The organism is Amycolatopsis sp. NPDC102522 (genome assembly GCF_055584485.1).
On record NZ_JBVJLY010000003.1, the window covers coordinates 504,895 to 551,214 of the forward strand.

Annotated in this window: 47 protein-coding genes, 1 tRNA gene and 1 pseudogene (1 of these 49 only partly in view); 26 read left to right on the forward strand and 23 right to left on the reverse strand. The window is 68.0% G+C overall.

What is annotated here, in order from left to right:
• From ACZ6YV_RS12700 to ACZ6YV_RS12715, 4 genes are all read right to left on the reverse strand, one after another.
• Positions 1-188 carry the beginning of a GNAT family N-acetyltransferase gene (locus ACZ6YV_RS12700; RefSeq protein ID WP_465509698.1) on the reverse strand. 457 nt of this gene lie to the left of the window's left edge, so the window shows 188 of its 645 coding nt (coding positions 1-188); the start codon lies at positions 186-188; its stop codon lies beyond the left edge, outside the window.
• An 85-nt stretch (positions 189-273) separates the two neighbouring features.
• On the reverse strand, positions 274-1,515 hold the full coding sequence (locus tag ACZ6YV_RS12705; RefSeq protein ID WP_465509699.1) for a lipase family protein: 1,242 nt from the start codon (positions 1,513-1,515) through the stop codon (positions 274-276).
• A 239-nt stretch (positions 1,516-1,754) separates the two neighbouring features.
• Positions 1,755-1,958: a cold-shock protein gene (locus ACZ6YV_RS12710; RefSeq protein ID WP_005149851.1), complete on the reverse strand. Its 204-nt coding sequence runs from the start codon at positions 1,956-1,958 to the stop codon at positions 1,755-1,757.
• 128 nt (positions 1,959-2,086) lie between these two features.
• Positions 2,087-2,782, reverse strand: a complete 696-nt coding sequence (locus ACZ6YV_RS12715; protein ID WP_465509700.1) for an SDR family oxidoreductase — start codon at positions 2,780-2,782, stop codon at positions 2,087-2,089.
• 59 nt (positions 2,783-2,841) lie between these two features.
• On the opposite strand from ACZ6YV_RS12715, the gene ACZ6YV_RS12720 reads away from it, so the two are divergent.
• The gene (locus tag ACZ6YV_RS12720) at positions 2,842-3,408 is read left to right on the forward strand and encodes a TetR/AcrR family transcriptional regulator (protein WP_465509701.1); all 567 of its coding nucleotides are present in this window, start codon (positions 2,842-2,844) and stop codon (positions 3,406-3,408) included.
• Between the two features lie 143 nt (positions 3,409-3,551).
• Here the strand turns inward: ACZ6YV_RS12720 and ACZ6YV_RS12725 are convergent, their stop codons facing one another.
• Positions 3,552-4,088: a hypothetical protein gene (locus tag ACZ6YV_RS12725; protein ID WP_465509702.1), complete on the reverse strand. Its 537-nt coding sequence runs from the start codon at positions 4,086-4,088 to the stop codon at positions 3,552-3,554.
• On the opposite strand from ACZ6YV_RS12725, the gene ACZ6YV_RS12730 reads away from it, so the two are divergent.
• The gene (locus ACZ6YV_RS12730; protein WP_465509703.1) at positions 4,087-4,617 is read left to right on the forward strand and encodes a TetR/AcrR family transcriptional regulator; all 531 of its coding nucleotides are present in this window, start codon (positions 4,087-4,089) and stop codon (positions 4,615-4,617) included. The two genes, ACZ6YV_RS12725 and ACZ6YV_RS12730, sit on opposite strands and share 2 nt — an antisense overlap.
• 7 nt (positions 4,618-4,624) lie before the next feature.
• Here the strand turns inward: ACZ6YV_RS12730 and ACZ6YV_RS12735 are convergent, their stop codons facing one another.
• The gene (locus ACZ6YV_RS12735; RefSeq protein ID WP_465509704.1) at positions 4,625-5,536 is read right to left on the reverse strand and encodes a trypsin-like serine peptidase; all 912 of its coding nucleotides are present in this window, start codon (positions 5,534-5,536) and stop codon (positions 4,625-4,627) included.
• Between the two features lie 120 nt (positions 5,537-5,656).
• On the opposite strand from ACZ6YV_RS12735, the gene ACZ6YV_RS12740 reads away from it, so the two are divergent.
• The 4 genes from ACZ6YV_RS12740 (at position 5,657) to ACZ6YV_RS12755 (ending at position 11,124) form a co-directional block, all read left to right on the forward strand.
• A complete protein-coding gene (locus ACZ6YV_RS12740) occupies positions 5,657-6,868 on the forward strand; it encodes an amidohydrolase family protein (protein ID WP_465509705.1) in 1,212 nt (403 codons plus the stop codon).
• A 72-nt stretch (positions 6,869-6,940) separates the two neighbouring features.
• On the forward strand, positions 6,941-7,927 hold the full coding sequence (locus ACZ6YV_RS12745) for a glycosyltransferase (protein ID WP_465509706.1): 987 nt from the start codon (positions 6,941-6,943) through the stop codon (positions 7,925-7,927).
• Positions 7,924-8,517: a DUF2625 family protein gene (locus tag ACZ6YV_RS12750; RefSeq protein ID WP_465509707.1), complete on the forward strand. Its 594-nt coding sequence runs from the start codon at positions 7,924-7,926 to the stop codon at positions 8,515-8,517. Before ACZ6YV_RS12745 ends, ACZ6YV_RS12750 begins: the two co-directional genes overlap by 4 nt.
• Positions 8,518-9,666: 1,149 nt before the next feature.
• Positions 9,667-11,124 carry a hypothetical protein gene (locus tag ACZ6YV_RS12755; protein ID WP_465509708.1) on the forward strand — a complete coding sequence of 486 codons (1,458 nt, stop codon included), beginning with the start codon at positions 9,667-9,669 and terminating at the stop codon, positions 11,122-11,124.
• A 248-nt stretch (positions 11,125-11,372) separates the two neighbouring features.
• Here the strand turns inward: ACZ6YV_RS12755 and ACZ6YV_RS12760 are convergent, their stop codons facing one another.
• Both ACZ6YV_RS12760 and ACZ6YV_RS12765 read right to left on the reverse strand, forming a co-directional pair.
• Complete coding sequence (locus ACZ6YV_RS12760; protein WP_465509709.1) at positions 11,373-12,035, reverse strand: YdcF family protein; 663 nt, start codon at positions 12,033-12,035, stop codon at positions 11,373-11,375.
• 14 nt (positions 12,036-12,049) lie between these two features.
• Positions 12,050-12,817, reverse strand: a complete 768-nt coding sequence (locus tag ACZ6YV_RS12765) for a GntR family transcriptional regulator (RefSeq protein ID WP_073845835.1) — start codon at positions 12,815-12,817, stop codon at positions 12,050-12,052.
• 167 nt (positions 12,818-12,984) lie between these two features.
• On the opposite strand from ACZ6YV_RS12765, the gene ACZ6YV_RS12770 reads away from it, so the two are divergent.
• The 8 genes from ACZ6YV_RS12770 (at position 12,985) to ACZ6YV_RS12805 (ending at position 19,484) form a co-directional block, all read left to right on the forward strand.
• Positions 12,985-13,446, forward strand: coding sequence for a hypothetical protein (locus ACZ6YV_RS12770; protein ID WP_101611406.1), 462 nt, complete (start codon positions 12,985-12,987; stop codon positions 13,444-13,446).
• A 276-nt stretch (positions 13,447-13,722) separates the two neighbouring features.
• Positions 13,723-13,998 (forward strand): hypothetical protein, encoded by a 276-nt coding sequence (locus ACZ6YV_RS12775; protein ID WP_465509710.1) that lies wholly within the window; start codon positions 13,723-13,725, stop codon positions 13,996-13,998.
• Positions 13,976-14,230: an AMED_5909 family protein gene (locus ACZ6YV_RS12780; RefSeq protein WP_465509711.1), complete on the forward strand. Its 255-nt coding sequence runs from the start codon at positions 13,976-13,978 to the stop codon at positions 14,228-14,230. Before ACZ6YV_RS12775 ends, ACZ6YV_RS12780 begins: the two co-directional genes overlap by 23 nt.
• Positions 14,231-14,539: 309 nt before the next feature.
• Positions 14,540-16,117, forward strand: a complete 1,578-nt coding sequence (locus ACZ6YV_RS12785; RefSeq protein WP_465509712.1) for an FtsK/SpoIIIE domain-containing protein — start codon at positions 14,540-14,542, stop codon at positions 16,115-16,117.
• The gene (locus ACZ6YV_RS12790; protein ID WP_465509713.1) at positions 16,114-16,500 is read left to right on the forward strand and encodes a hypothetical protein; all 387 of its coding nucleotides are present in this window, start codon (positions 16,114-16,116) and stop codon (positions 16,498-16,500) included. The genes ACZ6YV_RS12785 and ACZ6YV_RS12790 overlap by 4 nt, the downstream gene beginning before the upstream one ends.
• Complete coding sequence (locus tag ACZ6YV_RS12795) at positions 16,500-18,119, forward strand: replication initiator (RefSeq protein WP_465509714.1); 1,620 nt, start codon at positions 16,500-16,502, stop codon at positions 18,117-18,119. Before ACZ6YV_RS12790 ends, ACZ6YV_RS12795 begins: the two co-directional genes overlap by 1 nt.
• Before the next feature lie 10 nt (positions 18,120-18,129).
• Positions 18,130-18,327 (forward strand): helix-turn-helix transcriptional regulator, encoded by a 198-nt coding sequence (locus tag ACZ6YV_RS12800; protein WP_063277239.1) that lies wholly within the window; start codon positions 18,130-18,132, stop codon positions 18,325-18,327.
• Positions 18,327-19,484, forward strand: coding sequence for a tyrosine-type recombinase/integrase (locus tag ACZ6YV_RS12805; protein ID WP_465509715.1), 1,158 nt, complete (start codon positions 18,327-18,329; stop codon positions 19,482-19,484). The genes ACZ6YV_RS12800 and ACZ6YV_RS12805 overlap by 1 nt, the downstream gene beginning before the upstream one ends.
• 57 nt (positions 19,485-19,541) lie before the next feature.
• On the opposite strand, the gene ACZ6YV_RS12810 is transcribed toward ACZ6YV_RS12805, so the two are convergent.
• Positions 19,542-19,614: transfer RNA gene (locus tag ACZ6YV_RS12810), tRNA-Lys, on the reverse strand.
• 99 nt (positions 19,615-19,713) lie between these two features.
• Between ACZ6YV_RS12810 and ACZ6YV_RS12815 the strand changes: the two genes are divergently transcribed.
• From ACZ6YV_RS12815 to ACZ6YV_RS12825, 3 genes are all read left to right on the forward strand, one after another.
• Positions 19,714-20,253, forward strand: coding sequence for a DinB family protein (locus ACZ6YV_RS12815; protein ID WP_465509716.1), 540 nt, complete (start codon positions 19,714-19,716; stop codon positions 20,251-20,253).
• A 25-nt stretch (positions 20,254-20,278) separates the two neighbouring features.
• The gene (locus ACZ6YV_RS12820) at positions 20,279-21,652 is read left to right on the forward strand and encodes a nitrosuccinate lyase (protein WP_465509717.1); all 1,374 of its coding nucleotides are present in this window, start codon (positions 20,279-20,281) and stop codon (positions 21,650-21,652) included.
• Positions 21,653-21,735: 83 nt separating this feature from the next.
• Positions 21,736-22,731: an SCO0930 family lipoprotein gene (locus tag ACZ6YV_RS12825; protein WP_465509718.1), complete on the forward strand. Its 996-nt coding sequence runs from the start codon at positions 21,736-21,738 to the stop codon at positions 22,729-22,731.
• 3 nt (positions 22,732-22,734) lie between these two features.
• Here the strand turns inward: ACZ6YV_RS12825 and ACZ6YV_RS12830 are convergent, their stop codons facing one another.
• Entirely contained in the window at positions 22,735-23,331 is a 597-nt protein-coding gene (locus ACZ6YV_RS12830) for a DUF4383 domain-containing protein (RefSeq protein ID WP_465509719.1), read from the reverse strand.
• 197 nt (positions 23,332-23,528) lie between these two features.
• Between ACZ6YV_RS12830 and ACZ6YV_RS12835 the strand changes: the two genes are divergently transcribed.
• Positions 23,529-24,452: a serine hydrolase gene (locus tag ACZ6YV_RS12835; protein WP_465509720.1), complete on the forward strand. Its 924-nt coding sequence runs from the start codon at positions 23,529-23,531 to the stop codon at positions 24,450-24,452.
• A gap of 67 nt (positions 24,453-24,519) precedes the next feature.
• Positions 24,520-25,359, forward strand: a complete 840-nt coding sequence (locus ACZ6YV_RS12840; protein WP_465509721.1) for an oxygenase MpaB family protein — start codon at positions 24,520-24,522, stop codon at positions 25,357-25,359.
• Here ACZ6YV_RS12840 and ACZ6YV_RS12845 read toward each other — a convergent pair whose 3' ends face one another.
• Positions 25,360-26,577 carry an alpha/beta hydrolase gene (locus tag ACZ6YV_RS12845; protein ID WP_465509722.1) on the reverse strand — a complete coding sequence of 406 codons (1,218 nt, stop codon included), beginning with the start codon at positions 26,575-26,577 and terminating at the stop codon, positions 25,360-25,362. It lies immediately after the preceding gene.
• Positions 26,578-26,713: 136 nt separating this feature from the next.
• A complete protein-coding gene (locus ACZ6YV_RS12850; protein WP_465509723.1) occupies positions 26,714-27,661 on the reverse strand; it encodes an alpha/beta hydrolase in 948 nt (315 codons plus the stop codon).
• Between the two features lie 142 nt (positions 27,662-27,803).
• Between ACZ6YV_RS12850 and ACZ6YV_RS12855 the strand changes: the two genes are divergently transcribed.
• The 5 genes from ACZ6YV_RS12855 to ACZ6YV_RS12875 all read left to right on the forward strand — a co-directional run bounded on the left by ACZ6YV_RS12855 (position 27,804) and on the right by ACZ6YV_RS12875 (position 32,833).
• Positions 27,804-28,271, forward strand: a complete 468-nt coding sequence (locus ACZ6YV_RS12855) for a MarR family winged helix-turn-helix transcriptional regulator (RefSeq protein ID WP_465509724.1) — start codon at positions 27,804-27,806, stop codon at positions 28,269-28,271.
• 27 nt (positions 28,272-28,298) lie between these two features.
• The gene (locus ACZ6YV_RS12860) at positions 28,299-29,147 is read left to right on the forward strand and encodes an SAM-dependent methyltransferase (protein WP_465509725.1); all 849 of its coding nucleotides are present in this window, start codon (positions 28,299-28,301) and stop codon (positions 29,145-29,147) included.
• A 118-nt stretch (positions 29,148-29,265) separates the two neighbouring features.
• Complete coding sequence (locus ACZ6YV_RS12865; protein ID WP_465509726.1) at positions 29,266-29,802, forward strand: PadR family transcriptional regulator; 537 nt, start codon at positions 29,266-29,268, stop codon at positions 29,800-29,802.
• A 10-nt stretch (positions 29,803-29,812) separates the two neighbouring features.
• A complete protein-coding gene (locus tag ACZ6YV_RS12870; protein ID WP_465509727.1) occupies positions 29,813-31,831 on the forward strand; it encodes an oxidoreductase in 2,019 nt (672 codons plus the stop codon).
• Between the two features lie 48 nt (positions 31,832-31,879).
• Positions 31,880-32,833 (forward strand): prephenate dehydrogenase, encoded by a 954-nt coding sequence (locus ACZ6YV_RS12875; RefSeq protein ID WP_465509751.1) that lies wholly within the window; start codon positions 31,880-31,882, stop codon positions 32,831-32,833.
• A gap of 134 nt (positions 32,834-32,967) precedes the next feature.
• On the opposite strand, the gene ACZ6YV_RS12880 is transcribed toward ACZ6YV_RS12875, so the two are convergent.
• The 5 genes from ACZ6YV_RS12880 to ACZ6YV_RS12900 all read right to left on the reverse strand — a co-directional run bounded on the left by ACZ6YV_RS12880 (position 32,968) and on the right by ACZ6YV_RS12900 (position 38,910).
• Positions 32,968-33,198: an antitoxin gene (locus ACZ6YV_RS12880; protein ID WP_465509728.1), complete on the reverse strand. Its 231-nt coding sequence runs from the start codon at positions 33,196-33,198 to the stop codon at positions 32,968-32,970.
• A gap of 63 nt (positions 33,199-33,261) precedes the next feature.
• On the reverse strand, positions 33,262-34,194 hold the full coding sequence (locus tag ACZ6YV_RS12885) for a TauD/TfdA dioxygenase family protein (protein WP_465509729.1): 933 nt from the start codon (positions 34,192-34,194) through the stop codon (positions 33,262-33,264).
• A 204-nt stretch (positions 34,195-34,398) separates the two neighbouring features.
• Positions 34,399-34,737 (reverse strand): hypothetical protein, encoded by a 339-nt coding sequence (locus ACZ6YV_RS12890; protein ID WP_378238253.1) that lies wholly within the window; start codon positions 34,735-34,737, stop codon positions 34,399-34,401.
• 182 nt (positions 34,738-34,919) lie between these two features.
• Entirely contained in the window at positions 34,920-35,972 is a 1,053-nt protein-coding gene (locus ACZ6YV_RS12895) for a response regulator transcription factor (RefSeq protein ID WP_465509730.1), read from the reverse strand.
• 973 nt (positions 35,973-36,945) lie between these two features.
• Positions 36,946-38,910 (reverse strand): FUSC family protein, encoded by a 1,965-nt coding sequence (locus ACZ6YV_RS12900; protein WP_465509731.1) that lies wholly within the window; start codon positions 38,908-38,910, stop codon positions 36,946-36,948.
• Between the two features lie 49 nt (positions 38,911-38,959).
• Between ACZ6YV_RS12900 and ACZ6YV_RS12905 the strand changes: the two genes are divergently transcribed.
• The gene (locus ACZ6YV_RS12905) at positions 38,960-39,400 is read left to right on the forward strand and encodes an SRPBCC family protein (RefSeq protein ID WP_465509732.1); all 441 of its coding nucleotides are present in this window, start codon (positions 38,960-38,962) and stop codon (positions 39,398-39,400) included.
• A gap of 278 nt (positions 39,401-39,678) precedes the next feature.
• On the opposite strand, the gene ACZ6YV_RS12910 is transcribed toward ACZ6YV_RS12905, so the two are convergent.
• The 6 genes from ACZ6YV_RS12910 to ACZ6YV_RS12935 form a co-directional block, all read right to left on the reverse strand.
• Positions 39,679-42,132, reverse strand: coding sequence for a CHAT domain-containing protein (locus tag ACZ6YV_RS12910; RefSeq protein WP_465509733.1), 2,454 nt, complete (start codon positions 42,130-42,132; stop codon positions 39,679-39,681).
• 192 nt (positions 42,133-42,324) lie between these two features.
• Entirely contained in the window at positions 42,325-42,804 is a 480-nt protein-coding gene (locus ACZ6YV_RS12915) for a hypothetical protein (protein WP_005149787.1), read from the reverse strand.
• A complete protein-coding gene (locus ACZ6YV_RS12920) occupies positions 42,801-43,406 on the reverse strand; it encodes an RNA polymerase sigma factor (protein ID WP_378238249.1) in 606 nt (201 codons plus the stop codon). Before ACZ6YV_RS12920 ends, ACZ6YV_RS12915 begins: the two co-directional genes overlap by 4 nt.
• Before the next feature lie 329 nt (positions 43,407-43,735).
• Positions 43,736-43,903: a hypothetical protein gene (locus tag ACZ6YV_RS12925; RefSeq protein WP_199748656.1), complete on the reverse strand. Its 168-nt coding sequence runs from the start codon at positions 43,901-43,903 to the stop codon at positions 43,736-43,738.
• A gap of 115 nt (positions 43,904-44,018) precedes the next feature.
• Positions 44,019-44,744 (reverse strand): SGNH/GDSL hydrolase family protein, encoded by a 726-nt coding sequence (locus ACZ6YV_RS12930; protein WP_465509734.1) that lies wholly within the window; start codon positions 44,742-44,744, stop codon positions 44,019-44,021.
• An 84-nt stretch (positions 44,745-44,828) separates the two neighbouring features.
• The gene (locus ACZ6YV_RS12935; protein ID WP_465509735.1) at positions 44,829-45,461 is read right to left on the reverse strand and encodes an NAD(P)-dependent oxidoreductase; all 633 of its coding nucleotides are present in this window, start codon (positions 45,459-45,461) and stop codon (positions 44,829-44,831) included.
• Between the two features lie 96 nt (positions 45,462-45,557).
• Between ACZ6YV_RS12935 and ACZ6YV_RS12940 the strand changes: the two are divergent.
• Positions 45,558-46,139, forward strand: a pseudogene (locus tag ACZ6YV_RS12940) (TetR/AcrR family transcriptional regulator); the annotation flags it as partial.
• Positions 46,140-46,320 lie beyond the last annotated feature (181 nt).

A 46,320-nucleotide genomic window follows, 5' to 3' on the forward strand; every position in this document is an offset into this window, starting at 1 on the left:
GCGGACCCCGAACGGTGCGAGGCCCAGTGCCGGTGCCCGCCGCCGATCAGCGTCGTCGCCTCGCGGGCCATGTCGCGGTCGAAGCCCATCAGGACCCGGCGGTCCCGGAGACCGACCTCGCGCAACCGCACCTTCCGCCCGACCTGCTCGGGTTCCAGGGCGGAGTGGCTCACCGCGTCCGGCCGCACGGGTGCTCACGAACGATCACAAGCATCCCTCGACGATATCGGTAGTGGCGAGGCGCGTCGTCGCGGGCCCGGACGGGCGCCGTCCCTAGAACCGGCCGCAGTTCCCCGCCGTCGGCTTCCCGGAGAAGCGCTCGGCCAGCCAGTTCGCCGCGTCGCCCTGGGCGGCGGTGATACCCAGGACGTGGGAGAAGATCGGGCTGAACGACGGGATGTCCTGGAAGCGCACGTCGGCGCCCTTGGCGCACCAGTCCTTGCCGAGCTGCTTGCCGATGCTCGACGGGATGACGTCGTCGTTGGGCGCGTGTTCGACCAGCACCGGCGCCGCGGGCTTGAGCGTCCCGACGCGGTTGGCCGCGACGATCCCCCGGAAAGGCTCCTGCTCCAGGTAGGCCGAGACCGGCCGCCCGTCCTTGGTCAGCTGACCGGAGTTCCGGTACATGAACTTGAAGACGCCGTCCAAGGTGCAGGTGGTGCGAGCCTCGTCGAAGAGCTGCTTGCCGGCGTCGTTGGCCAGGTCCAGGATCCCGGCCTCCGGATAGGCCGCGTTCAGGCCGACCAGCGAGTACCCCAGGAATCCGACGTACATCCCGCCGTCGAGGCTCTTCGCGAGTACCGCCTTGTCCGCGGGGGCCGCGCCGACGTAGGCGCCTTTCAGGTCGAGTTCGGGAGCGTACGCGGGCGCCAGTTCGACAGCCGAGGCCGAAGCTCCGCCGCCCTCCGAGTAGCCCGCGATGCCCACGGGCGAGCCGGACGAGAGCCCTGCGCCGGGCAGCCGCTGCGCCGCCCGCAGGACGTCGAGCACCGCGTGCGCTTCGGCCTCCCGCACCACGTAGGTGTGCTCGCCCGGTGTCCCGAGCCCCTGGTAGTCGGTCTGGGCGACCGCGAAGCCCTTGTCCAGCAGGGAGCTCACGAAGGAACTCTGGAACGACGAGACGATGTCGCCGCCCTCGCCCGCCAGCGCCTTCGACGGCGCGCATTGGTCGCCCATGCCCGCGGTGAAGGGCGCGTACGCCACGATCGGCCGCTGCCCCGGCCCGCTCCACGCCCTGTCCGGCACCAGGACGGTGCCGGTGACCGGGATCGCATGGTTCGCGGTGTCCCGGCTCAGGTACATCACCCTGGTCGACTTCGCGCCGTTGAAGGACGACGGCAACGTCTTGAGCACGTCGCCGTTGCCGCCCGGCGGAAGCGGTGACGGCGGCTCGTAGAAACCGGGTTCGGCGCCGGCGGGCGCCGCGCCGAAGGACAACAGGGCGGCGGCGAGACCGGCTGTCACCGCGCTGGACATCAGGGCACGCCGACGGGCGACGCGGGAAGAAAAGCGCATGCTGAACTCCACTGATGAGTTCGGGTCGACTCCAGCCGGACCGGCGGGAGAAGCCCACAGTGGAGGCAGGCGGAGAGGTCGTCAACCGGCGATTCCGGGCCTTGTCAGGTCCCTGAGCACGGGTTTCGGCGTTTTTGTGATCCGCCGTCGGGTACCGGGCCGCGCGGGCCGATCGGCGGCCCGGAAACGCCCGAAGGCCCCCACCCGGATCGGATGGAGGCCTTCGGCGTGGAGAAAAGTCAGATGGCGACGACGCGCTGGGCCTGCGGGCCCTTCTGACCTTGGCCGATCTCGAACTCGACGCGCTGCCCTTCGTCCAGGGACTTGAAACCGCTGCCCTGAATCTCCGAGTAGTGCACGAAAACGTCCGGTCCGCCGTCGTCCTGAGCGATGAAGCCGAAGCCCTTTTCGCCGTTGAACCACTTAACGCTGCCCTGAGCCATACTTTTTTACCTGCTCTTCATAGCGAGTCTGAGCCCATTCGATGCCCCGATCTCGCCGTCCATTGTGGCAGGTCTTGGGCCGGAGCACACGCTGCCATCCCAAATTCGAACAAATTCGCAGGTCAGCGTCACCCTTGGCGCGTCGGTCGGATGGTCAGATCGCCGATTTCGACGTCGTCGGGCTGGTCGATCGCGAAGGCGATGGCCCCGGCCACCGCCGCGGGGGCGATCCCGAAGCCGGTGTCGCCGATGAGCTCGGTGCGGACATAGCCGGGTGAGATCGACGTCGTCCGCAGCGTCCCGTCGGTGTTCTCCTGCCGCAGGCCCTCCAGGAGGGTGCGGACCGCGTTCTTCGTCCCGGCGTACACCGCCTGGGTGGGGACGATCCGCAGGCCCGCCGTCGAGACGACGGTGACGAAGTGGCCACCGCCCTGCTCCCGGAACACCGGCAGGGCCGCCGAGATCCCGTGCAGGATCCCCTTGAGGTTCACGTCGACCATCGCCGCCCAGCTCTCGACGTCCAGGTCGGCGAGGGGGCCGAGCTTGGCGATCCCGGCGTTGCCCACGAAGACGTCCAGGCGGCCGAAGCGTTCGAGGGCGACGCCGACCAGCGTCTTGAGGTCGTCGGGATCGGTGACGTCCACGCGGGTGGCGGCCGCCTCACCGCCGTCGGCCTCGATCTCGGCGACCAGGCTGTCCAGCCGGTCGGTGCGGCGGGCGCCGAGGACGACGCGCGCGCCGCGCGAGGCGAGGTGACGAGCGGTCGCCTCGCCGATTCCGCTGCTGGCGCCGGTGACGGCGACGACCTTGCCGTGAAGGGTCATGAACATCCTCCGCCTAGAGTGGACACATGTCCGGTTACCCTGACCACCATAGCGGACACGTGTCCGCTTCTGCCGAGAGCGGCGGGACGCGGCGTGCCGACGCCCAGCGCAACCGCGAACGGATCCTTGAAGCGGCGCGTGCTCTCGTGCACGAGCCGGGAGAGCTGAAGCTCAACGCGGTCGCGAAGGCCTGCGGTATCGGCCAGGGCACCCTGTACCGGCACTTCCCGACCCGCGAGGACCTCCTCGCCGAGGTGTACCGCCGTGACGTGGAAAACCTGGTCGCCGCGGCTCCGCGCCTGCTGGCGGCGCACCGGCCGCCGGACGCGCTGGCGGCTTGGTTCGACAGGGTGGCCGCCTACGCGAGGGTCAAACGCGACGTGTTCGCGGCCGTCGAGGCGGCGACCTGGCGCGACCTCGCCGCCCACAGCCTCGGCCCGATCGGTGAGGCGGTGGAGCTGCTACTGGCCGCCGGGCGCTCGGACGGCAGCCTCCGAGCCGACGCCGAAGCACGCGACGTCATCGTGCTCATCAGCTGGCTGACCAGGCTGGACGACGCCGAACTCGACGCGCGAGGGCAGCGGTTGCTGTCGATCCTCGTCGACGGGCTTCGCGCGCGGGCTTGACCTGGACCCTGCGTCAGGGTCGGAGCCTTGCCGCATGACGAACACACCACCCGTCGGCGGGTTCCAGGCGATCCGCGACGTCGTCGGCCGCTCCTGGACTCGGCCGTGTTTTCGGGACCCGAGCCCGGACGCGACGCCTCCGGCTACCGCCGGTACAGCGCGCAGGCGAGACGTCGCGGGCCTACCTCGACTGCGAGCTGGTCGTCTCCCGGATCTCGGAGTCGTCGCCGGCGTGGCAACGCATCGTCGATGAGCTCACTCACCGCGCGCGGACGCGAAACCGCAGGTGAGTAGCGATCCCCGCGACAGGTGCGCCCTGCGGGATCAGCTCGCCCCCCCATCACCAGGACGTCCTTGTCCCCGGCGGCGGCTTCGGCGCGCCGGACAGCGGCCTCCAGCCCGTCGAAAGCGAAGATCCCGCCGTTGTCGCCGAGGAGGTCTTCCCTGGTCCGGTGGGTGACGACGAAGCTCGGGGCACCGGGCCAAGGCGTCCCGCCCCACGGGCGCAGACCGAGGTCGAAGGTGCGGCGCCTGATCACGGTGGCCCCGACCCTCGCGTTCACCTCCTCGAAGGCGCGGGCGTCGGCTCCGTCCCCGGCCATCCACTCGTGCAGCCGTTCGCCTCCGTCGCCCATGGGCTCTTCGGCCCGGACGTCCGGGCCGGCGGCGAGCCGCGCCATGGACCTGTTCTGGACCCGCGGCTACGAACGGACCTCGGCCCGCGATCTGACCAGGCACCTGGGCGTCGGCCAGGGCTCCTTGTACGCCGCGTTCGGCGACAAGGACGGCGTGTACCGGGCCGCGCTGGACCACTACCGCACCACCCTCGCGGCGGCCGCGCTCGACACCCTGCGAGAGGGAACGGACGTCCGCTCGGCGATCCGCGCGATGCTCATGGAGCGACTCCGGATCGCCGTCGAGGAGGACGGCCGGGGCTGTCTGGTCGTCAACGCCGCTTGCGAGCGCCTGCCGGGGGATTCGTCGACCCGGCGCATCGTGCGGGACACGCTGGACGCCGCCCAGGACGCGCTCGCCGACGTGCTCCGAGCCGGCATCGAGCGAGGCGAGCTCGCGGCGCGGCACGACCCGCAGGCCCTCGCCGCCTTTCTCGTCACCTTCCTCAACGGCCTGTTGGTCGCGTCGAAGATCACCCCGGACGCCCGCGCCCTTGAGCCTCTCGTGGAGATCGCCCTGGCCGCCCTCGACTGACGGCCGCTCAGAGTTCCCCGGCTCGCTCGTACAACTTCCGCACGGGCTCCGTCAAAGCGGCGCCGCTGAGATCCGTGGTCACGCCGTCCTCGGTCATCGTTCCCCGGCTCGTGACGCTGAAGATGGTGCCCTTTCCGGTGGCGGGATCGAAATTCCGCAGCCACGGACCGCCGCTGGAGCCGCCCGCCAGGTCGCAATCGGTGTTCCACGTCGTGTTGACCGAGTTGACCTTGAGCGTGGCGGGCCGCACGCACGAGAACAGCGCCTCACCGCCGGCCGCCTTCGAAACGGGGTAGCCGAGCATGGTCGTGTCCACAGTGGACGGAAGCTCTTCGAACGAGATGTCCTGGGTGCCCGCGACGTCCGCGACGTGCCTGCCGTCGACAGGGTCGAGGGCGATCACCGCGTCGTCGTCCGACCCGCTCATCGGCCCCGAATACGTGGCGGACCAAGCGAAGGACCGAGCAGCGAACACCCCGTGCGGTGCTTTGCCGTGGTCGTAGCCCGGCACGAACACGACGTTGACGATCTTGATCGGATTGTCGAACCGGTCCAGCCCGCCGTTCACGCAGTGCCCGGCGGTGAAGGCCACATCCTTGCTGGCGCTGGGAACCACCGTCGCCGTACAGGATCCGTCGACACCGGGCTCGGCGGTGAAGAACAGCCGCCCGACCCCCGACGGCACCGGCCCCTCCCATTCGCGGCCGATCTTCTCGGCGGGCGGCAGGTCCTCCTCGCCCACCCACTGACTCATCCGCTCCGGCGTCCAATGAGCCAGCGCCGCCGCCCGGTCGGCCTCGCTCACCGTGGTCACCGCCTGGTCGTCGGCCGCGGACGCCGGTGCGGCCACCGCCACCGTCGCGGCGCCGAGAACGGCGGACATGGCGACGACCCGGCGAACTGCGTGCTTCAAGTCCATACACAGTGGACGTCCCGGCCCCGGGGAGGTTGATCGTGATCACTCGACGTTGCCCACACTCGGTCCATTTGGTATACCAAAGTGGGTCGTTTCGAGGCCCCGTCGAGAAAGGTGCCCTCTGTGTTGATCCGGGACGTCCGCCCGTGGGGTGGACAGCACAGTGACGTCGAAGTGACGGAGGGCCGGATCGCCGCGGTGCGGCCGCACGATCCCGCCGCCACGCCGGCGCCCGGCACGGTCGAAGGGCGCGGGCGGCTGCTGTTCCCGTCGTTCAGCGATGTGCACGTCCATCTGGACTCGACGCGGATCGGCCTGCCGTTCCGGCCGCACACCGGCGCACCGGGCGTGTGGGCGATGATGCTGAACGACCGCGAGAACTGGCGCGACGCCGAGGTTCCGCTGCCCGAGCGCGTCGCCGGGACACTGGAGCGGATGATCGCCAACGGCACCACCCGGGTGCGCACCTACGCGCAGGTGGACGTCGACTGCAAGCTGGAGAAGCTCGACGCCGTACTCGCCGCGAAGGAGCGCTTCGCCGGGCACGCGGACGTCGAAATCATGGCGTTCCCCCAGGCCGGAATCCTGCGGGAGCCCGGCACCGTGGACGTCCTGGAGGCTTCGCTGCGCTCGGGCGCCACGGTCGTCGGCGGGATCGACCCGTGCTCGCTGGACAAGGACCCCAAGGGACACCTCGATGTCGTGTTCGGCCTCGCCGAGAAGTACGGCGTGGAGGTGGACATCCACCTCCACGAACCGGGCCACCTGGGCGTTTTCTCGACCGACCTGGTGATCGAACGGGTCCGCGCGCTGGACATGCGCGGCAAGGTGACCCTGTCGCACGCGTACGAACTGGGCTCGATCTCGGAATCGGTCAGCCGCCGCCTGATCGACACGTTCGCGGAACTGGACATCGCGATGGCGACCGTCGCGCCGTCCGTCGACGGCCAGCTGTCTTTGGCGGACCTCACGACCGCGGGCGTGCGCGTCGGCCTGGGCGAGGACGGCCAGCGGGACTACTGGAGCCCGTACGGCAACTGCGATCTGCTCGACCGCACCTGGCAACTGGCCTTCACCCACGGCTTCCGCCGCGACGACCTGATCGAAATGGCCCTGGCCGTCGCGACGATGGGCGGCGCTTCGATCATGAGCCACGACGTCCCGCGGCTGGCGGGCATCGCCGACCGGCCCGGCGTGGCCGTGGGCGACCGCGCCGATCTGCTGCTGGTGGACGGCGAAACCCCGACGAGCGCGGTGATGGACCGCGGCAAGGACCGCACAGTGCTGCACAACGGCGTCGTCGTGGCGGACGGCCTCTCGGTGGTGAAGTTCTGATCGTTGCCGGGCCTGACGAAGTCGGCTACCGTAATTTCAGATGATGACAACATCTGAAAGCTGGTGGCGTTGATGCGCGTGCTCTTCACCAGCCTCGCGTCGGCAGGCCACACCTACCCGCTGATCCCGCTCGCGATCGCCGCCAGGGACGCCGGGCACGAGGTGCATTTCGCCACCGGCGAGCACGTCCATGCCCCTCTGCGCAGGAACGGCCTCCGCCCCTTTCGCCCCGCGGACTCGTTCTACGAGATCTATGCCGAGGATCTCGAACCGGAACTGGCGCTGCTACGGCCCGACCTCGTCTTGCACGAATGGGGTCAGCCAGGGGCCGCCATCGCCGCACGGAACGCCGGGATTCCCAGCCTCTGGCACGGATTCGGCCGCCTGTTCCCCGACGGAATCGGACTCCGGTCCCCCACGTCCCCCGCCCGGCCGCATCTGGACATCTGCCCGCCGTCCTTACAGGACAAGGACTTCCTCGCGACAGCCGAACGCGTCGAACTACGACCCGTTCCGTACTCCGAGCCGTCATTTCCCCCGTGGCGCACCGAGACCACGTCGCGACCACTGATCTACCTGACCCTCGGCACCGCGTTCGGCACACCCGAAGTGCTCACCACGGCCATCCAGGGCCTGGCAGCGCTCGACGTGAGCGTCGTGGTCGCCACCGGACGGATCCGGCCGGAGCAACTCGGCCCAGTACCGGACAACGTCACCGTCCGGGCCTGGATACCGCAAGCGGACCTGTTGCCGCATATCGACGCCGTCGTGCACCACGGCGGCAGCGGCACCACCCTCGGCGCGCTCACCGTCGGTGCCCCACAACTGCTCCTCCCCCAGGGAGCCGACCAGTTCGCCAACGCCGAAACACTCACAGCCGCGGGCGCCGCGCTGCGTCTCCTGCTCGGCGAACTGAGCGCGGGCGCCATCACCGAACACACCCGGAACCTGCTGCGAAACACCAGCCACCGCGACGCGGCCCGCGAGATCGCCGAGGAAATCGCCCACATGCCGTCCCCCGACGAAATCGCCCGAGACCTGCCGAGGTGGGCAGCGTGACGACATCCGCGTGGGACGAGATATCCACAGCGATCGCGGCAGCGCCCTACCCGGTGACCGTGCTCGCCCCGGACGGCGAACGCGCTGCCCACTGCCTGCGCGAACTGGGCATCACGACCGCCTCGTGGCTGGGCGCCGTCATCGACCACACAGGCGGGCTGCTGGTGGACCACGGGTGGCTGCGCGTTCTCGGCTGCGGAACGGAGACCTTGCCCGCCGCATCCCTGACGGTCGCCTACGACGTGTTGGGCGGCGTGTATTCCTGGACGATCAATCCCGTGGGGCGACCGACCATCCACTACTTCGGGCCGGACGCCCTCGCATGGGAAGACCTCGAGCTGGGGTACGCCGAATGGCTGGACGCCATGCTCGCCGGTTCGCTCGACCGGTTCTACGAATCCCTGCGCTGGCCCGGCTGGCAAACTGAAGTCGGCGCGGTCGCGGCCGACCAGGGCATTCACACCTTCCCACCGCCTTGGAGCAAAGAAGGCAAAGACCTCTCGACGGTTTCGCGGGCGGTCGTCTCGCTGACGGAGTTGGTGTCGGTCCATCAGGACACCGCACGGCAGTTGAACGGCCAGGGGTCCTGAGACGAAAGCCCACTGCACGTGGACCAGGTGAAAAGAGTGGGCCGCCTGGGGCTCGAACCCAGAACCTACGGAATCTTGGGCGGGGCCTGCGGACGTCTGCCGTTAGCTGCCGACAACCACCCTCACCTGCATGAACTCTGACCGCGAACGATCATGGTTCGTGATCGTTTGGCGTCGCCTGCGGTCGTTTCCCGGGGATAAACCGGGGAGATGATCATGCCTCTCGGCCTGGTCCCGCGCACGCTCGCGTGACGCCATCCTACTGCCCGCACCTCCCCCTTCATCCCGATACGAAGCCAGCACGCGGCCGGTGGCGTCGGGTCAAGGCACGCTTTCCAGCCTTGACGCGGCGTTACCGGCCGTTGTCACGATCAAGCGTCGGGGTGGAGGAGATCGACGACTGCGCGTAACAGGTGGCGATACACCGGCGACCGGTATGTCACGACGCTCGTTGAGGGGGCCGCCATTGACTACCGGGACTTGTGCGCCGCCGCTGGGTGGCGCTGCGCAAGGTGACCCGCTGGCGGCCGCGTCGTCCGGCCGGTGGGCGGAGCGGAGCGGCAGCCCGCCGTGTCGGGAACCGGCGCGGCCGCCCAGGCGAGGGGCTACCAACGCGCCCGGCGCGCCGCCCGGCGGCGGCGCGCCCTTGATCCCATAGAGGCAAGTTCGGCAGCAGACGCGGGTTGGAGCCGGGCGCGTCAGCGTGCTCGACGGCTGTTTGCCGCCTCGTTAGCGGCGAATTCTTGAGCTGCGGCGAGACGGTTGAGGGCAGAGGCTATCGCCAGCAGGGCGTGAACATGTGCGTCGGCTAGCTTGTTGCCTCCAAGGGCCGCCAGTGCCTGTGTCTCGTGGCGGCCTGGTCCGAGCATTGGGTCGTCGCTCACCTGAAGTACCTCCAGCCTGTCGAGTGCGCCCATTATCGGGTCCAGTAGTCAGCTCCAACGACTCGTGGTTGAACTTGACTTACGTCTCCATCCGGATGGACTAGTGTGCCGCGCGATCGTCATGCTCCACACCTCCTTGGTTCGCTGCACGACAATTCGCGAAATGTGCCGCGTGTCGTTGGCGACAAATCGGACTGCATGTGCTGACCTTGTGTAGGCGTCGACGCTGGCTCGAGGCCGCCACAACGGGACCACGGAGTCAAGCATGAGATTCACGGAAGAATTTGGCATCACGCCAGATGCTGACGACGATTGGTTTGACGTCGAGGTCACCGAGGATACCCCGCTCTACGTAGATCCATTTCTCGTGTTCGAGGATGATGACGAATTTTGGTCGGATACGCACGACGAAGTTGTGAAGTTCTTTGGCATCGCGCTCGATTATGTTTGCAAGGCAAATGGAAATCATGACTCTGCTCACTGGGGCAAAGCGGAGCGTATGCTCATGTTTCCTGAACCTAGTGAATTCGTCTTGGGCCTGTCAATGGGCCATCCCCTAGGGTCGGGAACTGGACGCGACTTCGCATTTCGCATGGCTGACGCTCTCGATATTCTTCGCCGTCATTCGATTGATACAGTGAAGTACGTAGAGGCGTTCGCGCTATTCTGTGATGGAATGGGCGTTGATCGAATTAGTGATTTGTTCTGTAACGTTGTCAAGCAGCGTTTCATCAAATACACGTTAAAGATTGTAGGCAGGCATGCGATAGATGTCACTTCGGTTCGAGTAAAGCACGCTGATTGGAGCAGAGCAACGGGGCGATGGGTTGACGCCAATGTGATGCTTCCAAAGAACCCTGCCACTAATAGAGGTGTCATTCTATGTCCAACACGTTTTTTGAAGGATATTCCGATCGTTACACCAGACGGGTTTTGGTCCTGGGCTGAAATAAACGAGGGAAGGGTTCTTCGGGATGACTTGAACTACGATCTTGCGGAGAGTTTGAGTAAGAGCGAAAAGATTGCTGAAGGACGCCATGTGGCACGCAGGGAACCCGGAATGGCGTTTCGCTATCTCGACGAGAAGGCGGAAGAAGATCACGAGCCTTACGACGTCGACAATGACCCAAAACTCCTTGTGGGTTGGGCGGAGGCGGGGCGAAATGCAGCTGAGGCGACTGGGCGAAACCTGGAACAACCAACCGGAGAGGATGGCTTTTTGACTTGGGTCAGAGGCTTGATGGTCGAGTTCAAGGATGCCGTTGAGCAAACTGACTTGTGGAAGGTTCTATGGAGCGATGATCTAACTAAGCATCGGCCCGAAAAGATCGTTCAGGCCGTTGCATCCTGTATGTGGGTCTCGCAGTGTCGGGCTGTCGATGTAGACATTTCTCGCGAAGTAAATATTGGACGTGGCCCAGTAGATTTCAAATTCTCTGCGGGGTGGACGAAGCGTGCGCTCGCGGAGATAAAGCTGATTAAGAGTACGCAGTTCTTCTCTGGTGCATCGAAACAGCTTCCTCAATATCTAAAGTCGGAGAAGATTGAAGGCGGGTTCTATCTGTGTGTTGGATTCACGGATCAAGACTTTGAAGAAGAGAGACTCAAACGGGTTCGTGACACATGCAAAGCACTTTCTGAGGCAAAGGATGTAAAGATCGAGCCAATATTTGTTGATGCCAGACATTACAACAAGCCCTCGGCGTCGAAGATCAGAAGCTAGCGGGAGGCGAGATGGCTAAATTTGCAGTGCTCTACAGCACCGGTCGTTCCGGTCTCGATGAAATTGTAGAGGCAGACTCGTATAGGATTGAAGGCCAATTCTTCGTCTTTATCAAAGACAAGCAGGTGGTTCGATCACTTAAATCTGCCATAGTTGTACAGGTGAAACGTCTTGATGAGCCCGGTGAGTAAGTTATGCCAGTTAGGAGACTTACTGGGGCATCGCAGTCTGCGGTTTGATTCGAGCAATCAGACTAGGCGTTTCGTGTATCCCGATTTGGTTAGGTGCTTAAGGGAGCTAACTACGTTAGCCGGGATTCGCTGTTCGATAGCGAAGCCTTTCTCGGCATAGACGGTGATGCGCTGCGTGTCGCCAACAAGCATGTTGATGACGCGGTCCACATCGCCGATGCTCTCGATGTACTCGTCCAACGGCAGCGGCCGTGAAGCGCAGATGACGTCGACCTCGGGCCACAGCTTCTTGCAGGTCGCGTACGCGCGGCGCTGCTGGTACGGCCGGGAGATGAGGACGACCGACCTGACCTCGATGCCGCGTGACTCCAGCAGCTTCCGAGTGAGCGTGATGTTGTCGCCTGTGTTCCGCGCCTCGGGTTCGACCAGGATGGCGTCATCGGGCACGCCCAGCTCAAGCGCATGTTCGCGGTAGTGCACCGCCTCGCCGCGCGGAAACTGTTCGACGGTCGTCGGGGCGTTGGCTCCGGTGAAGACGATGAGGGGGAACATTCCGGCGTGGAACAGTTCCGCGGTGAAGGTGGCGACCCCGAGGTCGTGGCTTCCGAGTCCGATCCCGACGTCGGCGGGGCGGAGTTCGTGGTGCATGTCGTGGTAGTCCCAGAGCGTCTGGACGTCGGCGCGGAGGTCGTCCGGCAGGGTGGTCGAGCGCTCGGGCATCTGGGTCTCCGGGGTCAGTCGGGGATCTTGAAAGTGTAGGTCCAGGAGAAACGGCTTGCGGCGTGCACGCCTCGTGCGAACTCGACCACGCGGCCGTCCTCGGTGTACGTGCGGCGTTGCAGGACCATGACGGGTTCGCCTGCGGGCAGTTCGAGCTGTTCCGCCTCGTCGGGCGTCGGCATCCGCGCGTAGAAGGTCTCGGTCATGGTGTCCGGCTCAAGACCTTGCAGGGTGAGGACCAGGAACCCGCCGCCTCGTCCGGCTGGGCCGGGGGTTGGGTCGACGATGGGTGTGCCTTCGACGTCGGCGGGCCGGTAGTAGCTGGTGAGTACGTGGGTGGGCTGGCCGGCGTCCTTGACCAGTCGTGCCCGCTCGTAGACCGGTGATCCGACGATGACACCGAGGGCGTCGGCGACTTCTCGGTCAGCTTCGATCTTGGCGACGGTCTGCGTCTGGTCGGTCGGCTTCCAGTCTCGGCCGGACGCTTCGCGGTCTGCGACGAAGGCGACGGTGTCGCCGTACTTCCACTTGCTCTTCGCGTACCGATCCTTGCCCAGGCGCTTCATGGGCGGGCGTGCACGAACGACGGTCCCGCGTCGTCTGATCGGCGTGACCAGTCCTTCGGCTTCGAGGACACCGACGGCCTTCCGAACGGTGTTGACGTTGACGTCGTACTCGTCGGCCAGCTCGTCTTGCTTGGGCAGCGTGGTGTCCGGGGCGTAGTCGCCCCGCTGGATCGCGTCTCGCAGGATCGCGGCCAGCTCTCGGTAGCCAGTGCCCACCTGGTCCTCCTTCGTCGGTCGATAACGCTAGCGGTATCACCCATCATGGTCTACGGAGCCTGATAGAGATAGTTCTATTGACAACCGGCACGGCGAAGCGCTTAATAGAACTACCTCTAACAGGTGCAAGCCCGGTAGGGCTCCAGAGACGACAGGAGACAGACGACATGGCGATCGCCAAGGGACACCGTTTCGAGATCGACTTTGATGCCGCGTTCCCGCTGGGGCTGGTGATGGTCGGAGAGGTCGCGCCGGACAACGAGTACCAGTCGCGGGAAGACCGCTCCGCAGGCCGACCTGTTCGTCAGCGGGTCGACGAAGTGACGGGCAAGCGGCAATGGAAGGCCACGGTCACCGACCCGAGCGAGACCAACTCCAAGCGCGCGTCCTATGACGTCACGTTTCTGGCCGATGTGCAGCCAGTGCCGACGACGTCGGAGGTGTTGCCGGGTATGCGGCCGATCGAGCTGGAAGGCCTGACGGCTGAGCCGAAGGTGGCTGGTCAGGGCGAGTTCAAGTACCAGTCCTACGTATTCCGCGCGACCGGTTTCAAGGCTGCCGCATCGGGTGGCGCATCCAAGTCGGGCCGTGCCTCCAACACTGCCGAGTCCACGCCCAAGGCGGCGTGATGACGGGCCGGGTGCCTGGCAGTCAGGGCGTGGCCGTGGTTCCACCGCACCTGGTCCAGAGCTGGGAGACGGCGTATCGCCACTACAGCGCGATGACGCAACGGACCGCACAAGGTGGGGATGCCTTGGCGGCGCATGACATGGCCGTCGCTTCCTTTGCGGTGGCGTCGGCGTGGCGGGAGCTGGCGACTCAGGGTCAGTTGCCGTGGTGGGTGCTGGCTGCGGCGTCGGCGGCTGCCGAGGGGTTCGAGGAGAACGCGCGGTCGTGGGAGATCCGTGCTTACAGCGAGGAAGGGCACGGCCGTGGCGTTCAACGCGATGTGGAAGCCGGGACGGCAGGCGGTCGCGGGGATGCAGGGCAATGGTTCGGCGAACCCGGCACTGGTGATCTACCTGGACCCGGACAGCCTGGCGATCCTGCCGCCGTCCGACCCGGCCGAGTGGCCGGAGTTCATCCGGCTCCTTCGCCAAATCCGCGACAGCGCGGACGAACTGGCCGTCTTCCTCACCAAGCATCAGGCGGTGCGCGATGACGACACCCGGCCGGAATGAGCCACAAACGCTCCGGGACGCGCACGCGGTCGCCTCGGCCCGCAGGCCGAAGCCGGGGTCGAACCTGGAGACGTGGCTGAAGTTCCACCAGGCCAACGCGCGCATGTACCGCGCCGTGTCCGATGTGGACCGAGGACATCACCACGAACTTCGTTACTGGGTGGGCTACGAGGAGCGGAAGGCCGAGGAGGTGGCCGCGCAGATCCAGAAGGGCAAGTCGCAAGCCAGCTAGAAACTGAATGACAGAGCGAAAAACGCGCGTGGGGCCGTGCGGCGTACAAACACGTCCTCACGCGCTGCGCAAGCCCCGTAAGGCGCAGAACCGGTAACTGGCCTAGGAACCTCGCCGGTCCTGCGCTGTCCACAACCTCTGGAAGTGAACAATGACAACGCTAAACGATGGCAATAAGCGTCCGCTAGACGGGGTCACCCGAACGCGCTGCACAGTCTGTAAACGGTTTGCCAAGCTCCTGCCCGGCGAGACCGAATGCGCTCCCTGCCGGGGAATGCTGCCGCTGGACCTGACCGGCGGTGGTCGCCGATGAACGCGAACGGGATCGGCCTTCTCCTCGTCGGCGGCGGCGTGCTGGGTGTGGTGGTGTGGCTGCTGCACAAGCTCGGCCGCGCCCTGGCCACGATCGCGGAAGTCCTCGCCGCCGCTGCCGTGGTCTTCATCGCCCTGTGGTCGGCCGTGAAATTGTTGGGGTGGCTGGGAAAGCAAGTCTTCCAACACTGGCGGACCAGTCTCGGCGTGATCGCGGTGGTGGCCTGGTGGCATTGGCTCGGCTGGCTCTCACTCGCCATCACCGTCGGTTCGGTCGGCGTGGTTCTGGTGGTGTGGCGGCTGCTCGACGTGGTGTCGTTCGACCGGTGCTGCGGCCGGTTCCTACGGGCATGGTGGCTGCGCTGGTTCACCTACGCCCGGAAACTGCCCGGCTGGCTGCACGCCTGCGGCCTCTCCATCTCCGACGGCACCGTGCCCGTCGAAGTCACGGTCAACCTCGTCAGCCGCCGTCGCAAGGCGGTCTCTCGTGCTGCGGCTGGTAGCGCTGCGATGCAGGTGCCGAAGGTGCTGGGGGTGAAGTCGGGGCCGTCGTGGGATGAGGTCCGCGTCCGCCTCGTGCCAGGGCAGAAGCCAGAAGACTTCGACGACGCCGCCCGTGCTCTCGCGGTCGCTCGCAAAGTGAGCCGCTGCCAGGTGCGAGAACTCGAACCCAACGTCGTCTCGCTCGACTTCCAGCGCCGCGACCTCCTCAAAGCTTCGGTGGACTGTGCGGAGCTGCCCGACCTGGCGGCCGTCGATACCGTGGATCTACGGCGAGTGTTCGCCGGACGCACCGAGTACGGGAAGGACTGGCGGCTGCCGCTGACCGGTCCTGGCGCGCACATGCTCGTCGCCGGTGCCACTGGAGCCGGAAAGAACTCGGTCATGTGGTGCCCGCTCGTGTCGGCTGCGTCGGCGATCCGGGCCGGGACAGTGCGCGTCTCGGGGATCGACCCGAAGGGGATGGAACTCGCCTACGGACGCGGGATCTTCGCCCGCTACGGGGTTGCGGGCAAGGAAGCGATCGAGGTCCTGGACGACCTGCTCGACGGCCTTGAGACCCGCAAGCGCGAGTTCGCCGGGCACACCCGCAACGTACCGATCTCCACCGACCACCCCTTGGAGGTCCTGGAGTTCGACGAGATCGGCGCACTCACCAAATACACCGACCGCAAGAGCCGCGAAGCGATCGTCGAACGGGTGGCGATCCTGACGACTCAAGGTCGGGCACTCGGCTACACGGTGCGCGGGTATGTGCAGGAGCCGACGAAGGACACCGTTCCGGTACGTGAGCTGTTCCCCCGGCGGGTCTGCCTGCGCGTCACGTCCAAGACGCACGTCGGGATGGTCCTCGGCGACGGCGCCTATGAGCGCGGGGCGTGGGCGAACCGGATCGACGAGTCGGCTGCGGGCGTCGGCTACATCTGGGGCGAAGGCATCCGCGAACCGCTGCGGGTCCGGGCTGGCTGGGTCCCGGACGCGACGGTCAAGGCACTGGAAACCTACGTGACCAACGGCGGCGCTCACGTCGTCGACCTGGCCACCCGTCGCGGCCCAGAGGGAATGGCGGCATGAACCGGCTCATGATCTTCCTCGACGCGATCCGCGACCACCTCAACTCGTTCGCCCTGCCTCCGGCCGCCTCGGTCCGGGTTGGGGTAGGGCCTGATCCGATCACGGTGCAGCTCGACTCCCGTCGGCTTGAGGACGTCGCGCGTGGCCTGCTCGCCTGGGCCAACTCCCTGGAGGACGCGAAGGCGTCGCTGTGGCGTCCTGAAGGCGGCGGCTCGGTGCACCTGGAACTCAGCGGCCGGACTCCCTGCGGAGTCCCCGTCGTGGTCTACGGCGGTGTCTGGTTCGACGAGGCCACGTTCCCGGACCTGCCTGCGGGGATGCGACAGGAGATGCCGGTGTTCGTGCTGCGGCAGTGGGACACGCCTGGGGAGGTGGCCGCCTGATGAGCACCCACGAATCCGCGGTGACCATGCCGGCCAAAACCCGGGCCGCTCGGATGCGGGAACCCCTGGCCTCCGACGTGGTCAAGGCGACCGCTGAGAAGCACGGCGTGTGCGTCCGGCCGTTCACGATGGAGGTCGGGGACACCGACACCGGAGAACTCCGCTACGTCCCCGTCCCGTGTGGCTCGACCGTCGAATCGGTGTGCCTGCCGTGTGCTCGCAAGGCGAAGGCGCTGCGACAGGTTCAGTGCCGCGAGGGCTGGCACATGACCGAAGAACCCGACTTCACCGCAGAGCCACCAAGCGAGGTTCAGACGGAGCTGTTGGCGTTCCGGGCTGACCTCGTCGCCGCCTACCGGCAAGAGACGGGCCAGGCCGAAGCGGAGGAGCTACGGGAGGAAATCCAGGGAGTCGACGAAGAACTTCGGCAACTCGGGATGCGCGGCCGCCTCCCCTCGATCGACCTGCCCACCAAGAAGGCAGTGAAGCGCTCGACAAAACGCCGGCAGGACGCGCCCAACCTGCCCCGGCGCAAGGTCGCCAAGACCACCGTGGGCCGCGAGTACGCGGGACGGTTCCGGCCGTCGATGTTCGTCACGCTCACCTGCGACACCTACGGCCCGGTCCGGTCGGATGGCGCACCGGTCGATCCGTCGACCTATGACTACCGGCGGGCGGCTCGCGATGCGGTGCACTTCTCCGCGCTGGTAGATCGCTGGTGGCAGAACCTCCGGCGGGTCGTCGGCTGGGACGCGCAGTACTTCGCCACCGTCGAACCCCAACGGCGGGCCGCGCCACACCTGCACGCTGCTATCCGGGGATCGGTCCCGCATGACGTGATCCGCCAAGTCACCGAAGCGACCTATCACCAAGTCTGGTGGCCAGAGCATGACCAGGTGGTCTACGTCGACCGGATGCCGCTCTGGGACGGCGACCGCCGGGTGTTCGTCGACCCCGATACCCGTGAACCGCTGGCGGAGTGGGACGACGCGATAGAGGCCGTGGAGGACCCGGCGCACGTGGTCACCTTCGGCCGACAGGTGCACTCCAAGGGCATCCTCGGCGGGACGGAGGAAGCCGGGCGGCACATCGGCTACCTGACCAAGTACCTCACCAAATCCACCGGTGAGGTGGTCGAAGCCGACACGACGCGGCAGAAGGATCACCACGACAGGTTGCACGCGGAGCTCTCGGTGACACCGTGCTCTCCTAGGTGCGCGGTGTGGCTGCTCTACGGGATCAATCCCAAGGGTGCCAACGGAAAGACCACTCCAGGGCATTGCAAGGGGCGGGCGCATCGGCGGACCACGCTCGGCCTGCCGGGGCGTCGGGTACTGGTGTCGCGCAAGTGGTCGGGGAAGACGCTCGTCGACCACAAGGCGGACCGGAAGGCGTTCGTCCTGCAGGCGCTGGCGGCGGTCGGGATTGAGAAACCGGCACCGGACCCGGCTCGGTTGGTCTGGCGCAAGGTCGACTCTGGCGACCCGTCCGTGCCTCCTCGGGACCACCTGGTGATGCACGCCATCTCCGAACGGATCACCTGGAAAGCCGAGTACGACAAAGCACTACTCGCCGCGCAGAGTCCACCCAATCTTTCGGCAACTCCACTCGCGGCCTAAGGGGGGTCACATGAACAACGTGCACGACGTCGATCCACTCTGGACAGTAGAGGACGTCTCTGCCTACCTCGGCGTTCCCGTCGGGACGCTGTACCAGTGGCGCAGCAAGGGTTACGGCCCTGCTGGCCGTCGCATGGGCCGATACGTGCGGTATCGCCCTGAGGACGTCCGGGCGTGGGTTGATCAGTTGGCCGTCGAGGTGGCCTGATGCCTCGGCCTCAACTGGAGATCGGAACGTACGGGGAGATCCGGTATTCGCCTGTTCCGGGCGGGTACCGGGCTCGTGCGCTGTTCCGCGACTTCGACGGCAAGACCCGAGAGGTAGAACGGACCGGGAAGACGAAAGGCAAGGCCGCGCAGCGACTCAAGGACGTGTTCCGCGAATGGACCGGGTCGACGACTGGCGAGATCACCCGGGAGACGCACCTGAAAGTCCTGGCTGAAGTCTGGATGGACCAGGTGCGGCAGGACGTCGAGGACGGCAAGAAGTCGCCGACCACCGAGACCGCGTACGAATCGGTCTTGAACGCTCACGTCGTGCCGGGCCTCGGGGAGCTGCGGATACGAGAAGCCACCGTGATGCGGCTGGATCGCTTCCTTGGGACTATTCAGCTCAACGTCGGAGCGTCGACGGCGAAGACGGCGCGGACCGTCCTTTCGGGAATGCTCGGGCTGGCGGCTCGATACGACGCGATCGACGGCAACCCGACTCGGGACACTCGGCGCATTCCGACGGCGAAGAAGCAGCCTCGCGCGCTGGACGCGGACGAACGCGCTGGGTGGCTGGCGCGGCTGGAGGCGAACGAGAAGGCGGTGCGCTGGGACCTGCCCGACTTGTCCCGGTTCATGATGGCGACCGGCGTCCGCGTCGGTGAAGCGCTCGCGACGTACTGGGAGGACGTCGACCTGGTGGCGGGCACGGTCGACATCACGCACACCGTGGTCCGGATCAAGGGGCAAGGGCTGCTCCGCAAGCCGCGTCCGAAGAGCGAGTCCAGCAAACGCGCGCTCCCGCTCCCCTCCTGGGCCGTGGACCTGCTGAAGAAGCGGGCGGCAGCATCTGGCCCTATCTTCCCCAGCTCGACCGGCGGGATGCGCGATCCGAACAACGTCCTGCGGGTCATCCGGGAGATTCGCGGTGGAGAGGACTTCCTCTGGGTCACCTCGCACACCTTCCGGAAGACGACGGCGACCGCGCTGGACGACGCGGGGGTGCCGACGCGGTTGATCGCGGACCAGCTCGGCCACTCGCGGGTGTCGATGACGCAGGACAACTACCTGGAACGGAAGACGGTCTACCCGGCCACGGCGAAGGCACTGGAAGGGCTCTTGGATAAACCCGTCCGACTCCAAAACCGGGGATAAACCGGGGGAGATGATCTTGACCCTGGATGGCCACAACGCGTGGACCAGGCGAAAGAGTGGGCCGCCTGGGGCTCGAACCCAGAACCTACGGATTAAAAGTCCGCAGCTCTACCAATTGAGCTAACGGCCCGTGCGGCCGAGTCTAGTAGACCGCCGCCGACCACCAGGATGCCGGGGCCGCCGCTGGAGCGCCATGGAATTGTCGGGGGTCTCTGCCATGGTCGTGGGCATGGACACGATCCCTGACGAGAACTACTCGGCCGGCTGGGTGGGTGATCGCCCGGAGTCTCCGCGTGTGGCGAGCGAGCGCGAGATCCTGACGTCCACGCTGGACTGGCATCGTCGCACCTTCGAGCTGAAGTGCGAGGGTCTGACGCCGGAGCAGATGGCCATCCGGGCGGTGGAGCCGTCGAGTATGTCGCTGCACGGGCTGCTCAGGCACCTCACCGGCACCGAGCGCTGGTGGTTCCGCCTGCAGTTCGCGGGCGAGGACGTCCCGATGCTCTATTACTCCGACGAGCGGCCCGAGCAGGACTTCGACGACACCGACGGCGACGTCGAGGCCGCGTGGGCGGCGTGGCGCGAAGAGTGCGCGCGGTCGCGGGAGATCGTGGCGGCCGCTTCGCTCGATGACACGGGCACGACCCGCCGCGACGGTGAGCCGTTCTCGCTGCGGTGGCTGCTGACTCACCACATCGCCGAGTACGCGCGCCACGACGGCCACGCCGACCTGCTGCGCGAGCGCATCGACGGGAGGACAGGCCACTGAACCCTTGGAGTGCGATGCTGGGCCGATGAACGCCGATCCCGATTCCGGCCTCCTCTCCCCGGTCCGCGCCGGCACGCCCGCCGAGGCGGCGACGGGTGATCTCGCCTGGTTGCGGGCCCTGCTCGACACGGAGGCGGCGCTTGCCAGGGCGCAGGCAGCGACCGGGCTGATCCCGCGCGAAGCCGCGGAGTCGATCACCGCGGCGGCCGCGACGGTCGAGATCGACGTGGTCGCGCTGGCGAGGGCGGCGCGGGAGACGGCGAATCCGGTCGTGGGGTTGATCAAGGAGCTGACCGAGGCGGCCGGTACGGAGTACGTCCATCGCGGCTCCACCAGCCAGGACGTCTTCGACACCGCGATGATGCTGGTCGCCGCGCGGACAAGGGCGCTCCTCGCGGCAGACCTCGAGGCGACGGCGAGCGCGCTGGCGGATCTCGCCCGCGCGCATCGCGACACGATCATGGCCGGGCGCACCCTCACCGCCCACGCGGTCCCGACGACGTTCGGGCTCAAGGCGGCGGGCTGGCGTCAGCTGACGCTCGACGCGCTCACCAGGCTGAACCGCGTCGTCCTGCCGGTCTCGCTCGGCGGCGCGGCCGGTACGCGTGCCGCGTACGGCGAGTACGCGCGCCTCGCCGACCTGCCCGACGGCTATCCGCAGCGGTTGCAGACGGCCTTCGCCGAAGAGACCGGTCTCGCCGAGACCACGCTCCCCTGGCACACGCTCCGCACCCCGACGGCCGACCTCGCGGCCGCCCTGTCGTTCACCGCCGCCGCGCTCGGGAAGATCGCGGTCGACGTCCAATTCCTGACGCGCACCGAGGTCGGTGAGGTCAGCGAACCCGCGGGCGAGGGCCGTGGCGGTTCTTCGGCGATGCCGCACAAACGCAATCCGGTGCTGGCGACGCTGATCCGGTCGGCCGCGCTGCAGGTCCCGGTGCTGGCCACCGGCGTCACCCAGGCCCTGATCTCCGAGGATGAGAGGTCCGCGGGCGCGTGGCACGCCGAGTGGCAGTTGCTGCGCGAGTGCCTGCGTCTGACCGGCGGCGCCGCGCATACCGCTGTGGAACTCGCCCGCGGTCTGGTCGTCGACGACGAACGCATGCGCGCGAACCTCGCCCTCACGCACGGCCAGATCGTCTCCGAGCGGCTTTCGACCGTGCTCGCCCCGCTGCTCGGCAAGGCGCGCGCCAAGGAAGTCCTCGGGCACGCGTCCCAACTCGCCTTGGCGCAGGACAAGCCCCTCGGCGAGGTCCTTTCCGGCCTGCCCGAGATAACCGGGGTCCTGCCCGCGGAATCCCTCGCCGACCTGCTGGATCCCGCGAACTACACCGGCTCGGCCGGGGTGCTCACGGACGCCGCGCTGGGGGCCTGCGAAGAAAATCCGGGAACTGCTTGAACCGGTCCCGAGTAGGGCCCGTGTAGGGGGTACAAGCTCACCGCGCCAAGCCGCGGAACCCCCTACGGACAAGGAGAAATCCCATGCTTCGCAAGCGTTTCGTCGTCGCAGCGGCGGCCGCGGCCGCGGGCCTGGTGGTGCTGTCGGCCTGCTCCGGTGGCACCGAAGCGGCGGGACCCGCCGTCGCACCGGCCGCGGCGGTCGCCGGGGCCGGCGGGAACGCCCCCGCGGCCAAGGGTGAGACCAAGGTGGCCGTGGCCGAAGCCGGGAATCTCGGCCAGGTGCTCGTCGACAAGGACGGGTTCACCTTGTACCGCTTCGACAAGGACAGCGCGAAGCCACCGAAGTCCAATTGCGATGGTGACTGCGCGAAGGCCTGGCCGCCGGTACTCACCGAGGGCGACGTCCAGATCGAAGGCGTGGACCAGGCTTTGGTCGGCGAGGTGGCCCGCGCTGACGGCCGCAAGCAGGTCACCGTCGGCGGCTGGGCGCTTTACCGCTACGCCAAGGACGCCAAGGCGGGCGAAGCGAAGGGGCAGGGCGTCGGCAGCACCTGGTACGCCGCGAATGCCAAGGGCGGCAAGGCGGGCCAGGCGGCGAAGGAGGCTCCGGCCGAACAGAAAGCGGACGGCGCCAAGAAGCTGGTCGCGAGCAACGTCGACGGCATCGGGCCGGCCATCGTGGACCAGGACGGCTTCACCCTCTACATGTTCACCAAGGACAAGAAGAACAAGCAGCCGACCTGCAACGGTGACTGCGCGAAGACCTGGCCGCCGATGCTCGCCGAGGGCGACGTCCAGCTCGAAGGCATCGAGTCGAAGCTGCTCGGCACGGTGAAGCGCGCGGACGGCACGACTCAGGTCACGGTCGGCGGCTGGCCCGTCTACCGCTACGCCAAGGACGCGAACGCCGGCGAGGCGAACGGTCACGGCGTCGGCGGCACCTGGTTCGTCATCGAGCCCGCCGGCTGCAAGAGCTCCGCGCCGGTGAAGAACAAGGCGGCCCAGAGCGGGAACGCCGCCCCCAAGAAGGAGGAAGGCGCTCCCGCCCAGTCCGGTGGTTCGGAGTACGGATACTGAGACCTAGTGGGCGAGGCCCGGTGGCCGCTCTTCACGAGCGACTGCCGGGCTTTTCTCATGCTTCGGCCGCGGCGAACCGTCCGGGACGGGTTCGACGACCGTGGCACTGTCGGCCCGGTCCGTGACCACGGTTTCCTCTTCGTCCTCCGGCAGCAGCACCTTGTGCCGCGCGGGCAGGAACGCGATCACCAGGCCGAGCGCGGCGAGGCCGAGGTGCAGCCAGTTGTCCGGACCGTTGAGGTTGAACGGGTTCCCCGCCTGTGAGACCGGGTTCGTCGAAACGGTCCCGGTGATCATGAGCCCCCAGACGAACAGCGCCCCGAAGGCGGCGAACGTCAGGAGACCGAAGACCCGGGACCGGCCCGAACCGAAGGTCAGCAGCAGTCCGATCGCGCCCAGCAGGACGAATCCGAGGTTGTAGAGCGGATTCACCGAGAACCCGAGGACGGTCTCGTCGCTGCGGCCGATGAAATCGGCGAATCCCGTCCGGGTGAAGCCCACGATTCCGAACACCAGGTAGGCCAGGCTCGCCAGCCCTGCGAGGACCTGCGCGGGCTGGATTCCCGCCGTCCGGATACGTGCGCGTCGTACACGTGCCATTGCTCCGCCTTCCAGAGTTGGCCACCTAAATTCACGCTGGGGGACGGATACCCCGGGACCGTCTTGGACAAACCGGAAAAACGCTTCCTGGCAACACCGTGCGTTCAAGGCGTCACGGAACTCGTTTTTAAACGAGACTTGCGTCACACGAACAGGTCAGCCGTGAACACGAATGGGTGATTCGGGCAACAAATCGTGTGGGCAAGGTGAGCGGAGTCTTCCTCCTGGCGGGGCTGTTTCTGGGAGCCATCGCGGCGATGCTGCTGGTTCCGTCGTCGCGTTCCGACCCAGCGGCGGTGGCTGTCGCGGCGTCGGGGGACGCGGCGGTGACCGTCGAGGCCGAGCCCGTCGACCCCCCGGCGCCATCCCCCTCGGCGGCGCCGGGGTCTTCGGCGCCACCGAAGGCCGCGGATCCCGGCAAGCCGCCGGCGACCGTCGACACCCAGGCCCTCGCGGGACTCGTCCCCGACGGTCAGGTCAGCGCGGTCGTCTACGACCGCACGGCCAAGAAGACCACGGTTTCCGTCAAAGCGGACCGTTCCTACACTTCGGCGTCGCTCGTGAAGCTCCTCATCGCACTGGAAGCGCTCCAAGCGGGCACACCGCCGGGCACCGTGCAGCGGATGCTCTCGGTCAGCGATGACGACATCGCCAGCATGCTGTGGACCGCGCACGGCGGGCCCGCCATCGTCACCCGCTGGGCGACCAAGATCGGCCTCTCCGGCACGCGCCCGCCCGAGGATCCGGGTCGCTGGGGTGACACCCGGATCACCGCCGCGGACATCGCGAAGATCTACCGCTACCTACTGGACCAGGTGGGCGTGGGAACGCGGACGACGATCATGCGGGCGCTGAGCGGCGCGACGGAGACCGGGTCCGACGGGATCCGCCAGTATTTCGGGATCCCGGACGCCGTCGGCGACCTTCCCTGGTCGATCAAACAGGGCTGGGCGTGCTGCCGCGGCGCCCGGATCCTGCACAGCTCCGGCGTGGCCGGAAAGGACGGCCGCTACATCGTCGTCGTCCTGACCTCCCAGCCGACGTCGACCACCTATCCCGGCGCCGGAAGGCGGGTGACGGAGGCGGTGAAAGCGCTGCTCCCCGCGCTGAGCTCGGCCTGATCCGCCTATTGACGACCTGTAAACAAGGTGGGACAGTGGCCGCACGCCACTCTTCCGGGAGGTCGTCATGAGCACCGAAGCCCGCCTGCCCGCCGTGACCCCGCTCGGCCCGGATTCCGTTGCCTGGCAAGTGGTCGGCGACCGGAGACTACTGCTCGGCGCGGGGACGGCGTTACTGCTGCAGGTCGCGCATCCGGTGGTCGGCGCCGGTGTCCACGACCATTCGAACTACACCGAAGACCCGTGGGGCCGCCTCGACCGGACCATCGATTCGTTGCTGTCCCAGGTTTTCGGTGGCCAGGAGGCGATCGCGGAAGCCGAGCGGCTCCGCGAGATGCACAAGACGATCAAAGGCGTTGACCATCATGGCGAGCGCTATCACGCGCTGAACCCCGAGGCCTATTGGTGGGTGCACGGATCGACCTTCTGGACGACCCTCCGCATGCTGGATGTCTTCGTACAACCCTTGTCACACGAGGAAAAACGTCGCTTCTACGCGGAATGGCGACGCCTCGGACTGCTCCTCGGCCTCCGCGAGCACCACATGCCGGCGGACCTCGAAGGGTTCGAGGTCTACTTCGACGACGTCGTCGCGAACAGACTCGAAGACAACCACACGGTGCGGGAACTGCTCGGCTCGATCACCATGCGGGACACTCCGCCGCCACCGTGGTGGTTCCTGCCGGAAGCCTTGTGGCGCCCGGTAAGGCCGGCGGGCGGGACCATGCTGACCCGGTGCGCGATCGGCTTACTGCCCCCGGTTCTCCGCGACCGCTTGAGTCTCAAGTGGACAGACGCGGACGAACGCCGTCTCCGTCGCCTCGGAACGCTCACGAGGGCGGCCGGGAACCGGGTTCCCGACCGGCTTCGCTTGTACCCCAAGGCTTACCGCGCCAAGCGCGGCTAGCTACTCGACGACGTCGACCAGCGCGCCCTTGGCACCGGTGTTGGGCAGCGGCCACGGGGTGACCCCGCCGTTGGAGACGATCTTCTTGTCCTGCGGCGCGCACGGCGGCACGGTCCGCGCGCCGATCCACGCCAGCACGTCGGGGACCTGCGCCTTGAAGGTGTTCATGTTGTGCCCGGCGTCCGGGATCCGCCACGACGAGAGCGTCGCGGGCGCGCGGACGGCCTTCTGCATCTGGTCGATCGAGAAGCTCTCGAAGTTTTCCTTCTCCCCGGCGATCGCGAGGATGTCGACCGGCGACGGGTGCTTCTGCAGGTTCACCGAGACCGTGTTCGCGTCGATGATGTCCTGCCTGCCCTTGAACAGGTTCTCGGTCTCCGCGTCCACCGAAGCCTTGTAGTAGCCGCTGACGCTCGCCGCCTGGCCGTACCACTGCGGGTGCCGGGTCACCAGGTTCATCGCGCAGTACCCGCCCGAGGACCAGCCCGCCATCGTCCACGCCTTCCGCTGCGGGTTGGCGCCGAGCTTGTCGATCGCCCAGTCGCGGATGTCGGCGCTCAGGTAGGTGTCGTTGGCCGTCCCGTTGACCTGGTCGATACATTCGGTGTCGTGACCGATCTTCGGCTTCCCTGTCGGGTCCGGGATGATCACCAGGGTCGGCGGGAGCACGTGCTTCGCGATGGCCGCGTCGAGTTTGGCGGGCAGTTCGTACGGGCCGGTGACCACTTCGGGGCCGGACGGGTAGTTCGGGATCCATTCGATGACCGGGAACTTGAGCGACCGGTACGCCTGGTCGTAGTACTGGGGCGGGAAGTACACCGTGACGTCGCGGGTGAGGCCGGTGCGCTTGCCCGTCACCGTCATGTGCACGACGGAGCCCTTGCCCTCCTTGGCCCGCATCGCCCCGGCGTCGCGCAGCTTGTCGAGGTCCGAGCCGTTCTCCCCGGCGACAGCGTTGACATTGTCCCCGGAATAGACCCCGGTGCCGAACAGGGCGCCGACCGTCGGGAAGAACCCGCCAATCATGTTCCCGCCCATGCCGGTGCTGACCACGATCAGCACCACCGCGACGAGGATCGTGCTGCTGCGGCCGAGGACCTTCCGGCGCCAGCGTTCCCAGAAGAACGGCACCGCGATGATCGCGAGCAGCGTCAGCGTCACGACGATGACGAGGTTCAGCGTGGAATCGAGCCGGATGGCACTCAGTCCCAGTCCCATGGCGATCGTGTTCCTCCCCGGCCGCGGCACGCCCCCGCACCGCACTTCCCACATCTGGACCAAGAGACGTGCGACCACCGGGAAGTGTTGTCCAGGGTGACGCGAGTCACCCTGGACAAACCGTCTTCCGGGCTACTCAGCCTTCGAGAGCGGTACGCAGTACCCCGATCGCCTGCTTTATCGCCGCCTCCGCGGCATGCGTTTCGCGCAGCGTGTTCAGCATGACGAAGTCGTGGACGATGCCCTGGTACCGCACGGCCGTCACCGGCACTCCGGCCTGACGCAGCTTCGCGGCGTACGCCTCGCCCTCGTCACGCAGGACGTCGGCTTCCCCGGTGATCACCAGCGCGGGCGGCAGGCCCGCCAGCTCGTCGAGGCTCGCCCGCAGCGGCGACGCCGTGATCTCCGCGCGCTGCGCCGGGTCGGTCGTGTACTGGTCCCAGAACCACTTCATGCCTTCGAGGGCGAGGAAGTAGCCCTCGGCGAACCGCTTGTAGGACTCGGTGTCGAAGTTCGCGTCGGTGACCGGGTAGAAGAGCACCTGCTGACGGAAGGTGACGTCGCCGCGCTGCTTCGCGAGCAGGGTGAGCGCGGCGGTCATGTTCCCGCCGACGGAGTCACCGGCGATCGCGATCCTCGTGCTGTCGAGCCCGTTCTCGGCGCCGTGCTCGGCGACCCACTTCGCCACCGCGTAGTTCTGCTCGATGGCGACCGGGTAGCGCGCCTCCGGCGAACGGTCGTATTCGGGGAAGACGACGGCCGCGCCCGCGCCGACGGCGAGCTCGCGGACCAGGCGTTCGTGGGTGTGGAAGTTCCCGAAGACCCAGCCGGCGCCGTGGATGTAGACGATCACGGGCAGCGGGCCGGTCACGCCCTGGGGCCGGACGATGCGGACCTCGACGCCGTCGACGTGCGTGGTCTCGACGTCGGCGGCGGGCAGTTCGACGTCGCCGCCCTGGACCTCGTCGACGGCCTTGCGTCCCTCGTCCGGCGGCAGCTGGAAGAGGAACGGCGGGGTGGCTGTCGCCTCGACGAAGGCCTGCGCGGCCGGTTCGAGGGCCAAGTTGTGCGGGTTGGCGGTCATTTCTGCCTCCTGGGAGCGAAGTCGATGGACTGAAGGTAGCCCGCAACTCAGTTGTGCACAACTAAAATGCCCTCAAGGAGATTTAGCCCACTCAAGTGGCGGGCTGAGGCATGATCGACGCACCATGGGACGAGGAGGACCGATGCCGACGGACAACACCGGATCGCTGTGCCTGGACGATCAGCTGTGCTTCGGGCTCTACGCGGCATCGCGGGCCGTGACCGCGCTTTACCGCGTCGTGCTCGACGATCTGGGCCTGACCTATCCGCAGTACCTGGTGATGCTCGTGCTCTGGGAGGAGGACGAGCGGCTGGTCAAGGAGCTCGGCACCGTGCTGAACCTCGATTCCGGCACGCTGTCGCCCCTGCTCAAGCGCCTGGAGAAGTCCGGCCTGATCCGGCGCGACCGGCAGGCCGACGACGAGCGGTCCGTGCGCATCAGCCTCACCGAGGACGGTGCCCGGCTCAGGGACCGCGCGAGCGGGATCCCGAAGATCATCGGCGACGCGATGGGCCTCGACGCGGCCGGTCTCGCCCGCACCCGCGCGGAACTCGATCGCTTGACCGAATCCGTGAACGCCTACCGTCAGACCTACGTCCCGGCCGGTTAGCATGGGATTTCCGGCGCGGACAAAGGGATGACGATGATCGATCACGACGCGGCGCTCAAGGCCGTCGAGAACAGCTTGGACCGGCCCTCCGCGGCCCGGGTCTACGACTACTTCATCGGCGGCGAGACCAACTACGCCATCGACCGCCTCTTCGCCGAGAAGGTGCGCAAGCGCCTGCCGCTCATGGGCGACTACTGCAAGACCAGCAGGCAGTTCCTCGGCCGGGCCGTGCGGCATTGCGCGGAGCTGGGCATCCGGCAGTTCGTCGACATCGGCTCCGGCCTGCCGACGGCGGGCAACGTGCACGAGGTCGCCGACGAGACGCGACCGCAGGAGGACACGCAGGTCCTCTACATCGACAACGAGCCGATCGCGCTCGCGCATTCGACGCTGCTGCTCGCCGACACCGCCGATCCGGACCGGCACCACGCGGTCGCCGCGGACCTGTTCGATCCCGAGGGACTCTGGGAACGGGTGATGGACTCCGGCATCATCGACGTCGAGGAGCCCGTCGCGCTGGTGATCAACGCGGTCATGCACTTCATCAAGGACGAGCAGGACCCGGACGCGCTGCTGGCCTTCTACCGCGAACGGCTCGCGCCGGGGTCGCTGCTGGTGCTCTCGCAGATGACCAACGAGAACCCGGCCAACGACGAGGAGCGGCAGGCGCTGCTCGACATCCTCGAGTACTACGAGACCACGACGAACCCCGGTTTCCTGCGCACGATGGACGAGTTCCGGCGGTTCTTCGGCGGCTGGCCGCTGCTGGAGCCGGGCCTGGTCTACGCGCCGGCGTGGCACCCGGACGAGAAGACGGTCTTCGCCGGGGCACCCTCGGAGTCGCGCGTGATCGGCGGGATCGCCCGCAAGCCGTAATAGCTCTGGAAGTACATGAAGGCCCCCTTCATTGCGCCTAGCGCAGTGAAGGGGGCCTTCATGTACTTGTGACGCGCGTCGCCTTGCAGTGCAACTAGGTGCATATGAAACTGGGTGCATGGCACTGGAGCACGCGATCCTGGTCTCCCTGTCCGAGCGGTCCGGCTCGGGCTACGAGCTGACGCGCCGCTTCGAGAAGTCCATCGGACTGTGGTGGAACGCCACCCACCAGCAGATCTACCGCGTCCTCAAGCGTATGGAGGACGCCGACTGGGTGACCGTCGACCAGGTCGCGCAGTCCGGCAAACCCGACAAGAAGGTCTACACCGTCGGCGACGCAGGCCGGGTCGAACTGGCCCGCTGGCTCGCCGAACCCGATCCCTCGGCCACGGCCAGGGAACTCGCCGTCAAGATCCGTGGCGCGACGCTCGGCGAACCCGGCGCCGTCGCCGCCGAGATCACCCGGCATCGCGACGCGCACACGGACCGGCTCGACGCCTACCTGCTGATCGAGAAGCGCGACTTCCCCGACCCCAGCGTCCTCAGTGGACAGTCGTTGCACCAGTTCCTCGTGCTGCGCGGAGGAATCCGAACCGAACAGGGCCACGTCGAGTGGCTCGAAGAAGTCCTCCGGGCATTCCACCACGATGCGTAAGGACCCAGCGATGAGCCAGTACCCGAACCTGCTGTCCCCGCTCGACCTCGGCTTCACCACCCTGCGCAACCGGGTGATCATGGGCTCGATGCACACCGGCCTCGAAGACAAGGAAGCGCATTTCCCGCAACTGGCCGAGTACTACGCCGAACGCGCCCGCGGTGGCGTCGGGCTGATCGTCACCGGCGGGTTCGCGCCGAACCGGACCGGCTGGCTCCTGCCGCTGGCGTCGAAGCTCTCGACGCGCGCGGAAGCCAAGGCGCACAAGCGACTCACCGATCCGGTGCACGAGGCGGGCGGCAAGATCGCGCTGCAGGTCCTGCACGCGGGCCGGTATTCCTACCATCCGCTGAGCGTTTCGGCGTCGGGGATCAAGGCACCGATCAACCCCTTCAAACCGCGGGCCCTGTCCGGGTACGGCGTGCTGCGGCAGATCCGCGCGTTCGCCGATTGTGCCTTCCTGGCCAAGGAAGCGGGCTACGACGGCGTCGAGATCATGGGCTCCGAGGGGTACTTCATCAACCAGTTCCTCGCCGAGCGGACCAACAAACGCACCGACAAATGGGGCGGCAGCGCGGAGAACCGGCGGCGGATCGCCGTCGAGATCGTGCGCCGCACGCGGGAAGCGGTCGGCGAGGACTTCATCATCATCTATCGACTGTCCATGTTGGACCTCGTCGAGGGCGGCCAAAGCTGGGAGGACGTCGTCGCGCTGGCCAAGGAGGTCGAAGAGGCGGGCGCGACGATCATCAACACCGGCATCGGCTGGCATGAGGCGAGGGTGCCGACGATCGTGACGTCGGTGCCGCGCGCGGCCTTCACCTGGGTGACCGGGAAGCTCAAACCGCACGTCGGGATCCCGGTGGTCACGTCGAACCGGATCAACATGCCCGAGGTCGCCGAGGAGGCGCTGGCCGGCGGCGACGCGGATCTCGTGTCGATGGCGCGGCCGTTCCTCGCCGACCCGGAGTGGATCCGGAAGGCCGAGACCGGGCGCGAGGACGAGATCAACACCTGCATCGCCTGCAACCAGGCCTGCCTCGACCACGCGTTCAAGCGGAAGCTGGTGTCCTGCATGGTCAACCCGCGTGCGGGCCACGAGACCACGCTGACCCTGTCGCCCACCCGCAAGACCAAACGCGTCGCCGTCGTCGGCGCCGGTCCCGCCGGGCTCGCGGCCGCGACCAGCCTCGCCGAGCGGGGCCACGCCGTCGAACTGTTCGAGGCCGACGACGAGATCGGCGGCCAGTTCGGGATCGCGCGGAAGATCCCGGGCAAGGAGGAGTTCGCCGAGACCATCCGGTACTACACGCGACGGCTGGAGGTCACCGGCGTCAAGGTCCACCTCGGCACCCGTGCGACCGCCGAAAGCCTTGTCGAAGCCGGGTTCGACGAGGTCGTGCTGGCCACCGGCGTGACACCCCGGGTGCCGTCGCTCCCCGGCATCGACCACCCCAAGGTGCTGTCCTATGTGGACGTCGTCCGGCACGGGAAACCGGTGGGCGACAAGGTCGCCGTGATCGGCGCGGGCGGTATCGGCGTGGACGTCAGCGAGTTCCTGACGCACACCACGTCCCCCGCGCTCGATCTGGACGCGTGGATGGCCGAATGGGGCGTCACCGATCCCGAGCGGGCGGCCGGCGGGCTGACCGAGCGGAAGGTCGAGCCGTCACCGAGGCAGGTCTTCCTGCTGCAGCGCAAGAAGTCCGGTATCGGCGCGGGGCTGGGCAAGACCAGCGGCTGGGTGCACCGGGCCGCGTTGAAGGCCAAGCGGGTCGAGCAGCTCACCGGGGTCACCTACGACCGGATCGACGACGACGGCCTGCACATCACCGTCGGTGACAAGCCGCGCCTGCTCGCCGTGGACACCGTCGTCGTCTGCGCCGGCCAGGAGCCGGTGCGCGACCTCGCCGACGGCCTGCGGGCGGCCGGACTGCCGGCGCATCTGATCGGCGGCGCCGACGTCGCGGCCGAACTGGACGCCAAACGGGCCATCGATCAGGGAACGCGCCTCGCCGCCGTTCTCTGACGAGTGGCGCGTGAGATGGCAGGATGAACCCTTGTGCGGGACGTATGCGTGATCGGGCTCGGGTTGATCGGCGGTTCGCTGCTGCGCGCGGCGAACTCGATCGGCCGCACCACGTTCGGGGCGACGACCTCGGAAGCGGACGCGGACGCGGCCAGCAGAGCGGGTTTCGACGTGACCACGCAGGTCGAAGCGGCGCTGGGCAAGGCGGCTGAGCGGGACGCGATGATCGTGCTCGCGGTACCGCTGCCCGCGGTCGAAGAGGTGCTTCGGACCGTTTCGCGGGTCGCCGGGCACTGCGTGCTCACCGACGTCACCAGCGTGAAGGGCCCGGTGCTCGACTCCGTCCGGCGCCGCGCGCCGTACGCGAAGTTCGTCGGCGGGCATCCGATGGCCGGGACGGCCGAGTCCGGCTGGAAGGCCAGCAACCCGGCGCTGTTCGGCGGCGCCGCGTGGGTGCTGGGTGTCGAGCACGACACCGATCTGACCGCGTGGGCCGAGGTCGCGGGGCTGGTGCTGGACGTCGGCGCGCATGTCGTGCCGCTGCCCGCGGACTCGCACGACGAGACCGTCGCGCGGATCTCGCATCTGCCGCATATCTTCGCGGCCATCCTGGCCACGATCGGCGCGCAGGGCGGGCCGCTGGCGATGTCGCTGGCCGCCGGGTCCTACACGGACGGCACGCGGGTGGCCGGGTCGAGCCCGGCGCTGGTGCGGGCGATGACCGAGGGCAACCGGGAAGCGCTGCTGCCGATCGTCGACGAGGCGCTCGGGCGGCTGGGTGCCGCGCGGGGTTCGCTGGCGTCGACGGGCGGTCTCGCGGTCACGGTCAACGCCGGTCACGAGGGTGCGCAAGCGTTTGCGGCCGGTAAGGACGCGGAACGCGCGGGGGTGCGGGTCAGCCTGACGGCCCCGGACGCGCGGGACGGCCTGATCGCTCTCGGCGAGCGCGGTGGCCGGATCACGGCGATCGACGGCGGCACCGCGATCGGCGAGGTCTCCTAGCCCGGCAAGGTCTTCGCCGTCGCGCGCCTCTTTGGCCGAAGGCCACGAAGACGTTTTGCAGGGCGCCGACTCGCCGACGTGAGTGTCGTACGGCCTGCGCCCTGCGGAACGTCTTCGTCAGCGCGCGACAGATATCACTGCGGGGGCTGCTGGTTCTGGGGCGCCTGCGGGGTGTCGGGGGTGTCGTCGAACTTGTTGATGAAGTCCTTCGCCTTGCCGACCCCGGAGTCGATCTGGGAGTCGTGGCCGGAGAACTTCGACTTGGCGAAGTCCGCCGCCTTGTCCAGGCCACCTTCGATCTTGTCGTTGTGCTCGCGGAGAGCGTCGGTGGCCTTGTTCTTCAATTCATCGAAGTTGATGCCCATGCCCTAATCGTCACACAGGTACCGGTGAACCCGCCCCGGCGATCACCCATCGCGGGGACACCTTCAGAACGGCCGGTCGCCGACGATGGCGACGCGTTCGGCCACTCGCGCGTACGGGTGGTAGTCGTTGACGGCGTAGTGCTGCGTGGCGCGGTTGTCCCAGAAGGCCACCGAACCGGGACGCCAGGTGAAGCGCACCTGGAACTCCGGGACGTGCGCCCGGCTGAACAGGTACCGCAGGAGCCTGTCGCTCTCGTCTCGGTCGAGCCCGACGATGCGGGTCGTGAAGGCCTGGTTCACGAAGAGGGTGCGCCGCCCGGTTTCCGGATGCGTGCGGACGACAGGGTGCTCGACAGGCGGGAAGGCGTCCTGGTGGCGCAGCAGCAGTTCCGGGTCGCTGAAGCGGTCGAAGCCGGGGATGAAGTCGTGCACCGCGGTCAGCCCGTCGATGCGCCGGCGGACGTCTTCCGGCAGGTTGTCGTAGGCGGCGGCCATGTCGGCCCACATCGTGTCGCCGCCGACGGGCGGGACTTCGATCAGCCGCAGGACCGAGCCGAGCGCGGGCTCGGGCCGGAAGGTGACGTCCACGTGCCAGATGTTCTCGAACGCGGGCATGGTCGCCGACCTGCTGAACCGGGTGGTGTCTTCGGTCTCGCCCTTGGGGATGAAAGGGTTCGTCTCCAGCTCGCCCCAGTTGGCGGCGAACGCGCGCTGGTGCGCCGAAGTGATGTCCTGGTCGCGGAAGAACAGCACCTTCCACTCCAGCAGCGCGCGGTTCACCTCGGCGTGCAGGGCGGGCGTCAGGGGCTCGGCGAGGTCGACGCCGCTGATCTCGGCGCCGATCACCCGTCCCAGCGGGCGCAGCGAGAAAAGCTTGTAGGGGCGTTCTTCGACACCCTCCGGCAGGCGCCGCAGCACACGCGGTCCTTCGAGGATCCCGCCGTCGGGGACGGTCGCGGGGCGGAGGTGGACACGGTCGGGCAGTTCGATGGACATACGTGCTCCCTGGATTTCACCGTCGGATGACTTGGCGAGATGAGGAGCTACGCGGGCGGCGAACCCAGACGTCCACGACGCAGGAGAAGTGCGACGACACCTTCGCCCGCCGAGCGGATCGGCGAGGACTTCAGGATGACGGACACGTCTTCATGGTGACGGCGGGACGGGAGCGGGGTCAACCTCGTCCACGGGACGGGATATTCACCGTCGCCGCTCGTAGGGATAGCTTCCCGACCAGGCGTTCCGCTCCTCGCGCGGGCTCAGCGCCTCGGCCAGCACCCACTGCGAATGCGTCGTGCCGCCCCGGCCGACCGGGCCGAGCTGGAAGGTCACCCAGCCGACCCAGTGCGCCGTCGTCGTCGCCCGCCACATCCCGAGCAGCCCGGGGACGGTGCCGGTCAGGTCCAGGCCGTCGGGGAGACGGGTCTTCGAAGCGTCCACCGGGTAGACCAGCTTGAGGTCGACCCAGACGGGTTGATGGGGCCGGACCATGTGCAGGTGACGCGGCCCCGGCGGCAGCGTGTCACCAGTGTCGAGCATGGGGTCGATTATGCGTGAAAACTCGAACATTAGTTCGAGACCATGCTCACCCTCCCCCATCCGGGTGGGTCCGTCGCTAGTGTGACGACAGGTGATAATTGGCATATCCCAGCGTTAGTTGGCATGGTGCGCTGTGCTCGGTCGACGGGACCTGCCATGCGGCCGGCCGACTGGCTGGCGGGTCAGTCTTGGTCGGGAGTCTCGGAGTGCGTTTCCTGGCGCTCGCGGGCGTTGAGAATGTCGAGGGCTCGGCTGGCGTGGCCGTAGCCGGAACGTCGAGCGAGCAGCTGTGTCGCTTGTCCGGCAGATGTTGCCGGCACCTGGTACAGGTAGCCCCTGCCCCGCACGGCGACGATCGGGCTTTCACCCAGATCCGTCGGTTTCAGCTTCTGGCGCAGCCGATGAGCCACAGCGTCCAGCGAGCTCATCGATGACGGCTTTCTATCCCACAGCGTGCGGGCGATTTTCTCCCTCGACTGGATCGCCCCGGCATTGCGCACCAGCACTTCGAGAAAACGGAATTCCTGCCGGGTCAGTGGCACCGCGATGCCACTGACCCGGAGTTCGCCTGCCTGGAAGTCCAGATGGACGAAGCTGTCGGTGTAGGTCTGCTCGGTCTGGCTGTCTGGACGGGATCGGAGCAGCACTCTGCCCACTCGGGTGGCAAGATCAGTCATGGCGAACGGTTTGACGATGTAGTCGTCGACGTGGCGTTCGAAGCCTTGGAGCCGGTCGCCGAGCGAGTCGCGCGCGGTCAGGATTACCACCGGGATCGCGTTGCCGTAGGCGCGGATGTGCCGAACCCAGTCAAGAGCGTCTCCGGAGGGGACCATGCGGTCGAGGAGAAGCAGGTCCGGCGGGTCGGTGCGCACGCGCTCGTCCACCGCAGGCAGATCCCCCTCCTCCGTCACCTCATATCCTCGCGCTCGCAGCCCGCGCGCGAGTGCCAGGCGCAGATCGGCGTCGTCCTCCAGCACCAGGATCCGACCGCGGGACTGCCTGTCGTGTGCGACGGGAGCACTCGAGCGCCCCGCGGGCGGCCTGTCGAACGGCTCGACGTCCACGGTCGTGGCGGTCGCGCCCTGCCTGGTCAGAAACGCCATGACCAGTTCGCGGCAGATGCCGCAGGTGCGTACCTCTTGGCCGTCCACGGTCAGCACGAACTCCGCCGGCCGTTGGCAGGCGTGTCCGGCCACGCTGTTCACGCAGCGGCGCGCACTGCGGGCCTCGGCCATCCTGTCATCGCGCTCGCGGGCTCGATGGCTCGCCGTGCGGCATGCGGCCGAGCAGTACCGCCGGGGGCGTCCCTTCCCGGAGTTCGGGGGAAGCGGATCTCCGCACGACGGGCAGATGCCGACAACGTCTTCCACCAGACCCCCCTCCCGGTTACGTAGGAATTCGATGTAACGAAACCATATTTTGTTACGGTTCAGGATTTGATCCTGCCGTCTCCCTTTGCATGCCGACCGCGATTGAGGTTTCCTGGATGCGGTGGTGGTCCGGCCGCCATACGACGACCGGACCTGGTGTTATGACCGCTTGTGCCGACCAGCGTTGACGATCATGTCACCAACCGCGATGAGCGCCCTTGCCACAACGGCAAGGGCCTCGTTGTCCTCCAGGGCAGCCGCGGCGAAGGCCAGCAGGCACAACACCGGGCGTAGCCCCTTCCAGACATCAGGTTCCCTCACGCGGGCCACCTCGCGACCGGCTCGGCCAACTCGGCTGGACGACTTAGTCTCCAGCTTCCTCGGCCGAATCGATCGGCCCCGGACCTGACGCATCAGCAACCTCCTCTCGACAGCGAACGCGACCGTCGCGAACTGTCGCGACAAGCACGCGAAGGCCGTTCGACAGCGAAGGCGGTCGCGGAGCAGACAATCCCGGCACCAGAAGAAATGGCTCCTCACAATCGCGCGGCCCCATGCCGATCGACAAGGGCGTGCAAGAAACCTCGCCTCCTGCGCGGAGGTTGCCGAACGAGAACTCACTCTGTGCCAGGTCCGCCCAGCTGCACACGTGCGACCACACCAGCGGCCTGCGGGACCACCATCGCGACATCCAAGTACAACGCTGAAGCTGGCAGACACGACGTGCTGCCAGCCATGCCAACTATCGACTGCAATTCATGCCACCTACCACCTGCACCTGGCCAAGAACTGCAACGTCAGACGAGACGGTGATGCCAACTAACGCCTGTCGTCACAGCTAGGCGCGGCGGTGATAGGGCAGGAACCGCCGGACCAGCCGCAACGGCGCGCGCTCGACGAGGTCGGGACCGCGCACGGCGTCGAAGGCGGCGCCGATCTGGTCGACGACGCCGGACAGCTGCTCGTTGTCGGGCATCGGCATCTCCGCCGGGTCCCGCTCCTCGCGGACGGCGGCCGCGAGTTCGGCGAGCGCGGCCGTCAGCAGAGCGATGTCGTCTTCGCCCGGGGCGGGGGCGCCACGGCCGAGGGTGACGCCGACCTCGGTGACGGCGTCCGCGACGCGTTCGAGTCCGGCGATCACCGGCCACCAGGCGACGGCCTGCCGTCCGGCGGCGGAGGGTTCGACGACGACCTGCTGGAACGCGGTCCGCAGGTCGGCCAGTGCGCGGTAGGCGCGGCGACGGGCGCGTGAGCGTTCCAACCGCGCTTCGCCCGACGGGGCGAGCACGAGACCTTTGTCGACGTATTCGACCAGGCTGTCGAGGCTGTCGGCGAGCCGTCCGCCGACCTGGGGCCGTCGGCTGCCCGGCCAGAGCAGGTAGCCGAAGAGCAGGACGATGGCGCAGCCGAGCACGGTGTCGACGAGCCGGGCGAGCACGACGTTCCAGCTGCCGGTGCTGGCGAGGTCCATCTGCAGGATGATCAGCGGCGTCACGAAGGCGCTGAGGATGCCGTAGTTGCGGACCTTGCCGACCGCGACGCCGCCCGCGAACACGGCGATCAGCAGGACCAGCAGCCAGCCCTCGCCGCCCGCGGCGAGTACGGCCGCGCCGATGCCCACGCCGATCACCGTGCCGATGCCGCGCAGGACGGCGCGACCGAAGACCGAGCCGAAGTCCGGTTTGAGGACGATGCCGACGGTGAGCGTGATCCAGTAGGAGCGTTCGAACGGGACGAACAGCGCGACGACTTCGGCGATCGCGACGCACAGGGTGAGGCGGAGCGCGGCGAACCAGGTGAGCGGGCCGGAGATGAGCGAACCCGCCCAGCTCCGGAGGCGTTTGTGCCACGGCTGGACCTCGCGCCGTTTCCGGTTGTCGCCCTTGGCTATACGGGCGAGTCCGGCGTAGAGCGCGGCGAGGACCGGGTCGGCGTCTTCGGGCGCTTCGGGGGGTTCCGGCGGTTCCTGGTTCGCGAGGACGGCGGCCGAGGTCGCGATGAAGTGGCCGATCACGTCGTCCGGGGCGTGGCGGCCGGCGTTGACCATCGCGACCGACGCCTCGACGGCGGGGGTGCTGGCCGAGAGCAGGTTGAGCAGCTGACGGTAGGTGGCGTCGCGGCCGGACAGCCAGGATCGCGCGGTGAGCAGCCGGTCGTACGCGGTGTTCATCGCGGTCGTGAGCTGGTGGCGCGCGACGCGGGAGGTGGCTTCGTCGGTCGCGGACAGCATCGCGGCGAGCTCGACGTAGACATGGGCGACGGCGCCGCGTTCGGGGCTGGTGGCGCGGAAGGTCCAGGTGGCGAGCGCGATGAGCAGGCTCCATGCGGCGCCGATGCAGAAGTAGCCGAGGAGGATTTCGACACGCAGGCCGGTGACGTGCTGGCCGGTGCCGAGCACGCAGAAGACGAACATCTGCAGCCCGGCGACCGACGCGTTGCTGCCTGCCGCGCTGATCAGCGCGGACACCGCCGCGACCCCGACGACGACCGGGATGGAGGCGGCGGGGATCCCTCCGGTGATCAGCCCGGCGAAGTAGCCGAAGGCCGCGGCCGCGGTGGCGCCGCCGAGCCGCCGGGCGCGGTAGCGGTACGGGCCGGCGGATTCGGACAGGACGGTGGGCAGGGCGCCGGTGGAGACGAGCGCGCCGACGCCGATGTCGCCGAGCGCGTAGCCGACGGCCAGCGGCACGGCGAGCGCGAGGACGGCGCGGGCGACCATGTTCCACGGGATGGGAACCGGTGTGCTGCGGAGCAGCTGCACCAGCCAATGCGGTGCGGCGATCTCGCGGCGCGTCGTGCTCACGCCCCTATCTTGACTTATCCGTCGCGTCCGGAGCGGTTATCGTCGCCACATGGGCAAGACGTACTCCTTCGAGATCAACCGGACGAGCAGTGCCTCGCCCGCCTCCCTGTTCGCGTTGGAGGCCGACGGTTCCCGGTGGTCGGAATGGGCGAAGCCGATCGTGTTCCACTCGCGCTGGGCTCGGAAGCCGGGCGAGGACGAGGTGGGCGCCGTCCGGGCCGTCGGCCTGTGGCCGGTGTACATCCACGAAGAGACACTGGAGTACGAACAGGACCGAAAGCACGTCTACGGCTTCGCGGGCCTCGCGCCGCTGAAGGACTACCGCGCCGAAGTCTCTTTCACGCCGAACGCTTCCGGTGGCACGGATCTGCGCTGGACCGGCCGGTTCACCGAATCGGTGCCCGGCACCGGCACCGCCGCCTGCAAAGCCCTCCGGACCGTGGTCTCACTCCTGGCCACTCGCCTGGTGAAACACGCCGAACGCCCCTGACCCCACCCCCCACCCGTCCCAGGGGGGCGACCCCGAGTCCAGTCTATCGGTGATGGGCGGCGGGTACGGCTGATCGGCCGAGTTGTCCACAGGTGACGAGGGTTGTGGACAAGTCCTGTGGGTAGTTGAAGGACGCCGTGGCCTCGTAGGACGCGGCGAAGGACGCTTTCGCTGCATGAGACGCGGAGGAAGTCCCTTTCGCCACTCCGTAGACCGGAGCCTCGGCGCACCACGCGGCGAAGGCTCCCTTCGCCGCATCGCATGCGGCGAAGTCCCCTTCAGCCCGCGCCCAGGCACAGGAACGGGCGCCGCAGCGGGTCGGCCGCGGTCGCCTCGGCGAGCGCCAAGGCGGGCGCGGTCCCCGAAGCCAGCCGCCGGTGCAGCTCGGCCATCGCGTCGGCGGCGGCCTTGTCGCCGACCCGCGCGATCGCGCCGATGACCGTCCGCGAGCCGCTGGCGAGCAGCGTCCCGGCGAACCCGAGTGCCTCTTCGCCCGGTCGGATGTGACTCATCGCGAGTTCGCACGCGGCCAGCACCACCCGTTCCGGCGGCTTCGCGAGCCGGGCGGTTTCGTGCGCGTACAGTGGGCCGCCGACCAGTTCCAGCCGCGAGAACAGCGCGTTCGCCGGCTCGTGCGCGCCATGCGCGACCAGGTGCGCCATCCCGGAACCGTCCAAAGCGGACAGTACGGTCTCGCTGGTCGCGTCCTTCCCGTCGACGAGCCGGGCGTCCGGGTACACCGTCCGCAGGTTCCGCACCTCACCGACCGAACCCGGCACACCGGGCCCACCGGCGAGCAGGACCGGCCCGTCGCTCCGCCGTCCGGACGCGGTCACCCAGGCGGTCGCCGACGGCGCGATCGACACCGGATGCCCGTGCAGCGAAGGCAAAGCGCCCCACGGCAACGCGTACAGCGAACCGATCGGCACGATGATCAGCTCACGGTTCTCCAGCGTCTTCGCCAACGACGCGGAGATCAGTTTGTCCAGTTTGTCCGCCCGGCGCCGCGCGGAACCGGTGACGACCTCGACCAGCGGCGCGGGCAGGTTGTCCGGGGCCAGCGCGTCGAGGTCCGCGTGCAGCTGCCGCGCGGTCTCGACGATCTCCGCGAGCGGGCCCAGCTTCAAGAGCCGGAACCGGCCGCGGTCGACGACCACCGCGTACAGGGTGTCGCGATACCCCATCAGGCTGACCAGGACGCGATCCCCGAGCCGCTCGACCACCTCCTCAGGCGCCGAGACGGGCCGTGGACGACCCCACTGGCTGGTGTACCACCCGAGCCGGGTCGCCTCCCGCTGCAAACGGTCGTAGCGTTCCTCGAGCTTCCCGACCGGTTCGCCGGACAGCCGCCGCGCCTGGATCGTTCCCTGCACGTGCCGCATTTCGTTGATGTGCCGGGCGAGGTCGGGATCTTCGATGACCGGAAGCGGTTCGTAGCGGTACACCTGCGCGCGCGTGCGTTCCAGCCAGGCGAACAGGCTCTTCGCCCCGGCGCCGCTGCGCCTCGCCTTCTTGAGCACCAGCGTCAGCGCGAGCTTGCCCAGCTCTTCGCCGTGCGCCGCCGTCCCGCAGACGAGGTCGAGCCCGCCCATGCGATCGCGGATCTGGCCGAGTTCCGCCAGCCCGGCGCGGGCCTGCGCGAGCGCCGAACGCGGCCGGTGGGACGCCACCGCGAGCTCGGCCCGGCACAACCGCAGCAGCATCCGGTGATCGATCGGCGTGGTCTGCCGCGGCTTCGGCACCTGGGCCAGGAGCACCTGCGCGGCGGCCGTCTCGTCGCGCCGGATCAGCAGCCGCACCGCGAACATCCTGGCCGCGCCCGCTTCGTCGCGCAGACCGAGTCCGGCCAGGCGGATGGCGAGATCGGCCAGCCGCTCGGGCAGTTTCGAGGACGGCTTCTTCTCTCTGTCCGCCAGCACCTTCACCGCGTCCGCGCGGAGCTGGGTCAACGCGGCGATCTCCGCCCAGCGTCCCTTACCGCGCCGCAGGAAACTCCGCCGCGCCGACGCCGCAAGCTTCTTCGCCAGCGCGTAGTCGCGCTCCAGGATGGCGGCACCTGCCCTGGCGACCTCCGCTTCGGCGACGAGGTGCACCGCGCCGTTGCCTCGGAGTTCCGGGATCGCGTCGTCGAGGTGCCGGGCCGCTTCTTCCGCGAGCCCCGCGGTGAGCAGCGCCTTCGCCTGGTCGAGCCGGACGAGCGGCAGCGAGCCGGGGCCGTCGGTCACGAAGATCGCAGCGGCCTGTTCGTAGTGCCGCAGTGCTTCCGGGATGTCGCCGAGCAGCTGCGCGTGATCGCCGAGGTTGTGCCGGATCTTCCCTTCCAGCAACCGATGGCCGTGCTCGACAGCGAGATCCGACGCCTCGACGAGGTCCCGGTACGCCGCGTCCGGGTTGCTCATTTCCAGGTGCAGCCAAGCGCGGTTGACGAGCGACCTGGTCAGCACCGCGCTGTACTTGCCCGCCTCGGCGGCGAGGCCGGGAAGAAAGGCGTTGTTGAGCGCGAGCGACTCTTCCAGCCGCCCGGCGCGCATCAGCACGACAGCGCGCTGGAGCCCGACGACGAACCGCAGTTCGTGGCGGACGTCGCCGCCCGCCAGCAGCAGCCGGATGCGTTCCGCCTCGTCCAGCCGGGCGAGACCGTCCTCTTGGGACACGAATTCCGCTTCGGCCGCCGCCAGGCTGATCAGGATCCGGACCCGGATCTCCAAGCGGGCGACCAGTTCCGCGTCCACCTGGCCGAGTAGCACGAGCGCGCGCCGAAGCAGGCGTATCGGCCTGGTGAGCCCGTGATCCGAGGCTGCGGCCCTCGCTCGACGATGGAGGTCGGCCGCCTCTTCGGCTACGGGATCGACGACAGGAGGCGACGGCGCGGGCACACGCACTATGGGAGCACACCCACGCCGCATAACGGAACAGCCGTCCGGTTAGAGCACCACCGTCGGGGTCACGACCGTCCGGCGGCAGGTCACGTCACCGAGGTGGATCACGATCTGGGTGGTCCCCTGGGGAACGTTGTCCAGCACGAACCGCCCTCCCTCGTCGGCGGTGGTGGAAGTCGTGCCGTGCTCGGCGACGCGAACCTCCACCCCGTACTCGCCGGCGGGCACGAGCCAGCCGTCGATCCGGTGCTTCTTGCCGATCTTGGTGAGGTTGATCATCACGGTCAGGTCGCTGACGGTGAAGGTGATCGTGCCGGTGTCGCTGCCGCGGACGCCGGCCGTGGCGTCCATGCGTTCCCAGCGGGCGACCTCGACATCGAGGTTTTCGAGTGCGAGCGCGAACTGAACCCGCTGCACCAGATCTCCCGGTGGCGGGTCCAATTCGTCCATGAAGCGCCCGATATCGGCGAGCAAGGCCTCATCGCCCGGGGAGGTCATCTCCCCCGGCGTCCCGAGGTCGTTCATCGGCTTCCCCCTTCGTGGGCCAGTAGGTCGCGCATCGATTCGAGGCAACGGCCCCTGGTCGGGCCGACACTTCCGCGCGGCATGCGGAGTGCTTCGGCGACCAGTTGGTATTCGGCCCGCCCGGCGAGCACTGTCAGCCGAAGGAGCTGCTGACAACGATGCGGCAGGCGGAGAAAGGCGCGCCAGACCCGGCGGTCCCGGTCGGCGCGGACGGCTTCCTCTTCGGGAGCCGGATGGGTGCTCTCCATGCTTTCGGCCAGCTCGTCGGTCAGCGGGACGGGCTGGGCGCGGCGGCCGAAAGGATGTTGTGCTTCACGTCTGGTGGTGGTGATCAACCAGGCGGCGAGCGCCTTGGGGTCACGAAGTTTCTCGAGCTGGCTGAACAGGGCGAGCCACACCGTCTGGACTACGTCCTCGGCGGTCAGGCGATCGAGCCCGTTCGCACGCGCGACATGCCACACGAGCGGGGTCAGCTCGAGCACAAGTCTGTCCATCGCCTGGCGGTCACCGGCCCGCGCCGCGCGCATGCAGGCGGCATGCAGGTCGGCACCGGTCAGTCCTTCCCATGGCGGGTCTACCTCGGTCGTTTGCACGTCGGTCACCGTATCTGCCCCACTTCGGACGTGTCTTCGTGTCGGCGCTGGCAGTATCGCGGGCCCTTCGGGGAGAAGGAGCGTGCAAGAGGCTCTGGGATACATCAAGTCACTAACTTTTTGGTCGAGTTTCGGTCATCCCCCTCGGTCTGAGGCGAGGACAAAGGCACCGGCCGGCGCGAGTAGGTGTGGACTGCGCACCGGCCGGTCCTTTTTCCCTCCCCCCGGGCCCGCTCCCCAACGGGCCCGCGTCCAGGTGTCCCCCTCCCCCGAAGGAGCACCCGGAGGTGATGCCCGGAGGCCCCCTCGGCCTCCGGACATCACCTGTCTGTGTTCGTTCAGTTCACCGGCGGCTTGGTGCCGTGCGGGTCCCAGTTGCCGTCGGGGCTCGTCCCGGGACGGGGCGGGACCGGCGCCGTGATCGGGCCCGGCTTCGGGGTCTCTTCGAGGTCTTCGGTGGCCGTGGCCTCGTCGTCGACGGGCGCGGTGTTGGTCTCGGTCGTCATCGGGTTCCCTCATTTCCTCGACTGCTCCATAGGACGCAACGAGGCTGCCACCAGATACACGCAGAGCCAGCTTTTTCGCGAAAGTTTCTTAATCTGTGGCAGGCGGGTGACCTGATCAGTGCTTTTGCCGCCGTACGGTGTCGCTGAGTAGCTGACGGCTCACGTCCGCGAGTTGTTCGGCCCAGCGCCGGTAACCCTCGGGACCGGGGTGGAAACGGTCCTCGGCGAAGGTCGCGGGGTCCAGCATCGCGGCGGGCATCGGGACATGGACGACGCCGGGCAGCAACGCCAGCCGGGCGGCCGCGGCGTCGAGAGCGGACGACCGCGCGCCGAGGACGTCCCGCAGCGGACGCGGCAGCGCGGGGAACCGGCCCATCGGCGGCACCCCCGCCAGTACCACCGGGATCCGCCCGGCGCGGCGGCGCAGGGAGACGATCAGATCGAGCAGGTCGCGCCGGTAGCGCGTGGCCGAATGCAGTTCGATCGTGTCGTTGACGCCCAGCGCGATCACCACGAGGTCGGCGGGTCCGAGCAGCGGGAGCAGCTCCTCGCGCACCACCTGCGCGTTGGCCCCGGTCTTGCCGACGGCCTGCCAGGCGACAGCGCGGCCGTCCCGCGCGAGCTCCTCCGCGAGCCGTCCGGTCAGCGCCTCGGCGTGGGTCGCCGCGCCGACGCCGTCCACGGTGGACTCGCCGAGCACCGCGAGCCGCACCGGGCGGCCTTCGCCTTCCACGAGACCGCTGACCGGCCCCGCCGCGGCGGGCAGCCTGGGCGTCGTACGGCGCACCCGGACGGCTTGCGCGAGCAGGATCGGGGCGAGTACCACCGCACGGCTGATCACCGGAGCGACTCTACTTCCGCGTTTCGTCCTCTGAACGCGATCGTCGCGCACGCAACAACCGCATTCAGAGGACGAAACGCGAAGTCAGCCTTGGGCGATCGAGACCGTCTGGCGGACGAGCGAGTCGTCCGAGGCCGCGCGGAGCAGGTAGTCGGCGACGTCGGCGCGGTTGATGTTGTAGCTCCCGCGGACGTTGCCGTCGGTGCGGGCGGTGATGGCGCCGGTGTGCGGCCCGTTCAGCAGCCGCGGCGGGCGCACGATCGTCCAGTCGAGGTCACTCGCCCACGTGACCTCCTCCGCGGCGATCATGTCCGTGAACGCGTGCTTCAGGAGCCTGCCGAGGAGCGGCTTGACGAAGTTCCTGGTGAAGAAGGCGTCGCCGTCGACGAACGCTCCGCTCGCACTCACTAGCAGCAGCCTCCGGTTCCCCGCCGAGCGCATCGCGGCGATGGCGGCGTTCGCGCCGTCGGTGACGACGGTCGTCGGATTGCGGTCTCGCGTACCGAGGGCCGAGATCACCACGTCGCGCCCCGAAACGGCCTCGGTCAGCGCGCCGTGTTCGGACAGTTCGGCGACGACGACCTCCAGCAGTTCGCCCTCGACGGCCAGCCGGGACGGGTCGCGGACGACGGCCGTGACGTGGTGTCCCGCGGCCAGCGCCTGCTTGACGACTTCCGAACCGACCCCGCCCGTGGCACCGAAAACAGTGAGCTTCATGGTCACGCCTTTCTGGGTTAGTGTTCACTCACCCACTATGGTGAGTGAACACTAACCACTTGTCGAGCGAACGCTGAGAAGCCCTCAGGAGCGAACATGGGAAGCCGCGAGGAGATCGTCGCCGCGGCGGCGAAGGTGATGCGCGAGCGTGGCTACGCGCACGCCACGACGAAGGCCATCGCCCAGGCCGCGGGCTATTCCGAGGCGTTGCTGTACAAGCATTTCAAGGACAAGACCGAGATCTTCATGAGCGTGCTGACCGAGCGGCTGCCCGCGCTCGGCACGACCTTGGACGCGCTGACGAAGAATCCGGCGGACACCCCGCTCGAGACGAACCTCGCCCGGCTGGCGCGGATCACGCTGTCGTTCTACCTGGAAAGCTTCCCGATCGCGGTGTCGCTGTTCTCCTCGCGGGAGCTGCTCGCGGCCCATCGGGAGCGGGTCATGAACAGGCAGGGCGGGCCGGACGTCCCGCTCGTGCGCGTCACCGGATACCTGGGTGAAGAGCTCCGTCGCGGCAGGATCCGCGAGGACGCGGATCTGGAGGCGTCGGCGTCGCTGCTGCTCGGGGCGTGTTTCCAGTACGCGTTCCTGGCGTCGTTCGAGGACCGTGAGCCATCCCCCGGAGAGCTGGATGAGTGGGCGGAGCGGCTTGCGGCGGCGCTGGTGGGCGCGTTGGGGGGGGGGGGGGGGGGGGGGGGGGGGTGTGGGGGGCACCCCCCCCCCCCCCCCCCCCCCCCCCCCGCCCCCCCCCCCCCCACCCCCCCCCCCCCCCCCCCCCCCCCCCGCCCCCCCACCCCCCCCAGCCCACCCCCACCTCCCCCCGCGCCACCCGGCACGGCGCCTCCCGCCCCGCCAG

Coding starts and splice junctions, on each gene's coding strand:
- ACZ6YV_RS12705 (WP_465509699.1), bottom strand. CDS start 1,515: ATGCGCTTTTCTTCCCGCGTCGCCCGTCGGCGTGCCCTGATGTCCAGC.
- ACZ6YV_RS12710 (WP_005149851.1), bottom strand. CDS start 1,958: ATGGCTCAGGGCAGCGTTAAGTGGTTCAACGGCGAAAAGGGCTTCGGC.
- ACZ6YV_RS12715 (WP_465509700.1), bottom strand. CDS start 2,782: ATGACCCTTCACGGCAAGGTCGTCGCCGTCACCGGCGCCAGCAGCGGA.
- ACZ6YV_RS12730 (WP_465509703.1), top strand. CDS start 4,087: ATGGACCTGTTCTGGACCCGCGGCTACGAACGGACCTCGGCCCGCGAT.
- ACZ6YV_RS12725 (WP_465509702.1), bottom strand. CDS start 4,088: ATGGCGCGGCTCGCCGCCGGCCCGGACGTCCGGGCCGAAGAGCCCATG.
- ACZ6YV_RS12735 (WP_465509704.1), bottom strand. CDS start 5,536: ATGGACTTGAAGCACGCAGTTCGCCGGGTCGTCGCCATGTCCGCCGTT.
- ACZ6YV_RS12745 (WP_465509706.1), top strand. CDS start 6,941: ATGCGCGTGCTCTTCACCAGCCTCGCGTCGGCAGGCCACACCTACCCG.
- ACZ6YV_RS12755 (WP_465509708.1), top strand. CDS start 9,667: ATGAGATTCACGGAAGAATTTGGCATCACGCCAGATGCTGACGACGAT.
- ACZ6YV_RS12760 (WP_465509709.1), bottom strand. CDS start 12,035: ATGCCCGAGCGCTCGACCACCCTGCCGGACGACCTCCGCGCCGACGTC.
- ACZ6YV_RS12770 (WP_101611406.1), top strand. CDS start 12,985: ATGGCGATCGCCAAGGGACACCGTTTCGAGATCGACTTTGATGCCGCG.
- ACZ6YV_RS12780 (WP_465509711.1), top strand. CDS start 13,976: ATGACGACACCCGGCCGGAATGAGCCACAAACGCTCCGGGACGCGCAC.
- ACZ6YV_RS12785 (WP_465509712.1), top strand. CDS start 14,540: ATGAACGCGAACGGGATCGGCCTTCTCCTCGTCGGCGGCGGCGTGCTG.
- ACZ6YV_RS12790 (WP_465509713.1), top strand. CDS start 16,114: ATGAACCGGCTCATGATCTTCCTCGACGCGATCCGCGACCACCTCAAC.
- ACZ6YV_RS12795 (WP_465509714.1), top strand. CDS start 16,500: ATGAGCACCCACGAATCCGCGGTGACCATGCCGGCCAAAACCCGGGCC.
- ACZ6YV_RS12800 (WP_063277239.1), top strand. CDS start 18,130: ATGAACAACGTGCACGACGTCGATCCACTCTGGACAGTAGAGGACGTC.
- ACZ6YV_RS12805 (WP_465509715.1), top strand. CDS start 18,327: ATGCCTCGGCCTCAACTGGAGATCGGAACGTACGGGGAGATCCGGTAT.
- ACZ6YV_RS12815 (WP_465509716.1), top strand. CDS start 19,714: ATGGACACGATCCCTGACGAGAACTACTCGGCCGGCTGGGTGGGTGAT.
- ACZ6YV_RS12820 (WP_465509717.1), top strand. CDS start 20,279: ATGAACGCCGATCCCGATTCCGGCCTCCTCTCCCCGGTCCGCGCCGGC.
- ACZ6YV_RS12825 (WP_465509718.1), top strand. CDS start 21,736: ATGCTTCGCAAGCGTTTCGTCGTCGCAGCGGCGGCCGCGGCCGCGGGC.
- ACZ6YV_RS12830 (WP_465509719.1), bottom strand. CDS start 23,331: ATGGCACGTGTACGACGCGCACGTATCCGGACGGCGGGAATCCAGCCC.
- ACZ6YV_RS12840 (WP_465509721.1), top strand. CDS start 24,520: ATGAGCACCGAAGCCCGCCTGCCCGCCGTGACCCCGCTCGGCCCGGAT.
- ACZ6YV_RS12845 (WP_465509722.1), bottom strand. CDS start 26,577: ATGGGACTGGGACTGAGTGCCATCCGGCTCGATTCCACGCTGAACCTC.
- ACZ6YV_RS12850 (WP_465509723.1), bottom strand. CDS start 27,661: ATGACCGCCAACCCGCACAACTTGGCCCTCGAACCGGCCGCGCAGGCC.
- ACZ6YV_RS12855 (WP_465509724.1), top strand. CDS start 27,804: ATGCCGACGGACAACACCGGATCGCTGTGCCTGGACGATCAGCTGTGC.
- ACZ6YV_RS12860 (WP_465509725.1), top strand. CDS start 28,299: ATGACGATGATCGATCACGACGCGGCGCTCAAGGCCGTCGAGAACAGC.
- ACZ6YV_RS12865 (WP_465509726.1), top strand. CDS start 29,266: ATGGCACTGGAGCACGCGATCCTGGTCTCCCTGTCCGAGCGGTCCGGC.
- ACZ6YV_RS12870 (WP_465509727.1), top strand. CDS start 29,813: ATGAGCCAGTACCCGAACCTGCTGTCCCCGCTCGACCTCGGCTTCACC.
- ACZ6YV_RS12880 (WP_465509728.1), bottom strand. CDS start 33,198: ATGGGCATCAACTTCGATGAATTGAAGAACAAGGCCACCGACGCTCTC.
- ACZ6YV_RS12885 (WP_465509729.1), bottom strand. CDS start 34,194: ATGTCCATCGAACTGCCCGACCGTGTCCACCTCCGCCCCGCGACCGTC.
- ACZ6YV_RS12890 (WP_378238253.1), bottom strand. CDS start 34,737: ATGCTCGACACTGGTGACACGCTGCCGCCGGGGCCGCGTCACCTGCAC.
- ACZ6YV_RS12895 (WP_465509730.1), bottom strand. CDS start 35,972: ATGGCCGAGGCCCGCAGTGCGCGCCGCTGCGTGAACAGCGTGGCCGGA.
- ACZ6YV_RS12905 (WP_465509732.1), top strand. CDS start 38,960: ATGGGCAAGACGTACTCCTTCGAGATCAACCGGACGAGCAGTGCCTCG.
- ACZ6YV_RS12915 (WP_005149787.1), bottom strand. CDS start 42,804: ATGAACGACCTCGGGACGCCGGGGGAGATGACCTCCCCGGGCGATGAG.
- ACZ6YV_RS12925 (WP_199748656.1), bottom strand. CDS start 43,903: ATGACGACCGAGACCAACACCGCGCCCGTCGACGACGAGGCCACGGCC.
- ACZ6YV_RS12935 (WP_465509735.1), bottom strand. CDS start 45,461: ATGAAGCTCACTGTTTTCGGTGCCACGGGCGGGGTCGGTTCGGAAGTC.